This window comes from Streptomyces sp. NPDC040610, assembly GCF_055594065.1.
In genome coordinates this window covers 2054-58760 of the sequence record NZ_JBVIXA010000003.1, presented here as the reverse complement: position 1 = coordinate 58760, position 56707 = coordinate 2054, and the positions used below count along the sequence as shown (strand labels likewise).

The 56707-nt window shown below is 72.0% G+C and carries 50 protein-coding genes and 1 tRNA gene (1 of these 51 only partly in view); 24 read left to right on the top strand and 27 right to left on the bottom strand.

From position 1 onward, the window contains the following. Nucleotides 1–130, bottom strand: the beginning of a protein-coding gene (locus ACZ6AA_RS12885; protein WP_030357814.1) for a LacI family DNA-binding transcriptional regulator. 992 nt of this gene lie to the left of the window's left edge; 130 of the gene's 1122 nt are visible here — the first part of the coding sequence; it begins with the start codon at nt 128–130; the stop codon falls past the left edge of the window. Between the two features lie 482 nt (nt 131–612). On the opposite strand from ACZ6AA_RS12885, the gene hisC reads away from it, so the two are divergent. From hisC to ACZ6AA_RS12855, 6 genes are all read left to right on the top strand, one after another. Continuing rightward, entirely contained in the window at nt 613–1701 is a 1089-nt protein-coding gene (gene hisC / locus ACZ6AA_RS12880; protein ID WP_468453809.1) for a histidinol-phosphate transaminase, read from the top strand. Between the two features lie 291 nt (nt 1702–1992). Beyond that, the gene (locus tag ACZ6AA_RS12875; RefSeq protein ID WP_468453807.1) at nt 1993–3537 is read left to right on the top strand and encodes a cytochrome ubiquinol oxidase subunit I; all 1545 of its coding nucleotides are present in this window, start codon (nt 1993–1995) and stop codon (nt 3535–3537) included. Between the two features lie 14 nt (nt 3538–3551). Then, nucleotides 3552–4571, top strand: coding sequence for a cytochrome d ubiquinol oxidase subunit II (cydB, locus tag ACZ6AA_RS12870; protein ID WP_468481451.1), 1020 nt, complete (start codon nt 3552–3554; stop codon nt 4569–4571). A gap of 36 nt (nt 4572–4607) precedes the next feature. Next, nucleotides 4608–8294, top strand: a complete 3687-nt coding sequence (cydD, locus tag ACZ6AA_RS12865) for a thiol reductant ABC exporter subunit CydD (protein WP_471457946.1) — start codon at nt 4608–4610, stop codon at nt 8292–8294. Between the two features lie 115 nt (nt 8295–8409). Next, on the top strand, nt 8410–10146 hold the full coding sequence (locus tag ACZ6AA_RS12860) for a sensor histidine kinase (RefSeq protein WP_471457944.1): 1737 nt from the start codon (nt 8410–8412) through the stop codon (nt 10144–10146). Between the two features lie 150 nt (nt 10147–10296). After that, a complete protein-coding gene (locus tag ACZ6AA_RS12855; protein ID WP_471457942.1) occupies nt 10297–11379 on the top strand; it encodes a M23 family metallopeptidase in 1083 nt (360 codons plus the stop codon). Between the two features lie 149 nt (nt 11380–11528). On the opposite strand, the gene ACZ6AA_RS12850 is transcribed toward ACZ6AA_RS12855, so the two are convergent. The 7 genes from ACZ6AA_RS12850 to ACZ6AA_RS12820 form a co-directional block, all read right to left on the bottom strand. After that, nucleotides 11529–12395 (bottom strand): Cof-type HAD-IIB family hydrolase, encoded by an 867-nt coding sequence (locus ACZ6AA_RS12850; protein WP_468453798.1) that lies wholly within the window; start codon nt 12393–12395, stop codon nt 11529–11531. 114 nt (nt 12396–12509) lie between these two features. Continuing rightward, complete coding sequence (locus ACZ6AA_RS12845; protein ID WP_468453796.1) at nt 12510–13412, bottom strand: LLM class flavin-dependent oxidoreductase; 903 nt, start codon at nt 13410–13412, stop codon at nt 12510–12512. 57 nt (nt 13413–13469) lie between these two features. Next, nucleotides 13470–13916, bottom strand: coding sequence for a hypothetical protein (locus ACZ6AA_RS12840; RefSeq protein ID WP_468453794.1), 447 nt, complete (start codon nt 13914–13916; stop codon nt 13470–13472). Nucleotides 13917–14186: 270 nt separating this feature from the next. Further along, nucleotides 14187–15149: a MerR family transcriptional regulator gene (locus ACZ6AA_RS12835; RefSeq protein WP_468454293.1), complete on the bottom strand. Its 963-nt coding sequence runs from the start codon at nt 15147–15149 to the stop codon at nt 14187–14189. 179 nt (nt 15150–15328) lie between these two features. Further along, nucleotides 15329–16351 carry a metal-dependent hydrolase gene (locus ACZ6AA_RS12830; protein WP_471458466.1) on the bottom strand — a complete coding sequence of 341 codons (1023 nt, stop codon included), beginning with the start codon at nt 16349–16351 and terminating at the stop codon, nt 15329–15331. Between the two features lie 47 nt (nt 16352–16398). Continuing rightward, complete coding sequence (locus tag ACZ6AA_RS12825; protein ID WP_468453792.1) at nt 16399–18180, bottom strand: SDR family oxidoreductase; 1782 nt, start codon at nt 18178–18180, stop codon at nt 16399–16401. After that, nucleotides 18177–19064, bottom strand: a complete 888-nt coding sequence (locus ACZ6AA_RS12820) for a M24 family metallopeptidase (protein ID WP_468454289.1) — start codon at nt 19062–19064, stop codon at nt 18177–18179. Before ACZ6AA_RS12820 ends, ACZ6AA_RS12825 begins: the two co-directional genes overlap by 4 nt. 311 nt (nt 19065–19375) lie before the next feature. On the opposite strand from ACZ6AA_RS12820, the gene ACZ6AA_RS12815 reads away from it, so the two are divergent. The 5 genes from ACZ6AA_RS12815 to ACZ6AA_RS12795 all read left to right on the top strand — a co-directional run bounded on the left by ACZ6AA_RS12815 (nt 19376) and on the right by ACZ6AA_RS12795 (nt 23356). Then, on the top strand, nt 19376–20413 hold the full coding sequence (locus tag ACZ6AA_RS12815; protein ID WP_471458464.1) for an ABC transporter ATP-binding protein: 1038 nt from the start codon (nt 19376–19378) through the stop codon (nt 20411–20413). After that, on the top strand, nt 20403–21284 hold the full coding sequence (locus ACZ6AA_RS12810; RefSeq protein WP_468481448.1) for an ABC transporter permease: 882 nt from the start codon (nt 20403–20405) through the stop codon (nt 21282–21284). Before ACZ6AA_RS12815 ends, ACZ6AA_RS12810 begins: the two co-directional genes overlap by 11 nt. 52 nt (nt 21285–21336) lie before the next feature. Then, nucleotides 21337–22248, top strand: coding sequence for an ABC transporter ATP-binding protein (locus tag ACZ6AA_RS12805; protein ID WP_468453788.1), 912 nt, complete (start codon nt 21337–21339; stop codon nt 22246–22248). Nucleotides 22249–22259: 11 nt separating this feature from the next. Further along, a complete protein-coding gene (locus tag ACZ6AA_RS12800) occupies nt 22260–22982 on the top strand; it encodes an ABC transporter permease subunit (protein WP_468453786.1) in 723 nt (240 codons plus the stop codon). Nucleotides 22983–23089: 107 nt separating this feature from the next. After that, nucleotides 23090–23356 (top strand): SGM_3592 family protein, encoded by a 267-nt coding sequence (locus tag ACZ6AA_RS12795; protein ID WP_468453784.1) that lies wholly within the window; start codon nt 23090–23092, stop codon nt 23354–23356. A 446-nt stretch (nt 23357–23802) separates the two neighbouring features. On the opposite strand, the gene ACZ6AA_RS12790 is transcribed toward ACZ6AA_RS12795, so the two are convergent. The 9 genes from ACZ6AA_RS12790 to ACZ6AA_RS12750 all read right to left on the bottom strand — a co-directional run bounded on the left by ACZ6AA_RS12790 (nt 23803) and on the right by ACZ6AA_RS12750 (nt 34149). Further along, nucleotides 23803–24633, bottom strand: coding sequence for an HAD family hydrolase (locus ACZ6AA_RS12790; RefSeq protein WP_468453782.1), 831 nt, complete (start codon nt 24631–24633; stop codon nt 23803–23805). Next, nucleotides 24630–25919 carry a serine--tRNA ligase gene (gene serS / locus ACZ6AA_RS12785; protein ID WP_468453780.1) on the bottom strand — a complete coding sequence of 430 codons (1290 nt, stop codon included), beginning with the start codon at nt 25917–25919 and terminating at the stop codon, nt 24630–24632. Before serS ends, ACZ6AA_RS12790 begins: the two co-directional genes overlap by 4 nt. 702 nt (nt 25920–26621) lie before the next feature. After that, complete coding sequence (pheA, locus tag ACZ6AA_RS12780; protein ID WP_471457937.1) at nt 26622–27557, bottom strand: prephenate dehydratase; 936 nt, start codon at nt 27555–27557, stop codon at nt 26622–26624. Between the two features lie 79 nt (nt 27558–27636). Further along, a complete protein-coding gene (gene efeB / locus ACZ6AA_RS12775) occupies nt 27637–28896 on the bottom strand; it encodes an iron uptake transporter deferrochelatase/peroxidase subunit (RefSeq protein WP_468453776.1) in 1260 nt (419 codons plus the stop codon). Between the two features lie 6 nt (nt 28897–28902). After that, nucleotides 28903–30945, bottom strand: coding sequence for a copper resistance CopC/CopD family protein (locus ACZ6AA_RS12770; RefSeq protein WP_468453774.1), 2043 nt, complete (start codon nt 30943–30945; stop codon nt 28903–28905). A gap of 16 nt (nt 30946–30961) precedes the next feature. Beyond that, on the bottom strand, nt 30962–31573 hold the full coding sequence (locus tag ACZ6AA_RS12765) for a copper chaperone PCu(A)C (RefSeq protein ID WP_471457935.1): 612 nt from the start codon (nt 31571–31573) through the stop codon (nt 30962–30964). Continuing rightward, nucleotides 31570–32268 carry an SCO family protein gene (locus ACZ6AA_RS12760; protein WP_468453770.1) on the bottom strand — a complete coding sequence of 233 codons (699 nt, stop codon included), beginning with the start codon at nt 32266–32268 and terminating at the stop codon, nt 31570–31572. The genes ACZ6AA_RS12765 and ACZ6AA_RS12760 overlap by 4 nt, the downstream gene beginning before the upstream one ends. A gap of 71 nt (nt 32269–32339) precedes the next feature. Continuing rightward, nucleotides 32340–33077 (bottom strand): YcnI family copper-binding membrane protein, encoded by a 738-nt coding sequence (locus ACZ6AA_RS12755; protein WP_471457933.1) that lies wholly within the window; start codon nt 33075–33077, stop codon nt 32340–32342. 190 nt (nt 33078–33267) lie between these two features. Then, entirely contained in the window at nt 33268–34149 is an 882-nt protein-coding gene (locus ACZ6AA_RS12750) for a hypothetical protein (protein ID WP_471457931.1), read from the bottom strand. Nucleotides 34150–34353: 204 nt separating this feature from the next. Here ACZ6AA_RS12750 and ACZ6AA_RS12745 point away from each other — a divergent pair, with 204 nt between their 5' ends. Further along, nucleotides 34354–34860: an ATP-binding protein gene (locus ACZ6AA_RS12745; RefSeq protein WP_468453764.1), complete on the top strand. Its 507-nt coding sequence runs from the start codon at nt 34354–34356 to the stop codon at nt 34858–34860. Here ACZ6AA_RS12745 and ACZ6AA_RS12740 read toward each other — a convergent pair. Beyond that, on the bottom strand, nt 34850–35776 hold the full coding sequence (locus ACZ6AA_RS12740) for a helix-turn-helix transcriptional regulator (protein ID WP_471457929.1): 927 nt from the start codon (nt 35774–35776) through the stop codon (nt 34850–34852). The two genes, ACZ6AA_RS12745 and ACZ6AA_RS12740, sit on opposite strands and share 11 nt — an antisense overlap. A gap of 243 nt (nt 35777–36019) precedes the next feature. Here ACZ6AA_RS12740 and ACZ6AA_RS12735 point away from each other — a divergent pair, with 243 nt between their 5' ends. The 5 genes from ACZ6AA_RS12735 to ACZ6AA_RS12715 all read left to right on the top strand — a co-directional run bounded on the left by ACZ6AA_RS12735 (nt 36020) and on the right by ACZ6AA_RS12715 (nt 40845). Beyond that, a complete protein-coding gene (locus tag ACZ6AA_RS12735; RefSeq protein WP_468453761.1) occupies nt 36020–36427 on the top strand; it encodes a methylglyoxal synthase in 408 nt (135 codons plus the stop codon). A gap of 26 nt (nt 36428–36453) precedes the next feature. Further along, nucleotides 36454–37440: a UDP-glucose 4-epimerase GalE gene (gene galE / locus ACZ6AA_RS12730; protein WP_471457927.1), complete on the top strand. Its 987-nt coding sequence runs from the start codon at nt 36454–36456 to the stop codon at nt 37438–37440. 122 nt (nt 37441–37562) lie between these two features. Next, complete coding sequence (locus ACZ6AA_RS12725) at nt 37563–38660, top strand: NADH:flavin oxidoreductase/NADH oxidase (protein WP_471457925.1); 1098 nt, start codon at nt 37563–37565, stop codon at nt 38658–38660. Between the two features lie 136 nt (nt 38661–38796). Beyond that, nucleotides 38797–39504 carry a 3-oxoacyl-ACP reductase FabG gene (gene fabG / locus ACZ6AA_RS12720; RefSeq protein WP_471457923.1) on the top strand — a complete coding sequence of 236 codons (708 nt, stop codon included), beginning with the start codon at nt 38797–38799 and terminating at the stop codon, nt 39502–39504. A gap of 123 nt (nt 39505–39627) precedes the next feature. Further along, nucleotides 39628–40845, top strand: coding sequence for a competence/damage-inducible protein A (locus ACZ6AA_RS12715; RefSeq protein ID WP_471457921.1), 1218 nt, complete (start codon nt 39628–39630; stop codon nt 40843–40845). A gap of 15 nt (nt 40846–40860) precedes the next feature. Here ACZ6AA_RS12715 and ACZ6AA_RS12710 read toward each other — a convergent pair whose 3' ends face one another. Further along, complete coding sequence (locus tag ACZ6AA_RS12710; RefSeq protein ID WP_471457919.1) at nt 40861–41667, bottom strand: NAD(P)H-binding protein; 807 nt, start codon at nt 41665–41667, stop codon at nt 40861–40863. Between the two features lie 115 nt (nt 41668–41782). Between ACZ6AA_RS12710 and ACZ6AA_RS12705 the strand changes: the two genes are divergently transcribed. Next, nucleotides 41783–42223, top strand: a complete 441-nt coding sequence (locus tag ACZ6AA_RS12705) for a winged helix-turn-helix transcriptional regulator (protein WP_468481443.1) — start codon at nt 41783–41785, stop codon at nt 42221–42223. A 10-nt stretch (nt 42224–42233) separates the two neighbouring features. Here the strand turns inward: ACZ6AA_RS12705 and pdxR are convergent, their stop codons facing one another. Further along, on the bottom strand, nt 42234–43724 hold the full coding sequence (gene pdxR, locus ACZ6AA_RS12700; RefSeq protein WP_471457917.1) for a MocR-like pyridoxine biosynthesis transcription factor PdxR: 1491 nt from the start codon (nt 43722–43724) through the stop codon (nt 42234–42236). 41 nt (nt 43725–43765) lie between these two features. On the opposite strand from pdxR, the gene ACZ6AA_RS12695 reads away from it, so the two are divergent. Then, nucleotides 43766–44347, top strand: a complete 582-nt coding sequence (locus ACZ6AA_RS12695; RefSeq protein ID WP_471457915.1) for a carboxymuconolactone decarboxylase family protein — start codon at nt 43766–43768, stop codon at nt 44345–44347. Here ACZ6AA_RS12695 and ACZ6AA_RS12690 read toward each other — a convergent pair. From ACZ6AA_RS12690 to ACZ6AA_RS12680, 3 genes are all read right to left on the bottom strand, one after another. Beyond that, nucleotides 44310–45545, bottom strand: a complete 1236-nt coding sequence (locus ACZ6AA_RS12690) for an MFS transporter (RefSeq protein ID WP_471457913.1) — start codon at nt 45543–45545, stop codon at nt 44310–44312. The genes ACZ6AA_RS12695 and ACZ6AA_RS12690 overlap by 38 nt on opposite strands. Before the next feature lie 173 nt (nt 45546–45718). Further along, nucleotides 45719–47239, bottom strand: coding sequence for an aminopeptidase P family protein (locus ACZ6AA_RS12685; protein WP_468453741.1), 1521 nt, complete (start codon nt 47237–47239; stop codon nt 45719–45721). Between the two features lie 75 nt (nt 47240–47314). Beyond that, nucleotides 47315–48772, bottom strand: coding sequence for a PP2C family protein-serine/threonine phosphatase (locus ACZ6AA_RS12680; protein WP_468453739.1), 1458 nt, complete (start codon nt 48770–48772; stop codon nt 47315–47317). Nucleotides 48773–49386: 614 nt separating this feature from the next. Between ACZ6AA_RS12680 and ACZ6AA_RS12675 the strand changes: the two genes are divergently transcribed. Both ACZ6AA_RS12675 and ACZ6AA_RS12670 read left to right on the top strand, forming a co-directional pair. Further along, a complete protein-coding gene (locus ACZ6AA_RS12675; RefSeq protein ID WP_468453737.1) occupies nt 49387–50088 on the top strand; it encodes a bifunctional DNA primase/polymerase in 702 nt (233 codons plus the stop codon). A gap of 54 nt (nt 50089–50142) precedes the next feature. Beyond that, a complete protein-coding gene (locus ACZ6AA_RS12670; protein ID WP_471457911.1) occupies nt 50143–50688 on the top strand; it encodes a hypothetical protein in 546 nt (181 codons plus the stop codon). Between the two features lie 283 nt (nt 50689–50971). Here the strand turns inward: ACZ6AA_RS12670 and ACZ6AA_RS12665 are convergent, their stop codons facing one another. From ACZ6AA_RS12665 to ACZ6AA_RS12655, 3 genes are all read right to left on the bottom strand, one after another. Further along, nucleotides 50972–51958: a DUF5926 family protein gene (locus ACZ6AA_RS12665; RefSeq protein WP_468453733.1), complete on the bottom strand. Its 987-nt coding sequence runs from the start codon at nt 51956–51958 to the stop codon at nt 50972–50974. Nucleotides 51959–52104: 146 nt separating this feature from the next. Beyond that, nucleotides 52105–52743 (bottom strand): ATP-binding protein, encoded by a 639-nt coding sequence (locus ACZ6AA_RS12660; protein WP_468453731.1) that lies wholly within the window; start codon nt 52741–52743, stop codon nt 52105–52107. A gap of 53 nt (nt 52744–52796) precedes the next feature. Next, entirely contained in the window at nt 52797–53639 is an 843-nt protein-coding gene (locus tag ACZ6AA_RS12655) for a glycerophosphodiester phosphodiesterase (protein ID WP_468481438.1), read from the bottom strand. A 197-nt stretch (nt 53640–53836) separates the two neighbouring features. Here ACZ6AA_RS12655 and ACZ6AA_RS12650 point away from each other — a divergent pair, with 197 nt between their 5' ends. Together ACZ6AA_RS12650 and ACZ6AA_RS12645 are read left to right on the top strand one after the other, a co-directional pair. Beyond that, a complete protein-coding gene (locus ACZ6AA_RS12650; RefSeq protein WP_471457907.1) occupies nt 53837–55426 on the top strand; it encodes a S1C family serine protease in 1590 nt (529 codons plus the stop codon). A gap of 52 nt (nt 55427–55478) precedes the next feature. Then, nucleotides 55479–55563: transfer RNA gene (locus ACZ6AA_RS12645), tRNA-Ser, on the top strand. A 161-nt stretch (nt 55564–55724) separates the two neighbouring features. Here the strand turns inward: ACZ6AA_RS12645 and ACZ6AA_RS12640 are convergent. Beyond that, nucleotides 55725–55907 (bottom strand): hypothetical protein, encoded by a 183-nt coding sequence (locus ACZ6AA_RS12640; RefSeq protein ID WP_471457905.1) that lies wholly within the window; start codon nt 55905–55907, stop codon nt 55725–55727. A gap of 425 nt (nt 55908–56332) precedes the next feature. On the opposite strand from ACZ6AA_RS12640, the gene ACZ6AA_RS12635 reads away from it, so the two are divergent. Next, the gene (locus ACZ6AA_RS12635; RefSeq protein WP_468453723.1) at nt 56333–56572 is read left to right on the top strand and encodes a hypothetical protein; all 240 of its coding nucleotides are present in this window, start codon (nt 56333–56335) and stop codon (nt 56570–56572) included. Nucleotides 56573–56707: the final 135 nt, after the last annotated feature.

The window sequence follows — 56707 nt, the reverse complement described above, 5'->3', positions numbered from 1 at the left end:
GTGCGTCGGAGACAGTCGTGATCGAGACACCGGCTGCGGCGGCGACGTCTCTGATGCCTGCTCGGCTCTGCCGGTTGCCCCGGCGGGCGGTCTCCGCTCGGCTCACCTGGTGCTTCCCTGCTGCTGTCATGGCGAGCCGATAGTAGGGCTCATGAGGGTGGGTAGTGCGGACGCATATGCACCCGTTGACAGGCACGTTTCTGCATGGCGGAAAACACCCAATGACCTTCGAAACAAAGGGAGTTGGGCGTTCAGGGAGGTATCGCTCCCTTGTCGTCGCGTGGGGGCCTGCCAAATGGCCGAGGTCTCGAAGAGGTCTCAACTCACCTTCACGGGTGATGCGCGCCACGGAGTGAGCCACCGGCGCGCGCAGCTGAGGGGAGCGCTCCCCCCGTTTCGCGCGCTGTCGCCCCCCGGGGACGGCTTCCGGTGTACGTCCCCGGCGGCTGGTGCGTACGGTGGCAGTGGGCCCGTGCGGCCGCGGCTCAAACCTGTCGCCGCCCGGCCCGGAGGCGTCCTGCCCAGCCGGGAGCCGTCACCCCATTCGCAGGGGCGCCGAATCCTCATAGGGTGAGAATCATTGAAGACCGGATGATCACGAGGAGGACCGCGGTGAGCGAGACGAGCCCCAGGCTGCGCGCCGAGCTGGAGGGGATCCCCGCCTACAAGCCGGGCAGGAACGCCGAGACCGGCGAGGGCGGCGGCCCCGTTGTGTACAAGCTGTCCTCCAACGAGAACCCCTACCCGCCGCTCCCCGGCGTCATGGAGCGCGCCGTCGCGGCGGCCGGCTCCTTCAACCGCTACCCGGACTACGGCTGCGACCGCCTCCTGAACGAGATCGCGGACCGCTTCGGGGTGCCCGTCTCGCACGTCGCCACCGGCGTCGGCTCGGTCGGCCTCTCGCAGCAGCTGGTCACGGCGACGGTCACGCCGGGCGACGAAGTGCTGTACGCCTGGCGGTCCTTCGAGGGGTACCCGGTCGTCACCACGGTCGGCGGCGGCAAGTCCGTGATGGTGCCGCTGGCGCCGGGGGAGGTCCACGACCTCGACGCGATGGCCGACGCGATCACCGACCGCACTCGCCTGATCTTCGTCTGCAACCCGAACAACCCCACCGGCACGGTCGTCAAGAAGGCCGACCTGGTGCGGTTCCTGGACCGGGTGCCGAAGGACATCCTGGTCGTGATCGACGAGGCGTACGTGGAGTTCGTCCGCGACCCCGAGACGCCCAACGGCCTCGAGCTGTACCGGGACCGGCCGAACGTCTGTGTCCTGCGCACCTTCTCCAAGGCGTACGGCCTCGCGGGCCTGCGGGTCGGCTTCGCCATCGCCCACGAGCCGGTGGCCGCGGCGCTGCGCAAGACCGCGGTGCCGTTCGGCGTGAACCAGCTCGCGCAGGACGCGGCCGTGGAGTCGCTGCGGTCCGAGGACGAGTTGCTCGGCCGGGTCGGCGCGCTGCTCGGGGAGCGGACGCGGGTGCAGGACGCGCTGCGGGGGCAGGGCTGGACGGTGCCCGAGACCCAGGCGAACTTCGTGTGGCTGCGTCTTGGCGACCGGACGGCGGAGTTCGCGGCCACCTGTGAGACGGCCGGAGTGATCGTGCGGCCGTACCCGGGCGAGGGCGTCCGGGTCACGATCGGCGAGACCGAGGGCAACGACATCTTCCTGAAGACGGCGGAGGCGTTCCGCAAGGAGCTCTAGCCCTCCTGGCCGGGGAGAGGGCGTCCCGGCCGGGGAGAGAACGTCCCGGCCGCGGAGAGGACGCGGGAACTCGCGAGGTGGCAGCTGCCGCCTCGCGAGTTTTGTTGTGTGCGGGCCCCCCGGCCCGTTCCCGCCGGTAAGGGGGACCCCCCTGACGAACGTCGACCGTACGTGCGACATAATGCTTGTGAATGTGAACGCGTTCACAAGCGTGTCCCAGTTGCTCCAGGGATGTCTATGACATAAGGGGCAAACTGCCGCGTAGACCACGGCACGTAAGGAGAAGTCGACGTGGACCTGGCTCTGGCGCCGGAAACACTGGCGCGATGGCAGTTCGGCATCACCACCGTCTACCACTTCCTCTTCGTCCCCCTGACGATCTCCCTGGCCGCCCTCACGGCGATCCTTGAGACGGCGTGGGTGCGGACGGGCAAGGAGCACTACCTCAGAGCGACCAAGTTCTGGGGCAAGCTGTTCCTGATCAACATCGCGATGGGCGTCGTCACCGGCATCGTCCAGGAGTTCCAGTTCGGCATGAACTGGTCCGACTACTCGCGCTTCGTCGGCGACGTCTTCGGCGCCCCGCTGGCCTTCGAGGCCCTGATCGCCTTCTTCTTCGAGTCGACCTTCATCGGCCTGTGGATCTTCGGCTGGGACAAGCTCCCGAAGAAGCTGCACTGCGCGACGATCTGGATGGTGTCGATCGGCACGATCCTCTCGGCGTACTTCATCATCGCCGCGAACGCCTTTATGCAGCACCCGGTCGGCTACAAGATCACGGAGCGGGACGGCACCAAGCGCGCCGAGCTCACCGACTTCGCGAAGGTGCTGTTCCAGGAGACGACGCTCGTCAACTTCTTCCACGTCATCGCGGCGTCGATCCTCGTCGGCGGCGCCTTCATGACCGGCATCGCGATCGTCCACCTGCGCAAGAAGCAGCACATCCGGACCATGCGGATGTCGCTGCGGCTCGGCCTGGTGACCGCGTTCGTCGGCACCCTGCTCACCGTGATCAGCGCGGACACGCTCGGCAAGGTCATGTACGAGCAGCAGCCGATGAAGATGTCGGCCGCCGAGGCCCTGTGGGAGTCCGAGAAGCCGGCGCCGTTCTCGCTCTTCGCGTACGGCGATGTCGCCAAGGGCCACAACGAGGTCGCCATAGAGATCCCCGGGGTCCTGTCCTTCCTCGCGAAGAACAACTTCAGCGCGGAGATCCCCGGCATCAACGACCTCAACAAGGAAGCCCAGGAGAAGTTCGGGCCCGGCGACTACCGGCCGAACATCCCCACGGCGTACTGGTCCTACCGCTGGATGATCGGCTTCGGCGGCGTCTCGATGGCCCTGTGCACCGCCGGACTCTGGCTCACCAGGCGGAAGTTCTGGCTCGCCCCCGAGCACCACACCGGCGCGGACGACGTACCGAAGCTGATGCTCACCAAGAACAAGGAGCTGGCGCCGAAGCTCGGGAACTGGTGGTGGCGGCTCTCGCAGTGGACGCTGATCTTCCCCCTCATCGGCACCGCCTGGGGCTGGATCTTCACCGAGACGGGCCGCCAGCCCTGGGTCGTCTACGGCGTCCTGAAGACCGAGGACGCGGTCTCCCCCGGTGTCTCGCAGGGTGAGGTCCTCACCTCGCTGATCGTCTTCACGCTGATCTACGCGATCCTCGCCGTCATCGAGGTCAGGCTGCTCCTCAAGTACGTCAGGAAGGGTCCGCCCGAGCTGACCGAGGCCGACCTCAACCCGCCCACCAAGATCGGCGGCCCGCCCGGCGGGGCGAGCGCGGACAGCGACGCCGACGCCGATGCCGACCGGCCCATGGCCTTCTCGTACTAAGGAGCTGGGCGCACATGGAACTGCACGACGTCTGGTTCGTCCTGATCGCCGTCCTGTGGATCGGCTACTTCTTCCTCGAAGGCTTCGACTTCGGGGTGGGCGTCCTCACCAAGCTGCTCGCCCGGAACCGGACCGAGAAGCGTGTTCTGATCAACACCATCGGTCCGGTCTGGGACGGCAACGAGGTGTGGCTGCTCTCTGCGGGCGGCGCGACCTTTGCGGCCTTCCCCGAGTGGTACGCGACGCTGTTCTCCGGCTTCTACCTGCCGCTGCTGCTCATCCTGATCTGCCTGATCGTGCGCGGCGTCGCCTTCGAGTACCGGGCGAAGCGGCCCGAGGAGCGCTGGCAGACCAACTGGGAACACGCGATCTTCTGGACCTCGCTGCTCCCGGCGCTGCTGTGGGGCGTGGCCTTCGGCAACATCGTGCGCGGCGTGAAGATCGATGCGCAGAAGGAGTACGTGGGTAACTTCTGGGACCTGCTCAACCCGTACTCGATCCTGGGAGGCCTGGTCACCCTCACCCTGTTCACCTTCCACGGCACGGTGTTCACGGCCCTGAAGACCGTGGGCGACATCCGGATGCGGGCGCGGAAGCTGGCGCTCGTCCTGGGGCTGCTCACGGCGGTGCTCGCGCTCGGGTTTCTCGGCTGGACCCAGGCCGACAACGGTGACGGCAAGAGCCTGGCCGCGATGATCGTGGCGGTGGTGGCCCTGGTCGCGGCCATCGCGGCGATCAAACTCGGGCGCGAGGGCTGGTCATTCGCCTTCTCGGGGCTGACGATCATCGCCGCCGTGGCGATGCTCTTCCTGACGCTCTTCCCGAACGTCATGCCGTCGTCGCTGAACGAGGACTGGAGCCTCACGGTCACCAACGCCTCGTCGACGCCCTACACCTTGAAGATCATGACGTGGTGCGCGGGCATCGCGACCCCGGTCGTGCTGCTCTACCAGTCGTGGACCTACTGGGTGTTCCGCAAGCGGATCGGTACGCAGCACATCGCGCCGGACCTTCCGGCCGACACCGCGCACTGAGCCAACTCTCTGTACGCCCAAGGCTCTTGGGAGGGTGTGTTTCACGTGAAACCGATCGACCCGCGTCTGCTCCGGTACGCCCGCTCCACCCGTGTCTTCCTGGCCGCGGTGGTGGTCCTCGGCCTGGCCGGGGCGGGGCTGGTCGTCGCCCAGGCCATGCTGATCGCCGAGATCGTGGTGGGCGGCTTCCAGCACGGGTACGGCGTCGGTGACTTGAGGACACCGCTGGCCCTGCTCGTGGCTGTGGCCGTGGGCCGGGCGGCGGTGTCCTGGCTGACCGAGCTCGCCGCGCACCGGGCGAGCGCGGCGGTCAAGTCGGAGCTGCGGGGGCGGCTCCTGGAGCGGGCGGGGGAGCTGGGCCCGGGGTGGCTGAGCGGTCAGCGGACGGGGTCCCTGATCAACCTGGCCACGCGGGGTGTGGACGCGCTCGACGACTACTTCTCGCGCTATCTGCCGCAGTTGGGGCTCGCCGTGGTGGTCCCGGTGGCCGTGCTCCTTCGGGTGGTCACCGAGGACTGGGTGTCGGCGGCGATCATCGTGGGCACGCTGCCGCTCATCCCGGTCTTCATGATGCTGATCGGCTGGGCCACGCAGGCCCGGATGGACCGGCAGTGGCAGCTGCTCTCCCGGCTGTCCGGGCACTTCCTCGACGTGGTCGCGGGACTGCCCACGCTGAAGGTGTTCGGCCGGGCCAAGGCGCAGGCCGAGTCGATCCGGAAGATCACCGGGGAGTACCGGCGGGCGACGATGCGGACGCTGCGCATCGCGTTCCTGTCGTCCTTCGCCCTGGAACTGCTCGCCACGATCTCGGTGGCGCTGGTCGCCGTCACCATCGGCATGCGGCTCGTCCACGGGAACATGGAGCTGTACGACGGCCTGGTGATCCTGATCCTCGCGCCCGAGGCGTATCTGCCGCTGCGGCAGGTGGGGGCGCGGTATCACGCGGCGGTCGAGGGAGTGGCCGCGGCGGAGGAGATCTTCGCCGTCCTCGAGGCGCCGGTTCCGGCCGGGGGCACGGGAGTCGTGCCCGCGGACGGTGCGGTCGGCGTGGCGGTGGACGGGGTGAGCGTCCGGTACCCGGGGCGGGAGGTCGACGCCGTGCGCGGGGTGTCGTTCGCCGTCGAGCCCGGGGAGACGGTGGCCCTGGTGGGGCCCAGCGGGTCGGGCAAGTCGACCCTCCTGAACGTGCTGTTGGGCTTTGTGCCGCCCACTGCGGGGCGCGTCCTGGTCGGCGGTGCCGATCTGGCCGACGTGTCCCTCGACGGGTGGCGGGAGCGGGTCGCCTGGGTGCCGCAGCGGCCGCATCTGTTCGCCGGGACCATCGCCGAGAACGTGCGGCTCGCCCGTCCCGGGGCGTCGGACGCGGACGTCGTGGAGGCGCTGCGGGCCGCGGGGGCCCGGGAGTTCGTGGCCGGGCTGCCCCGGGGCGTCGAGACCGTCCTGGGGGAGGACGGGGCCGGGCTCTCCGCCGGGCAGCGGCAGCGGATCGCCCTGGCCCGGGCGTTCCTGGCCGATCGGCCCGTGGTGCTCCTGGACGAGCCGACCGCCGCGCTGGACGGGGAGACCGAGGCGGGCATCGTCGAGGCGGTGCGGAGGCTGGCCGTGGGCCGGACCGTGGTGATGGTGGTCCATCGGCCCGCCTTGCTGGGGGTCGCCGACCGGGTGGTCCGGGTGGACGCCGTGGTGAACGGTGCTGTGGGAGAGGAGCTGTGCGCGTCTGCCCCCGGGCTCTCGGCTTCGCCTGAGCAGGGGGAGCCCCTGATGCTCAGCGGCACGAGCCGCGAGGGCGGCGGTGGCGGTGCGGGCAGGGCGGGCAGCGGTGCGGGCTCCGCCGCCGGGGGGAGCGGCTTGCTCGGTCAGGCTGTGTCTCTTGGTGAACGGGCGGGTGGCGGGGAGGGTTCCCGCCGACAGGGCGGGGATCTGGCCCGGGTGCGGGCGGCCGCGCGGCAGCGCAAGGGCAGGCTGGCGCTGGCCCTGCTGCTCGGGAGCCTCGCCGTCGGGAGTGCCGTCGGGCTCATGGCCACGTCCGGGTGGCTGATCTCGCGGGCCTCCGAGGAGCCCCCGGTGATGTACCTGATGATCGCCGTCACGGCGACCCGCGCCTTCGGCATCGGACGGGCCTGCTTCCGGTACGCCGAGCGCCTGGTGTCGCACGACGCGGTGCTGCGGATGCTGGCCGACACCAGGGTCGCGGTGTTTCGGCGCCTGGAGCGCCTCGCCCCCGCGGGCCTGCGCACGACCCGGCGCGGCGATCTGCTGTCCCGCCTCGTCGCCGACGTGGACGCCCTCCAGGACTACTGGCTGCGCTGGCTGCTGCCCGCGGGCGCCGCGGCCGCCGTCGGCCTCGGAGCCGTCGGCTTCACCGCGTGGCTGCTCCCGGAGGCCGGTGCCGTCCTCGCCGTGGGCCTGCTGGCCGCCGGAGTGGGCGTGCCCCTGCTGAGCGGCGCCGTCGCCCGCCGTGCGGAGCGCAGGCTGGCCCCCGCGCGCGGGGTGCTCGCCACGAGGGTCGCCGACCTGTTCACGGGGACGGCGGAGCTGACGGTCGCGGGCGCCCTGCGCCGACGTACCGACCGGGCGAGGGAAGCCGACGCCGAGCTGACCCGGATCGCGTCCCGGACGGCGACCGCCACCGCCCTCGGCGACGGGCTCACCGCGCTGGCCACCGGCCTCACCGTCGCGGCGGCGGCCCTCGTCGGCGTCCAGGGCCTGCACGACGGACGGCTCAGCGGCGTCGCGCTCGCCGTGGTCGTCCTCACCCCGCTCGCCGCGTTCGAGGCCGTGCTGGGGCTGCCGCTCGCCGTGCAGTACCGCCAGCGCGTCCGCAAGAGCGCCGAGCGGGTCCACGAGATCCTCGACGCACCCGAACCCGTCCAGGACCCCGCCGAGCCCGCGGAGGCCCCGCCGACGCCCTTCCCGCTGCGCCTCGACGCGCTGCGGGCCCGCCACGACGGCCAGGAGCGGGACGCCCTCGCGGACGTCTCCCTCACCCTGGAGCGCGGCCGCCGCGTCGCCGTGGTCGGCCCGTCCGGGTCCGGCAAGACCACGCTCGCCCAGGTCCTGCTGCGCTTCCTGGACACGTCCGAGGGGACGTACACGCTGGGTGGCACGGACGCGGCGGCGCTCGACGGCGACACCGTGCGCCGCTTCGTCGGCCTGTGCGCCCAGGACGCCCACGTCTTCGACAGCTCCGTACGCGAGAACCTGCTGCTCGCCCGCAAGGACGCGAGCGACGACGAGCTGTACGCGGCGCTCGGGCGGGCCCGGCTCGACGGCTGGGTGGCCTCCCTGCCCGACGGGCTCGACACGCTCGTCGGGGAACACGGGGCACGCCTCTCCGGAGGTCAGCGGCAGCGCCTCGCGCTCGCCCGCGCGCTGCTCGCCGACTTCCCCGTCCTCGTACTCGACGAGCCCGCCGAACACCTCGACCTGCCGACCGCCGACGCCCTCACCGCCGACCTGCTCGCGGCCACGGAGGGCCGGACGACGCTGCTCATCACGCACCGGCTCGCCGGGCTCGACGCGGTGGACGAGGTGCTCGTCCTGGAGGAGGGACGGGTGGCGCAGCGCGGGGCGTACGCGGAGCTCGTGGCCGTGGACGGGCCGCTGCGGCGGATGCGGGAGCGGGAGTCGGCGGGGGACGCGCTGGCCGGGGCCGGGGCCGGTGCCGGGGCCGGTGCCGGTGCCGAGGTCGCGCTCGGGGCTGGTGTCGGGGCCGGGGGCTGACGGTGATCGTGACGGCCTCCGCGGTCGGGTGACGCCGATGGGCGCTGTCCGCCCTGGCCAGGGGCCGATGAAGGTTCGACTTTCCACAGCAAATCGGACTAACTACGCTCAAGGCATGTCCGTCCCCCCGGCCCCCGCCCCCACCCCGCCTCCCGAAGGCAGCCCGGACCCGGCGGAGGTCGCGGGCCAGGCGACCCGCAGCCTCCAGGGGCTGTCCACTGAGCTGACCGCGCGCGTACCGCAGCTCCTGGAGGCGATGCGTTCCGTCGGCACCGGCCTGGAGCTGCACACCACCCTGGACCGCATCTGCGAGACCGCGGCCGAGCTCACGGACGCCCGCTACGCGGCGATCGGCGTCGTCTCCGAAGACGGCGACGGGCTCGCCGACTTCGTCTACCACGGCATCGACGAGGCCACCGCCGCCCGCATCGGCCGCCTCCCCGACGGACACCGCGGGCTGCTCGGCGCGCTCATCCACCAGCCGGAGACGCTGCGCCTCGCCGACCTGGCCGCCGATCCGCGCTCCTGCGGCTTCCCGGCCCACCACCCGCCGATGCGCGGCTTCCTGGGGGTGCCGATCCGCGTCCAGGGCGAGATCTTCGGCAACCTCTACCTCACGGAGAAGCGCGACGGCGGCGAGTTCAACGACTACGACGTGCACATGGTCCGCGTCCTCGCCACGGAGGCGGGCATCGCGATCGGCAACGCGCGCCTGTACGAGGCCGCCAAGCAGCGCGAGCGGTGGATCGACGGCTCCGTGGCGGTCACCACGGCGCTGCTCTCCGGCTCCGACGCGGAGGACGCCCTCGCGGTCGTCGCGGAGCAGGCGCGCCATCTGGCCGACTCGGCGGCCGGCATCGTGCTGCTGCCCGACGAGGAGGGCGGCATGGAGATCGTCGCCGTGTCCTCGGACCGGCCCAGCGGGGCGCTCGGCGTGGTGGTGCCTCCGGAGAGCCGCATCATCGCCGACCTGCTCGACGGGCGGGCCGTGTTCATCGACGACGCGGCCACCGACCCGCGCATCATGACCGACCTCGCCCGCACCTACGGGCCCGCCATGATGCTGCCCCTGCAGAGCGACGGCCGGGTCCTGGGGACGCTCGTCACGCCCCGCGCGCGTGGGGCACGCCCCTTCACGGAGGCCGAGCGGACCCTCGCCACCCAGTTCGCCTCGCAGGCCGCGCTCGCCCTGATGATGGCCGAGGCGCAGCGCGACCGGGAGCGCCTCGCCGTCTACGAGGACCGCGACCGGATCGCCCGCGATCTGCACGACCTCGTCATCCAGCGGCTGTTCGCCACCGGGATGATGCTGGAGAGCGCCCAGCGGCGGTCCGTCGTGCCGGAGGTGCAGCAGGGCGTCGGCAAGGCCGTGGACGAGCTGGACGTGACGATCCAGGAGATCCGTACGGCCATCTTCGCGCTCCAGCAGGGGCCCGCCGAGGCGCCCGCCGGGCTGCGCACCCGCGTCCTGCGCGAGATCAACATGGCGGCCGTGCCGCTCGGCTTCAAGCCCTCCCACCACTTCGTGGGCCCCGTCGACACGATCGTCGGGGAACTCACCGGCAAAAACCTCATCGCGGCGCTCCGTGAGGCCCTGTCGAACGCCTTCCGGCACGCGGGGGCCGCCCGCATCGACGTCGTCGTCGACGCCACGCTGGTCCTGCCGGACGGCGAGCGGGGCGTACGCCTGACCGTGGCGGACGACGGCGTCGGCATCACGGAGGGCGGCCGCCGCAGTGGCCTGAAGAACCTCAAGCGGCGCGCGGAGTCCCTGGGGGGCGACAGTTGGTACGGGCCGGGCATCGGCGAGGACGGCGGCGGGACGACGGTGGTGTGGCAGGCGCCGTACTGATGTGGGGCGGGGGCGTCTTCCGGGGGCGGCTCCCGGGGCGTGCGATGCGCCCCTGTTCGGCGGTACCGCGTGCCCCGTACGGGTCACCGGGTCCCCCGCGCGTACGAGTTCCCCGGGCGCCGCGCGCCCGTGCGGGCAACGATCCGGGACATGCGTCCCCTGCCCTGCCGCCCCCTTGTCGCACCCGTTCTGCCGGTCCTGCTGTGCGCGCTCGTCGCTCTCGGCGTGCCCGGGACTGCGGCCGCTGACGACGGGCCGAACGGAAGCCACGGAAGTGACGGGCACGGCGGGCCGAGCACCAGCGTGGAGGTGGCACGCCTCTACGTAGAGGCCCAGTCCGCGACCCTGCGCTACGAGGCGGGGCGGCGCGCGGCCGGAGTGCAGCGTGCCCGCGTCGAGCACCTGGAGCGGCTGCTCGCCAAGGAGCGGTACGAGGTCGACGTGCTGCACGAGGACCTGGGCCGGATGGCCACCGCCCAGTACCGCACCGGCGGCGGCCTGCCGCTCACCGCGCGCCTGCTGCTCGCGGACAACCCCGACGAACTGCTGCGCGGCAGGCGCGTCGTGGGGCAGGCGGACCTCGCCGTCACCAACACCGTCGCCCGGACCCAGCGGGCCGCCGCCAGGCTCGCCACGGCCCAGCGGTCCGCCACCCGGGCCCGGGACGTGCTCGACCGGCGGGAGGCGCGCCTCGCCCGGCTCAAGCGGCACATCGAGGCGAAGCTGGAGTCGGCGCGGTGGACGCTGCAGGAGGAGGCCGACGCGTCGGCCGCCGCGGGCAGGTGCCGGGGCGCCGTCCGCATCGCGCAGCCGGAATCGTCAGCTACGCGCGCGTGGGTGACGCCCGTGGAGACGTACGACCTGTCCGCGGGCTTCGACAGCGCGGGTGCGCGCTGGGCGGCCCGGCACACCGGGCAGGACTTCGCCGTCGGCATCGGCGCCCCGGTGCGGTCGGTGGGCGCAGGGCGGGTGGTGCGGGTGGCGTGCGGCGGCGGCTTCGGGATGGAGGTCGTGGTGGGGCACGAGGACGGCTCCTACACGCAGTACGCGCACTTGGCGTCCGTCGCCGTCGACCAGGGGGAGCGGGTGCGCACCGGGCAGTGGGTCGGCCAGGCGGGCACCACCGGCAACTCGACCGGCCCGCACCTGCACTTCGAGGCACGGCTGACGCCGGACCTGGGCTCCGGGGTGGACCCGGTGGGGTGGCTCGCGGAGCGGGGGGTGGGGCTCTGAGGCCCGTCCGGTGCGTCGGGGCGGACAGCGTCCGGGCCCGGGGTGTCCGAGCCAGGGATGTCCGAGCCAGGGTGTTCGGGCCCAGGGCGTCCAGGCCGGGGCACAGGCACCCCGGTCGACGCGTCCCGTGCGGGGCGGCCCCGCCGGATCTACCGCTCGGCCAGTATTCGTTCGATGACCACCGCGACGCCGTCCTCGTTGTTGGCGACCGTGCGGCCGGACGCCGCCGCGATCACGTCCGCGTGGGCGTTGCCCATGGCGTACGAGACACCGGCCCAGGTGAGCATCTCGATGTCGTTCGGCATGTCTCCGAAGGCGACGACTTCCTCGTGGCTGATGCCGCGCTCGGCGCAGCACAGGGCGAGGGTGCTGGCCTTGGAGACGCCGGGGCCGCTGATCTCCAGGAGGGCGGTGGGGCTGGACCGGGTGATCTCCACGCGGTCGCCCACGGCCACTCGGGCCAGGGTCAGGAACGCGTCCGGCGACAGCTCGGGGTGGTGGGCGAGGACCTTGAGGACGGGCTGGTCGGCGCTGTCGGACTCGGCCGTGAGGAGCTTCTCGGCGGGCGCCACGCTGACGGCGGGGTCCAGGTGCAGCGGCGGATAGGCCGGTTCGTGGTGCACCCCGCCGGTCCGCTCGATCGCGAAGGACGTGCCGGGCGCCGCCGCGCGCAGGATGCCGATCACGTCGAGGGCGATGGCGGGGTCGAGCTCCCGCACCATCACGAAGCGGTGGCTTCCGGGGCCCCCGTGCAGGTCGACCACCGCGGCGCCGTTCCCGCAGATGGCCAGGCCGTGGCCGTGCACATGGTCGCTGACGACGTCCATCCAGCGGGCCGGGCGCCCGGTCACGAAGAAGACCTCGATCCCGGCGGCCTCGGCGGCGGCGAGCGCGGCGACGGTCCGTTCCGAGACGGACTTGTCGTCGCGCAGCAGCGTGCCGTCCAGGTCCGTGGCGATCAGCCGGGGCGGAACGGAGGGGGCCGGGACGTGGGGCCGCGGGGTGGTTGAGGTCACGTACGCGATTGTCCCGCATATGCGCGCACGGGTGTGTGGCGGGGCGCACATCTGAGTACGTCTCACACCCGTGCGCCCCTGCCGCACCTCCGGTCCGCCGGGCGGGCGCCCGCGTCAGAGCTGTGCGAGCGCCTCCGTCGCGATGCGCTCGAAGACCTTCTCGTCCGCGCCGAAGTCCGTGCCGGGCAGCGGCCAGTGCAGGACGAACTCGTCGATGCCGAGCGCGGCGTGCTTCCCGGCGAAGTCGACGAAGGCGTCGAGGGAGTCCAGCGGGCGGTCCGGGGTGAAGCCGGTGAGCAGCACCTTGTCCAGCTCCTCGACGTCACGGCCGACGTCCGCGCAGGCCTTGCCGAGCTTGTCGAGCTGGCCGCGGACGGCCTCCAGGGACTGCTCGGGGGTGCCCGTCGCGGAGATCTTCGGGTCGCCCGTCGTCACCCACGCCTGCCCGTGCCGCGCGGCGAGCCGCAGGCCGCGGGGCCCGGTGGCGGCCACGGCGAACGGCAGCCGGGGGCGTTGCACACAGCCGGGGATGTTCCGGGCCTCGTACGCCGCGTACCGCTCGCCCTCGTACGTCACCGAGTCCTCGGTGAGCAGGCGGTCGAGCAGCGGCAGGAACTCTCCGAAGTGGTCCGCGCGTTCCCTGGGTGTCCAGGGCTCCTCGTCGGCGCGGCGGAGCGTGCCGGCGTCGAAGCCGTTGCCGCCGGCGCCGATGCCGAGCGTGACCCGGCCGTTCGACACGTCGTCGAGGGTGATCAGCTCCTTGGCGAGCGTCACCGGGTGCCGGAAGTTCGGCGAGGTCACGAGCGTGCCCAGGCGGATCCGCTCGGTCGCGGCCGCGGCGGCCGTCAGCGTCGGCAGCGCGCCGAACCAGGGCCCGTCGCGGAAGGTCCGCCAGGAGAGGTGGTCATAGGTGTACGCGGTGTGGAAACCGAGCTCCTCCGCGCGCTGCCAGCGCTCCTTGCCCCCCTCGTGCCAGCGGCGGACGGGCAGGATGACGGTGCTCAGACGCAGACTCATGCCTTCGAGCGTACGACGGTCCGGAGGCTTGCCTTCCCCTTGTGGCCGGGCCCGTGCTCAGCGGACCCGGGCGTTCAGCCAGGGCGTGAGCGAGATCATGGGGATCAGTTCTTTGTACGTCTCGTCGCCGGGCAGCGGTACGACCAGCCAGTAGCCGGGCGGGAAGCGGCGCCCCTTGACGTGGGCGAGGCCGCCGAGGACCGACCGCACGAACGCGGGGACCGAGTCGCGCGGGATGTCGTGGCACTGCACGCCGTCGACCTCGATCAGCGCGTCGTCGTCGGGGTAGAGGCGCACGGAGAGCCGCGGGGAGCCGCCGAACTCCACGAACGCCTCGTGCGGCAGCGAGCCGTCCGGGTCCGTCGCCACATCGACACCCGCGGCGGTGCGGCGGGAGGTCCGGTCGGCGCCGATGTCGTGCGTGACCTCGATCTCCCGCTCGTGCTCACGCGCTATCGCGCGCAGCGCGGCGACGGCGGCCTCGGTGCTGTGCAGGTGCTCCATGTCTCCCGATCATGCCTGGTCGGCGACGCCCTCGCTCGCTCTCGGCGCGAGGGCTCGTTCTCGGCACGCCTGCGCGCCCTCCGCGGCCCCGCTCGTTCTCCGCGGCCCCGCTCTTCCTCCGCGATCCCGCTCGCTCGCCGCGCGTCCGTCCGTTCTCCGCGCACTCGATTTCTCGCCACCGACTTTTCATCGACGAATTCGAGCCCAAAGGTTTGATCCACAACCAAGTCCGGTTATCCACAGGCTCGTTGACGATTCTGTGGACAACTCTCAGGCGGATGGCGGCTTTTGGGTAACTGGTGCCTGATTGTGGTTAATTGAGGTAAGTCGGTCCAATGTCCGGTTGTGGACTTCCCGTTCAGCAGCCGCCGCGATGAACTCTGCCGCGTGCTCCCGCCCAACCAGCTCCTGGACAGCGCGCATTGTGTCGGCGGGCAGACCCACGTACGCGGGCTCGTCGCCCGCTCGGAGGGGTTCCTCGGCGACGAGGTGGCGGCGCAGGTTCCGGGTGGCCAACAGGCGCATCGCACGCGCCAGTTCCGCGTCGACCGACTTCTGCGCCAGCGGGCGCAGGCGGCGGATGAGCGAGGCGGCCTCGGCCGCGTCGGCCTCGGTCGGCTGGTGATCGCCGAGATAGCGCGCGAAGACGTACTCGTTGGTGAACTCCAGGAAGCGGGCCGCGATGTGCTCGACCTGCCCCCTCAACTCCCGCAGATGGCTGGAGATCGCCGAGAGCGGCACCCCGGCCGCGTGCAACTCGGCCGCCACCGCAAGCTCTTGCGGGCTCGGCACCAGGAACTCGTCGTCGTTCCCCGGCAGCGGCTCAAGCACGCCGAGCGCGACCGCGTCCGCCACCGCCGCCGGATCCGGGACCCCGCCGAACGCCTCGATCAGCTCCGCCCGCGTGATCCGGTCGGCCTTCTCGTCCGTCCAGGGCCCGTCGACCTCCGCGACCAGGCCGAGCACACCGCCGAGGCCGCGGCCCGCGTCCCAGGCCTCCAGGAGCTCCTTGATGGAGGCGAGGGTGTACCCCCGGTCGAGCAGGTCGGCGATCTGGCGGAGCCGGGCCAGATGCGCGTCCCCGTACACATTGGACCGGCCGCGCCGCTCGGGCCGGGGCAGCAGGCCGCGGTCCTGATAGGCACGGATGGTGCGCACCGTGGCCCCGCTGTGGTGGGCGAGGTCCTCTATGCGGTACTCCACGCGGGGCTCGCCCGGGGCGGGGGCCGACACGTGGGGCGTGCCCGTCCCGCCCGCGGCCTGCGCGTCCCCCGTGTCCCCCGTGTCTTCCGCGTCCTGCGTGCCCTGCGTGTCCTGCGCGCCCTCGGCGTCCCGCGCGTCCCACCGCTCCGTACGCGACCCCGTGGCCGACCCGTCCTCCACCACGCTTCCGCCCTTCCCGACGCTCCGTACTAGGCGATCGCCGCGCGCCCCGCCACCGCCGCCGCGGTCCGTGCCGCGGGCGACTGCGCCAGATAGTCGACGGCCTTGCGCAGCGAGCCCTCCTGCGACGGATGGTACGACCGCCGCAGGTAGCGGGGTACGGCCGCGCCGAGCTTCCGCATGGAGGGCAACAGGCCCTTGTCCACGGCCCTGTTGTACGCCCGGGGGGTCAGCCGGGGCCGGGGCCTCCCCGCTGCCCCTGTGCTCGCCGCCGCTCCCGCGGTCCCCGTCGCCCTCGCGGAGCGCGGACGCAAGCGCGGATCGAAGCGCGGGTCGTGGCGGAGCAGATACGCGCTGCCCCAGATCCACAGGTAGAGCATCACGGGCGCCGTGACCGCCATGGCCGCGACCCGACGCGCGTACCGGGACGTGCCCGTGCCGCCGCAGTGCTGGTACATGTCGAATGCGACCGCGCGGTGCTCCACCTCCTCCGCGCCGTGCCAGCGCAGCAGGTCGAGCATGACGTCGTCCGCCCCGGCCCGGTCGAGCCCGTCGGCGGCGAGCACCCAGTCGCCGAGCACCGCCGTGAACTGCTCGATGGCGGCCACCACCGCGAGCCGGAACCGCAGCCACTCCTGCGTCGACACCAGCGGCCCGAGCGGCGTCCGGTCCCCGAGGAGCCGCTCGAAGAGGAAGTCGACGTACTTCGTGAAGCCGGCCGTGTCCAGGCGCTGCGCCGCCAGGTGGTCGAGCACGTGCGCGTGCTGCACGCTGTGCGTCGCCTCCTGCCCCATGAAGCCCTTGACGTCCTTGAGGAGCACGGGGTCGGTGATCAGCGGCAGGCCCTCCTTGAAGACCTTCACGAACCACCGCTCCCCCGCCGGGAGCAACAGGTGCAGCACGTTGATGACATGCGTGGCGACGGGCTCGTCCGGGATCCAGTCCAGCGAGGTCTCGTCCCAGTCGAACGAGACCCGGCGCGGCACGATCGCGTAGTGCTCTTCCGGCTCTTCCGGCTTCCCAGGCCCTTCCGGCTGCTCCGGCTTCTCCAGTTTCTCCGGCTTCGCCAGTTTCTCCGGTTTCTCCGGCTTCTCCGTGCTCACAGCGGTGGCTCCAATCGGGCTATCGCGCGCAGGGCCTTGGGCGTGAAGCGGGACATGAGGTGGGCGCCGCGCGCCTCCGGGGTGACGGGGACGACGGCCTGATTGCGCACGACGGCGCGAAGGACGGCGTCGGCGACCTTCTCCGGGGGGTAGTTCCGCAGGCCGTAGAGGCGGGCGGACTTCTTCTGGCGGCGCTTCTCCTCGTCGGCGGAGACCCCGGCGAAGCGGGCGGTCGCCGTGATGTTCGTGTTCACGAAGCCCGGGCAGATCGCCGAGACCCCGATGCCCTGCCCGGCCAGCTCCGCGCGCAGGCACTCGCTGAGCATCAGGACGGCGGCCTTCGACGTGCTGTACGCGGGGAGGGCCTTGGAGGGCTGATAGGCCGCCGCCGACGCGGTGTTGACGATGTGCCCGCCCTGGCCGCGCTCCGCCATCTGCCTGCCGAACAGACGGCACCCGTGGATCACACCCCACAGGTTGACGTCGAGGACCTTCTTCCAGTCCTCGGAGCTGGTGTCGAGGAAGGAGCCGGACAGGCCGATGCCCGCGTTGTTCACCAGGACGTCCACCACGCCGTACTCCGTGGCGACCTTCTCGGCCAGCTTCTCCATGGCCTGCTCGTCGCTGACGTCGACCGTCTCCGCCCAGGCCGCAGGGGCGCCCACGAGCCGGGAGAGCTCCGCCGTGCGCGCCGCGCCCTCCGCGTCCCGGTCGACGGCGATCACCCGCGCGCCCGCCTCCGCGAACGCGAACGCCGTGGCCCGCCCGATGCCGCTGCCCGCGCCCGTGACCAGGACGAGCTGGCCCGCGAACCGCTCGGCGTGCTTGCCGGGCGCCGGGGCCGCCGCGCTCGCCAGGGCCGTCGGACCGCCGTCCTCATGGGCCGTGACGAACTCCGTGATCCACGCGGTGAGCTGGTCCGGGCGGGTGCGCGGCACCCAGTGCTTGGCGGGGAGGGTGCGCCGCGTCAACTGCGGGGCCCACGACTCCAGGTCGTCGTACAGCTTCTCCGAGAGGAAGATGTCGCCGGAGGGGACGATGAGCTGCACCGGGACGTGTGCGTAGGCGTCCGCGCGGGGCCTGCGCAGGCGGGCGCGGACGTTGTCGCGGTAGAGCCAGGCTCCGTGCGCGGCGTCCGACGGCAGCGACAGCGTGGGATAGCCGTCGGCGGGGACCTTCTCCAGGCGCTGGAGGATCTTCGGCCAGCGCTTGCCGAGCGGGCCGCGCCAGGCCAGCTCGGGCAGGACGGGGGTGTGCAGCATGTACACGTACCAGGACTTGGCGCCCTGGCCGACGAGTTGGGCGGCGCGGCGCGGGGTCGGCCGCGTCATGCGCTTCTTGATCCAGTGCCCGAAGTGGTCGAGGGACGGACCCGACATCGAGGTGAAGGACGCTATCCGCCCCTGTGTGCGCTCGACCGTCACGAACTCCCAGGCCTGCACCGAGCCCCAGTCGTGGCCCACCAGGTGCACCGGCCGGTCCGGGCTGACCGCGTCCGCGACGGCGAGGAAGTCGTCGGTGAGCTTCTCCAGCGTGAAACCGCCGCGCAGCGGCTTCGGCGCCGTCGACCTGCCGTGCCCGCGCACGTCGTACAGCACCACGTGGAAGCGGTCCGCCAGGCGCGTGGCCACCTCGGACCACACCTCCTTGGAGTCCGGATAGCCGTGCACGAGCAGCACCGTGGGCCGCGCCGCGTCCCCCAGCTCGGCGACGCACAGCTCCACGCCGCCCGTGCGCACCCAGCGCTCACGCGCACCCAAGAGATCCACGGTGGTCATGCGGCAGCCCTTTCCTCGGCCCAGCGCCGCACATGCGGCAGATCGTCGTCCAGCCAGAAGGCGCTCTGCTCGGGGTCCTTGGAGTCGGTGACGACCAGGATCTCCTCGAACTTCGCGCCCGTGCCGCGGAAGCCCAGATGCGGCTCGACCGCCCACAGGCCCGGCTGCGGCGGGTGGTCGGAGAACTTGTACGGCGACCACAGGGGCGACCAGCCGTCCCGGTGGCCGTGCAGCGCGTCGCTCGCGAGGCCCTTCAGGGACTGCGTGCCGAACCCGAACACGTGCGGGGAGATCCGGCGCTCCTTGACCCGGTCGACCTTGTGCGCGATGACGCCGAAGGGATACGCGCGATGGCGGTTGGCGTACCCCTGGCGGACCATGAGCCGGTCCACGTCCTCGTAGATCTCGCGCAGCGGGCGGCGCTCGCGGACCTCGCGCAGGATCAGCTCGCGGTGCGCTTCGAGGTCCGCGAGCAGCTTGTCGTGCACGGGGTTGAGGCCGAGGCAGCCGGAGTAGCCGATGTCGGCCGTGCAGCCCTGGAACACCGGGGCCATGTCGAGGATGAAGGGCATCCCCGGCTCCAGCCTGCGGTTGGTCGGGAAGAACTGCAGCGGTATCCGGAAGTTCGTGAACGCCGTGCGGTCGCCGAACCAGGCGAACGGCAGATGGAACCAGTCCCGCACCCCCCGCTCGCGCAGCCAGTCCCGCTGCATCCGCGCCGCCTCGCGCTCCGTCACCCCCGGCTTCAGCTGGGCGGCGACGGCCTCCGCGCACGCGTACGCGAGGGCCTGCACCTGCCGGAACCCCCGCAGCTCCGCGGAGAGTTCACCCTTCGTTGCCGAGGTCACTGCCGAGCTCACTGCCGAGGTCCCCGTCGAGGTCATGGCTGAGGTCATGCCACCGTCCGTCCGTCGTGTCCGCGCGCGCCGTGCCGCTCGCGCCCGCGCTCCGTCGTCTCCGTACGCGCTCGTAACTTGACACTGATGAATGTGACAATGGCTGACGGCTGCGTCAATAGTTCTGCCCAACCCCGCGGGACAGGTCCGGAAGTTCCCCGAGGCGGTCCCCGGGGGAACCTGTAGGGGGCGACTTACGGACGACCCCTACGGGCCCGTAATACTCGAGAGTGACGGCCGATCGAGCCTCAGGGCTGACGCCTTCGTGTGGTGCACGCCACTACGTTCGAAGCGTGACTGTGATCGCGACCGAAAGCCTGAGCATGCGGTTCCCCCGGGTGACCGCACTTGACCGGCTCTCCTTGGACATCGGACCCGGTGTGACCGGACTCGTCGGAGCCAACGGAGCCGGCAAGTCCACTTTGATCAAGATCCTGCTGGGTCTGTCCCCCGCCACGGAGGGCCGTGCCGCCGTGCTCGGCCTCGACGTCGCCACCGAAGGCGGCCGGATTCGCGAGCGCGTCGGCTACATGCCCGAGCACGACTGTCTGCCGCCCGACGTCTCGGCCACCGAGTTCGTCGTCCACATGGCGCGCATGTCGGGCCTGCCGCCGGCCGCCGCCCGCGAGCGCACCGCGGACACCCTGCGCCATGTCGGGCTCTACGAAGAGCGCTACCGCCCCATCGGCGGCTACTCGACCGGCATGAAGCAGCGCGTGAAGCTCGCCCAGGCGCTGGTGCACGACCCGCAGCTGGTCTTCCTCGACGAGCCGACCAACGGCCTCGACCCGGTCGGCCGCGACGAGATGCTCGCCCTGATCCGCCGGGTGCACACCGACTTCGGCATCTCGGTCCTGGTCACCTCGCACCTCCTGGGCGAACTGGAGCGCACCTGCGACCACGTCGTCGTCATCGACGGCGGCAAGCTCCTGCGCTCCAGCTCCACCACGGACTTCACCCAGACCACGGCGACCCTCGCCATCGAGGTCACCGACAGCGACGAGCACCCGGACGGCACCGCCGCCCTGCGCAAGGCCCTCCAGGGCCACGGCGTCGCCACCCAGGACGACGGCGGGGGCCTCCCCGGCGCCGGGCACACCGTGCTCCTGGAGGCGGCGAGCGAGGACACCTACGACCTCGTCCGGGACGTGGTGGCCGACCTCGGCCTCGGCCTGGTCCGCATGGAACAGCGCAGGCACCACATCGCGGAGGTCTTCCGCACCAAGGACCAGAGCGACGAGAGCGACGGGAACGACGGGAACGACGGGAACGACGCCGAGGGGCGTGCGTCCGAGCCCGTCTCCGCGCAGACGGGAGGCGGCCGCGATGCCCGCTGACTCCACACAGATCCACAACATCGGCTACCGCCACTACGACGGCCAGCGCCTCGGCCGCGCGTACGCCACCCGCTCGCTGTTCTCGCAGAGCCTGCGCGGCGCCTACGGCCTCGGCCGCTCCGCCAAGTCCAAGGTCCTGCCGATGATCCTCTTCGGGGTCATGTGCGCCCCCGCGCTGATCATGGTCGCGGTCGCCGTGGCCACCAAGGCCAACGACCTCCCCGTCGACTACACGCGCTACGCGGTCCTGCTCCAGGCCGTCATCGGCCTCTACCTGGCCGCGCAGGCGCCGCAGACCGTCTCCAGGGACCTGCGGTTCAAGACCGTGCCCCTGTACTTCTCGCGCCCCATCGAACGCGTCGACTACGTACGCGCCAAGTTCGCGGCACTCGCGAGCGCGCTGTTCATCCTGACGGCCGTCCCGCTGGTCGTGCTCTACGTAGGAGCACTGCTCGCCAAACTCGACTTCGCCGACCAGACGAAGGGCTTCGCCCAAGGGCTGGTCTCCGTAGCGCTGCTCTCGGTGCTGTTCTCCGGGATCGCGCTGGTCATCTCGGCGGTCACCCCGCGCCGCGGCTTCGGCATCGCCGCCGTCATCGCCGTCCTGACCATCTCCTACGGAGCGGTCTCCACCGTCCAGGCCATCGCCCACGAACAGGGCAGCTCCGAAGCCATCAGCTGGCTCGGCCTGTTCTCGCCGATCACCCTCATCGACGGCGTGCAGACCGCCTTCCTGGGCGCCACGTCCGCCTTCCCCGGGCAGGAGGGCCCCTCGACCGGCACGGGCGTCGTGTACGTCCTCGTCGTCCTCGCCCTCATCGCCGGAAGCTACGCCGGCCTGATGCGCCGCTACCGAAAGGCCGGGCTCTAGCCATGTCCCTCCCGTCTCCCGCCACCACCCTTCCAAGGAACGGGCTGCGCCCATGAGCACTCTGAGCATCGACCACGTCTCCCGCTGGTTCGGCAACGTGGTGGCGGTCAACGACATCACCATGACGATCAGCCCCGGAGTCACCGGCCTGCTCGGCCCGAACGGCGCCGGGAAGTCCACGCTCATCAGCATGATGGGCGGTTTCCTCGCCCCCTCCACGGGCAGCGTCACCCTCGACGGCCACCCCACCTGGCGCAACGAACAGATCTACAAGCACCTGGGCATCGTCCCCGAGCGCGAGGGGATGTACGACTTCCTCACCGGCCGCGAATTCGTCGTCGCCAACGCCGAGTTGCACGGCCTCGGCAAGAAGGCCGCCCAGCGCGCCCTCGCCACGGTCGAGATGGAGTACGCGCAGGACCGCAAGATCTCCACGTACTCCAAGGGCATGCGGCAGCGCGTGAAGATGGCCTCCGCGCTCGTCCACGAGCCGTCCGTGCTGCTGCTCGACGAGCCCTTCAACGGCATGGACCCCCGCCAGCGTATGCAACTCATGGAGCTGCTGCGCACGATGGGCGACGACGGCCGCACCGTCCTGTTCTCCTCGCACATCCTCGAAGAGGTCGAACAGCTCGCCTCGCACATCGAGGTGATCGTCGCCGGACGCCACGCGGCCAGCGGCGACTTCCGCAAGATCCGCCGCCTGATGACGGACCGGCCGCACCGCTACCTGGTGCGCTCCAGCGACGACCGCACGCTCGCCGCCGCACTGATCGCCGACCCGTCCACCGCGGGCATCGAAGTCGACCTGGACGAGGGCGCGCTGCGCATCCAGGCCGTCGACTTCGGGCGCTTCACCACCCTGTTGCCACGCATCGCCCGCGAACACGACATCCGGCTGCTCACCGTCTCGCCCTCGGACGAGTCGCTCGAGTCGGTCTTCTCCTACCTCGTCGCGGCCTGAAGGGAGTCACCGTGTACGACCCGACTGTCGCCCGGCTCACCTACCGGGCCCTCCTCGGCCGCCGCCGGGCCCTCATCCTCTTCGCCCTGCCGCTGCTGCTCATCGTCATCTCCGTGGCGGTACGCGCCCTCAGCGGCGCCGACGACCAGGTCGCGTCCGACCTGCTCGGCGGGTTCGCGCTCGCCACGATGGTGCCGATCATCGGCGTCATCGCGGGCACCGGCGCGATCGGCCCCGAGATCGACGACGGCTCCGTGCTCTACCTGCTGTCCAAGCCGGTCAAACGGCCCACGATCATCGTCACCAAGCTCACCGTCGCCATCGCCGTCACCATGGCGTTCTCGGCGCTCCCGACGTTCATCGCGGGCATGATCCTCAACGGCAACGGCCAGCAGATCGCCGTCGCCTACACGATCGCCGCCCTCGTCTCCTCCATCGCGTACGCGGCGATCTTCCTGCTGCTCGGCACGATCACCCGGCACGCGGTGGTCTTCGGGCTCGTGTACGCCCTCGTGTGGGAGGCGCTGTTCGGCTCCCTGGTCTCCGGGGCGCGCACGCTCAGCGTCCAGCAGTGGTCCCTCGCCGTCGCCCACAAGGCCGCGGACGGCGGTGACCTGGTCACCTCCGACGTGGGGCTGCCCGCCGCGGTGATCCTGCTGATCGTGGTCACGGCCGGGACCACGTGGTACGCCGGGCAGAAGCTGCGCACGCTGACGCTGGCCGGTGACGAGTAGGTCCTCGCAGGGACCAGTAGGTCCTTGAAGTCTTGACGGCGTCTTCACCCTCCCACCCGGACACTGGTGGGAGGGGGATGCTTCAGCTGTGGCCGGGAGGTGCCGCGATGGCATCGGACAAGGGACGGGACGAAGGGGCCGGGGAGACAGGCGGGGCCGGTGAGCCCGGGAGCGCCGGGGACGGGCCGTGGGACGACGTGGTCCTCGACGACGACTTCGTACGGTCCGCGGAGGCCGCCGAGCCGTCGGCCCGCGCCCGGATGCTCTCCGCGCGGTGGCGGGACCGGGCGCCCGAGCCGCAGCCCTGGCGGTCCGACGAGCCGCCCGCGGGGTGGTTCTTCAGTCGGCGGCGGAAGAAGTGGCGTCGGAAGTAGGGCAGTGGCGTCGGAAGTAGTGCGCGGGCCCCTCGGGAGCTTCGGGGCGGCTTCCGCGGCGAGAAAAATCGGTGGCGGGGCGCGGCGCCGGTCGGCAGAGTAGGGGGTGTCACCGCGTCGGGGCCCCGCCCCGGTGCTCACCATCTGGGAGAGGAGCCGACGATGTTCAACCACCCGTCGTCGTGCTCCCGGCAGGGCGGTCCGCGGCAGGCTCCGGAGTAGTCACTGCACTCCGTCCGAGCCCGCGCCACGGGGGATCGCCCGGGGCGGCCGCTTCGAGCGCGCACATTTCGCTGCGCGGGCCGCCCACCCAACGTTGCACTGGCCGGGCCTGGGGTCACGGGAAGCTTCCCGTGCCCTGGGTCCGGCCTTCTGCACGTCCGCGTGACAGTGGCCGTCGAACGGGTCTGTGCCCACAGCAGGACGTGGCCCTAGCCGGGAAACCGCTACGGCAGCAACCGCTCCAGGACCGCCGCGATGCCGTCCTCCTGGTTGGACGCCGTGACCTCGTCCGCCACCGCCTTGAGGTCCTCGTGGGCGTTGGCCATGGCTACGCCGTGGGCGGACCAGGCGAACATCGGGATGTCGTTGGGCATGTCGCCGAAGGCGATCGTGTCCGCGGCCTTCACGCCGAGGCGCCGGGCCGCCAGGGACAGGCCCGTCGCCTTCGTCAGGCCGAGCGGCAGGAGTTCCACTATGCCCTCGCCCGCCATCGTGACGCCGACCAGATCGCCCGCGGCCTGCTGCGCCACGGCCGCCAGCTCGTCGTCGCTCAGCCCGGGATGCTGGACGTACACCTTGTTGAGCGGCGCCGACCACAGCTCCGCCACGTCGGTGAACGGGACGGCGGGGAGCGGGCCCTCCTGGACCACGTACCCGGGGCCGACCAGGACCTCGCCGTCCAGGCCGTCGCGGCTCGCGGCGAGTGCCAGCGGGCCGACCTCCGCCTCGATCTTGGCGAGGGCCAGGCCCGCGAGCTGGCGGTCCAGGGTCACGGAGGTCAGCAGGCGGTGCTCACCCGCGTGGTAGACCTGCGCGCCCTGGCCGCACACGGCGATGCCCTCGTAGCCGAGGTCGTCCAGGACGTGCCGGGTCCAGGCGACGGAGCGGCCGGTGACGATGATGTGGGCCGCGCCCGCCGCGGTGGCCGCGGTGAGGGCGTCCCGGGTGCGCGCCGAGACCGTGTCGTCGGGGGACAGGAGCGTCCCGTCGAGGTCGGTCGCGACGAGCGGGTACGGGAAGGACGGGCCGGGGCCGCCCGTGCGCGCGGTGCTCACTTGGCGAGGGGCTCCAGGATCTCCCGGCCCCCCAGATACGGGCGCAGGACCTCGGGGACGCGCACGGAACCGTCGGACAGCTGGTGGTTCTCCAGGATCGCCACGATCGTGCGGGGCACCGCGCACAGCGTGCCGTTCAGCGTCGAGAGCGGCTGGACCGCCTTCTTGCCGTCGCGCTCCTCGCGCATGCGCACGGACAGGCGGCGGGCCTGGAAGCTGTCGCAGTTCGACGCGGACGTCAGCTCGCGGTACTTGCCCTGGGTGGGGATCCACGCCTCGCAGTCGAACTTGCGCGAGGCCGATGCGCCCAGGTCGGCGGAGGCGACATCGATCACCTGGAAGGGCAGCTCAAGACCGGTCAGCCACTGCTTCTCCCAGTCCAGGAGCCGCTGGTGCTCGGCCGCGGCGTCCTCAGGCGCGACGTACGAGAACATCTCGACCTTGTCGAACTGGTGCACCCGGAAGATGCCGCGGGTGTCCTTGCCGTACGTCCCGGCCTCGCGGCGGAAGCAGGGCGAGAACCCGGCGTACCGCAGGGGGAGCTTGTCGGCGTCGATGATCTCGTCCATGTGGTACGCCGCGAGCGGGACCTCGGAGGTGCCGACCAGGTAGTAGTCGTCCTTCTCCAGGTGGTACACGTTCTCGGCGGCCTGGCCGAGGAAGCCGGTGCCCTCCATGGCGCGAGGGCGGACCAGGGCGGGGGTCAGCATCGGCGTGAACCCGGCCTCCGTGGCCTGCGCGATGGCCGCGTTGACCAGCGCGAGCTCAAGGAGCGCGCCGACGCCCGTCAGGTAGTAGAAGCGCGATCCGGAGACCTTCGCGCCCCGCTCGACGTCGATGGCGCCGAGCGCCTCGCCGAGCTCCAGGTGGTCCTTGGGCTCGAAGCCCTCGGCGGCGAAGTCGCGGATCGTGCCGTGCGTCTCCAGGACGACGAAGTCCTCCTCGCCGCCCACCGGCACGTCCTCGTGCACGAGGTTGCCGAGCTGGAGGAGGAGGCGCTTGGTCTCCTCGTCGGCCTCGTCCTGCGCGGCGTTCGCGGCCTTCACCGCGGCGGCCAGCTCGCCGGCCTTCTTCAGGAGCTCGGCCTTCTCGTCGCCGGAGGCCTTGGGGATGAGCTTGCCGAGGGCCTTCTGCTCGGAGCGGAGCTCGTCGAAGCTCAGCCCGGACGACCGGCGCCGCTCGTCGGCGGAGAGCAGGGCGTCGACGAGGCCGACGTCCTCTCCACGGGCGCGCTGAGAAGCGCGAACACGGTCGGGGTCCTCACGGAGCAGGCGAAGGTCAATCACCCCTCAAGGCTACCGTCGCACGGTTCCGGCCCACGACTTGATATTCACTTCATGGGCGATATGACCGTTTTGCCGGAATGGGAATTCCCGTGAGTGACGTGCGGGTGTCGTGCCGGTGGCCGGAGATCGCCGCGGGTTCCCGGGGTCAATAAACCGGACACGAATCCCCGAAACGGGGCAGATGTCTGCCGCCGCCTTGACTCGATCCCCTTGTGGGAAACGGGACTTGGGGAGCCGGTTGTCCACAGGAATGGAGGCATCCGGAAAGTTATCCACAGGCTGTGCGAAAGATCTGTGGACACCGGAACGTGGCGCTCCGAATGCCGCCTCCGCGTCGATGTATTCCTGCCCCAAACCCCCTCTGGACCAACTTTCGAGTGGAAATGGTTAACTCCAAAGAGTTGATCAATGGAAAAGGATGGACGAGGGGTGATGTGCGGGGCTGTGGACGCAACTGGGGGCTGAGGATCGCTATGTCGACGATGTCGTACTTCGTTGTCGACTTGTCCCCAGATCGAGAAGGGCACCTGTGGATAACTTCTGTGGACAACGTAAATCAGCAGGTAGTACTGCGTTTTCAGCCATGACGACGGCCGCGGGGAGCCCATGGCGAAGCACGGGGAAACGTCAGGCGAAGGCGCGGCGAACGCCCGGGCGAAGGCTCGCTCGAAGGTTCAGTGATCGCTCAGAAACGGCGAACGCTCAGAAACGGCCGTCCTGGCATTGCGTCAGCCAGTCCGAAGCCGCCAGGAATTCCTCGTCGGACGTGCCGGCCCGCAGCGGCCGCACATCCTCCACCGCCACCCCCGCGCGCGGATACGACCCGAGGAAGCGCACCTTCGGGCAGATCCGCTTCAGGCCCATCAGCGCCTCGCCCACCCGGCGGTCGGTGATGTGACCCTCGGCGTCCACGCTGAAGCAGTAGTTGCCGATGCCCTGTCCTGTCGGCCGGGACTCGATCCGCATCAGGTTGACCCCGCGCACCGCGAACTCCTGGAGCAGTTCGAGCAGGGCACCGGGGTGGTCGTCGCCGAGCCAGATGACGAGCGACGTCTTGTCCGCGCCGGTGGGCGCCGCGGGCCGGCCGGGCCGGCCGACCAGGACGAAGCGGGTCGCGGCGTTGGCCGCGTCGTGGATCTCGGTGACCAGCGGCTCCAGGCCGTACGTCGCCGCGGCGAACTCACCCGCGAAGGCCGCGTCGTACCGCCCCTCCTGGACCTGCCGGGCGCCGTCGGCGTTGGACGCCGCCGACTCCCACAGCGCGTCGGGCAGATGGGTCGCGAGCCAGTTGCGCACCTGCGGCTGGGCCACGGGGTGGCCGGTGACCGTCTTGATGTCCTTGAGCTCGGTGCCGGGCCGGACCAGGAGCGCGAAGGCGATGGGCAGCACGACCTCGCGGTAGATCATCAGCGGCTCGCCGGTGGCGAGTTCGTCGACGGTCGTCGTGACGCCGCCCTCCACCGAGTTCTCGATCGGCACGAGTGCCGCCGCGGCCTCGCCGGAGCGCACCGCGTCCAGCGTGGCCGGCACGGACAGCATCGGAACCAGTTCCCGCGTGGCCGCTTCCGGCAGCGTGCGCAGGGCCGCTTCGGTGAAGGTGCCTTCGGGGCCGAGGTAGGTGTAGCGCGTCGCCGACATACCGTCACCCTAATGGCGCGCCGTGAGACGCGTCTCATCCAGCCCGAGCGAACGACGACGGCACGGCATGTGACCTGAGTCACCCCTCCAGCAGTCGCTGTCCCACGTACTCCCCGGCCTCCGCGCCCCCCGGCACCGCGAACAGACCGCTCGCCTCGTGCCGGATGAACTCCGAAAGCGCGTCCCCCCGGTCGAGCTTGCGCTGCACCGGCACGAAGCCCTTCAGCGGGTCCGCCTGCCAGCAGATGAAGAGCAGCCCGGCGTCCGGTTCGCCCTTGGCGTCGAAGCCGTCGTGGTACGAGAAGGGGCGCCGCAGCATCGCGGCGCCGCCGTTCTGGTCGGGCCGGGTGATGCGGGCGTGGGCGTTGAGCGGGACCACGAGCTTGCCGTCGGCGCCGGTCTTCTCCAGCTTCATCTCGGTGGTCTCCGTGCCGCCGGTCAGCGGCGCCCCGTCGGCCTTGCGGCGCCCGATGACCTCCTCCTGGGCCCTGGTGGCCAGCTTCTCCCAGTCGTCGAGGAGCATGCGGATGCGGCGTACGACGGCGTAGGAGCCCCCGGCCATCCAGGCGGGGTCCGTGCCGTCCGGCTTCTCGGGCACGAAGATCCGCTTGTTGAAGTCGTCGTCGGACGGCTTCGGGTTGTTCGTGCCGTCGACCTGGCCCATCAGGTTGCGGGCCGTCATCGGGCGGGCGGTGGCGCCGGGCGAGCGGTTGAAGCCGTTCATCTGCCAGCGCACCTTCGCCGCCTCACCGGCCTGCTGTTGCAGGGCACGCAGCGCGTGGAAGGCGACGAGCGGGTCGTTCGCGCCGATCTGCACCCACAGGTCGCCGCCGCTGCGGGACTTGTCGAGGCGGTCGGAGGAGAAGTCGGGCAGCGGGTCCAGGGCGGCCGGGCGCTGCTTCTCCAGGCCGGTGCGGCGGAAGAAGCCGTGTCCGAAGCCGAAGGTGACGGTGAGCGCGGACGGGCCCGCGTCCCGGGCGATGTCGGTGTCCGGGCCCCGGCCGTCCACCGGCTCGCCCGCCATCAGCCGCGCGGCGGTGGCCGACCAGCGGCGCAGCAGGGCCGCGGCCTCCTTGCGCCCGGCGCCCGGCGCGAGATCGAAGGCGATCAGATGGCCGCGGGACTGCACGGGCGTGGTGATCCCCGGCTGGTGTTTCCCGTGAAACATCACCTCGTCCGTGCCGAGCGACGTCAGGGCCGCCCGTGACTCGGCTGCGGAGTCGGACGAGCCCGAGGACGCCGCGGCGTACCCGGCGGCGCCGCCCGCCGCGCCGAGCGCGAGGCCGGTGGCGCCCGCTGTGCCGAGCAGGCGCCGTCGCGAAATGGTGTGGTCCGCCATGGTGGGTCAGCCGATCTGCACGTTCTTGTCGAGGGTCACTTGGTCGATGTCGGAGGTGCGCACGGTCAGTTTGACCTGCCACTTGCCGGCCATCGGGACTTGCACGCCGCTCGCGCTCCAGTGTCCGGTCGCGATGCGGTCGGGGGCGACGGGCAGCGGGCCGACGTCCTTCGCCTTGAGGGTGAAGGACACCTTGACCTCGGGCAGGTCGAAGGCGCTGCCGTTGGGTCGGGTCGCGTAGACGTGCAGGTCGTTGCTGCCGGTGCGGCCCGGGGTCAGCTCCATGCGGACGGCGCCCTTGCCGTCCTTGCCGCCGGTGTCGAACGGGAAGTCGACCTTGACCGGGCCCGCGGGCTGCTGCGCCGAGGCGGCGGAGGCGTTCTTGGCCTCCTCCTCGGTGCGGCCCGGTTCGGTGCTGGTCAGGAGCGTGGTGACGGCGAGCACGACGACGGCGACGCCCGCCTCGGCGAACACCGAGCGGCGCAGGCCCGAGCGGTGCGGGTCGGCGTCGCGGATGCGCTTCTGGCGGGCGGTGTCCATGGCGGCCTGCTGCCGGGCGAGCTGGGCGGCACGCTTGTCCTGGCCGGGGGTCTTGGCGCCGGACGCCTTGCCGCCGTTGTTGCTCTTGCCCGCGTCGGCCTTGTCGCCGCCGCTCTTGCCGTCGGTGGCGGTGAGGTCCGCCGAGACGCCCGTCTTGGAGCTGTGCGCCACGGCGACGGGCTTCTTCTTCTTGGTCGAGGTGCGCTGTTCGACGACCGCCGCGGCCGCGGCCTCGGGCGCCATCCCCCCGGCCTCCCCCGCGATCCGCCCGGTCCACCGCCGCGACACCGCGGCGACGCCCACGAGGACGGCGACGAGGCCGATCTTGACGAGCAGCAACTGCCCGTACCCGGTCTCGACGAGCGCGGTCCACGAGCCGACCTGCCGCCACGACTGGTAGAGGCCGGTCGCCGCGAGCGTCACGACGCTGACGAAGGCGACGCCGGAGAACCGCCGCACCGCGGCCGCCTCGATGTCGGGCGCGCGGTACAGGCACAGCAGCAGCGCCGCGAGCCCGCCGAGCCAGGCGGCCACGGCCAGCAGGTGCAGCACGTCGACGGGCATCGCGATCCCGGCCTGGATGCCGGTCGAGGCGTGCTCGGCGAGCGCCCAGGTGGCCGCGATGCCGATGGCGACGACGCCCCCGCCGATGGCCAGGCCGAAGGCGAGGTCCCGCTTCTCCTTGGCGTCCTCGCGCCGCTCGTACGCCCCGAAGAGGACGGCGATGAACAGCGCGGCGGCCGCGAGGAGCAGCAGCCGGGAGACGAGGGCGGCGCCGGTCTTGGTCTGGAGCACGTCGCCGAGCTTCGCCAGGTCGAAGGCGTCGCCGAGCTTGCCGGAGCCGGTGTAGGGCGCGCGCAGCAGCAGGGTCACCAGGGTGGCGCCGGTGAGGGCGAGCCAGCCGCCGACGACGAGGCGCTGGAGCGGCCGGACGCCCGCGCCGCGCTGCCAGCAGCCGAGGACGAAGGCGGCGCCGCCGACGACGACGGTGAACCCGGCGTAGGCGACGTAGCGCGCGATGTCGTAGAGGGTGCCGACGAGTCCGCCGCCGACGTCCTGGTCGGGCAGCGAGACCTTGGTGGCGGAGGGCGCGCCGATGGAGAAGGTGAAGGCCCCGGCGATGGGGTGGCTGTCGGCGGAGACGACCTGGTAGGCGACGGTGAAGGTGCCGTCGGGCAGGCCCGGCTTCAGCTTCACGCCGTACGCGTTCGAGCCGAGGTCGCTGGTCTTGCCGGTGTCGACGCGCTTGCCCGCGGGGTCGAGGACCCGGACCGAGCCGTCGGACATGGCGACCTTCTCGGAGAAGGTCAGAGACACCTGCTCGGGTGCCTTGTCGACCACCGCTCCCTGCTTGGGGTCGCTCCCGGTGAGCGCGGCGTGCGCTCCGGCGGGCGCCGCGGCGGCGAGTACGGAGCCGAGGACGGCGCCGATCAGGGCGACGGCGACGAGCAGCAGTCGTCCGTAGCCGGTCAGGGCGGCCGGCCCCGGGCGGGGAGCGGTGGTCCGCATCAACTCTTCAGTCCCCTCAGTGCGACGAGTGCTTGTCGGTCGACGAGTGCTTGTCGGTGGTGGAGTGGGTCTTCGCGTTGCTCGGGTCGTGCTGCTTGGTGCTTTCGGAGGAGCTGTCCGGGCTGTACGTGGCGGACTTCACCGGCACCTGGACGGTGATCGGCTTCGACTTCTCGAAGCGAAGGGTGACCGCCACCTTCTCGCCCTGCTTCGGCTTGTGCTTGAGCTCCTCGAGCATGATGTGGTTGCCGCCGCGCGAGAAGTCGAGGGTGCCGTCGGCGGGCACGGTGAACGACTTCCGCTCCTTCATCGTGGAGCCGACGGTGGCGTGCAGGGTGACGCTGCCCGCGATCGGGCTGGAGGCGCCGACGAGCTTGTCCGCCGCGCCCTTGTTGGTGACGGTGAAGAAGCCGCCGGCCATGTCGTCCATCGCCGGTACGGGGATGTAGGCGCCGCCGACCGAGAGGTCGGGCTTCTTCGCGGACGCGCTGCCGACTGCTTCCTTGCCGGACTTGTCGGCCTTCTCGGACTTGTCGGAGTCACCGCAGCCCGCGAGGACGAGGCCCGCGGTCAGGGCGAGGGCTCCGCCGGTGAGGAGACGGCGGTGACGGGTGGTGCGGTGGTTCACGGGTTCTGTCCCTTGAGGATCTTGGGGAGGTCCTGCTCGTAGTCCTTGGGCGTGGCGTCCTTGCCGTTGTAGACGACATAGCCGGCGTCGGACTTCGGCGAGAAGGCGATGACCTGAGTGCCGTGCATCGACTCGAACTTGCCGTTCTTGAGCTTCTTGGTCGGCTCGACGTTGATGCCGACGGTGCGGCCGCTGGCCTGGATGGTCGGGAAGTCACCGGTCAGGCCGATGAACTCGGGGTCCTGGGCCTTGAGCCACTTGCCGAGTTCCTTCTCGGTGTCCCGCCCGGGGTCGGTGGTGACGAAGACGACCTGGAGCTTGTCGAGCTCGGCCTTGGTGACGGTCTTCTTCTGCAGCAGCGTCTTCTTGGCGACGGCGATGTTGCTCATCGTCAGCGGGCAGACGTCGGGGCAGTTGGTGTAGCCGTAGTAGAGGAGCACCGGCTTGCCCTTGGTCTGCTCGCGCAGGTCGTACTTCTTGCCGTGGGTGTCCTTCAGGACCAGGTCCGGCTTCTTGAACGGCGTGTCGAGGACCGTCGCGGCCTTGTCCGCCCCGGGCTCCATCGACACGTCGGCGACGGACTGCTTCTTGTTGTCGCCGTCGCCCGAACCGCACGCGCTCAGGGTGAGGGCGGCCGCGGTCAGGACGGCGGCGGCGGAGAGCGTCTTCGTGGTCTGCTTGGTCAACTTGCGCATACGAAAATGTCCCAGATGTGAGGGGGCCGGGACGCGCCGGGGCCGGGCCCGCGGCGCGTCCCGCGGGTGGCTCAGCTGCTGCGGCGGCGTCCGGCGAGCACACCGAAGGCCACGCCCGCGGCGCCGACGACGATGCCGACGATGCCGAGGGTGCGGGCGGTGGTGTCGCTGCTGTCGCTGTCGGAGGCGCTCTCTTCCTTGCCGTCGGACTTCGCGTCGGCCTTGGCGGACTTGTCGTCGTCGGCGGCGCCGCCGTGGTGGTCCTCGGAGGCGGCGCTCAGCGCGAGGGCGGGCGCCGGGAACTCCGGCTCCTCCTGGCCCTTCTGCTGCGGCTCGATCCAGCGGACGACTTCCTTGTTGCTGTACGTCTGCAGCGCCTTGAACACCATCTGGTCGGCGTCCTCGGGGAGCTGGCCGAGGGACAGCGGGAACTTCTGGAAGGTGCCGGGCTCGACGCCCTTGCCGTCGGCGGTCCAGGTGACCTTGGAGACGGCCTCGTCGATCTTCTCGCCGTGGATCTCGATCGGCTTCTTCAGCTTGGTCTTGGTGACCTTCGCCTTCCAGCCCGGGATGGGCTGCGTCATCACGGACGCGAGCGGCTGGTCGGCGGGGAAGGTGATCTCGAGCTTGGTGGTGGAGGCGTCGTCGCGCTCGTTGGGGACCTTGAAGTTGACGGTCGCGTAGCCGCCCTTGGCGGCGACGCCCTCGGGGCTGACGCTGACGTGCGCGAAGGCGGGGACGGCGGAGAGCAGCAGGACGGCGGAGGCGGCGGTGCCGGCGACGACGGAGACGCGGGTCAGGGACTTCATGGCGGAATGCTCCAGTTTCGGCAGGTGGTCACGGCGGTCGTGCCCGTGGTGAACGGTGAATACGGCCGTACGCACTGTGGTGTTCGGAAGGGGACGCGGTGCGCCGGGCCGTGCGGCCGTGCGCGGGTGCGTGCGGGTGCGCGACGCGGCACCCCTCCGATCCGATGGATGCCGGGAGGAGCGGTCCGCGTCAGGCGGCGAGCGTGAGGGCGGCGGTCGCGGGCGGGCCGCGCCGGATCACCGTGTCCCTGAGGGCGGCGGCCACGAGGCGTGGCGGCGGCGGGGTGCCCGGGGCGTGCGCGGGGCCCGTCCGGGGCGCGCCGACGAGCCCGGCGCGCATGACTCGTACCAGCGCGAGGGCGGCACGGAGGGAGCGTACGAGCGCCGCCTCGGCGACTCCGTACGCCCCCTGGGCGGAGAGCCGCACGAGGCGGGCGAGCGCGAGGTCGCCGCGGCGCAGCAGCCAGCCCGCGGCGAGGGCCGCGAGGACGTGGGCGAGCAGCATCGGCAGGGACGGCAGCAGCGCGGCCATCGACGACGAGCCCATCGAGCCCATCGACGGCATGGACGTCGTCGAGTGCACCGTGCCCGTGGCGTGTGCGGCTGCCTCGGCGTGGGCGTGCGCGCCGTGGGCGCCGCCGGACGGTTCGAGGCCCGCGGTCCGCAGGATCTGCCGGGCCTGGACGGGTGTGAGGGTCGCCCCGCTCGCGCCGCACGCGATGCGGGCCGCGCGCTCCACGAGCGACGCGGCGTCGGAGCCGCCGCCCGTCCCGGCCGTGGTCATCGCCATGCTGTGCTGCTGGCCGAGGCCGAACAGCGCGTGCAGCGCGAGCTGGCCGACGGCGAGTGCCCCCGCGATGCCCGGCAGCGACCGCGCGCGCCCGGCGAGGGGCACGGCGACGGCGAGGACCACGACGAAGGCGACGATCAGCGTCCACAGGGGGACGGCGGCACAGGACGCGAGCACATGGCCCCCGGCGGACAGCACGACGCAGACCGCGGCGAAGGTCGCGGCCCGCAGGAGCCGGACATCGGCTCCGGCGCGTGTCTGACGCGGGTGGGGGGCAGTCATGGCCGGGCCATCATCGCACCAGGCTTGGCCGTCTCCTACGGCAGGTCGGCGGGCGGCGGCGCGTTCCCGGGGGTGCCCGGCTACACCGGACGGGGTGCCCGGCGCGTCCGCCGTATGGGCGGCATCACGTCAAGTGGGCGCTTATTCGCGGTTACTCGCGGCAATACGTATCGGTATGTCGAGCCGCAGCCAGGAGGCTGGAGCATGAGCATCTGGTGGTCACTCCATTTGCGGCGCGAAGCTGCGAGCGTTCCGCTCGCCCGGCGCCTGCTGATGGGCACGATGGAGAGCGCGGGGGTGCACCCCGACGTCTCGTACGAACTGTCGCTGGCACTCACGGAGGCCTGCGCCAACGCGGTGGAGCACGGCGGGGCCGCGACACCGGGGGCGCCGGGCGGCGCGTACCGGGTCACGGCGTATCTGGACGGCGAGACCTGCCGCATCGAGGTCGCCGACTCCGGCCCCGGTTTCCCGCCGAGCCGCATCCGGATGTCCGCACGCCGCCGGGGCCGTCGCCGCACCCGCCGCCCGTCCCGCGCCCGCAAGGCCGTCACGCCCCCCGAGACCGCCGAGAGCGGCCGGGGCCTGTGTCTGATCCGCGAGCTGGCCGACCATGTGGACTTCGGCAACAAGCCGGGGCGCGGCGGCGCGGTGATCAGCTTCGACAAGGTCCTGAAGTGGCGGGAGGACGCGCCGCTCGTCAGCGCGTAGGGCCTCCGGCCTTGTCCGGGGTGATGATGACGAAACGGGACTCCGGGCACTCCATGGGCCGGAAGACATGACTCATCACGCCGATTTCCGTATCGCCGTGAAAGGGCAGTCGAAGCGCGAAGCGGTGTCCTGACCGGTGTTCCACGACGCTGTGGTCCTCGGTCCATATGCGGCGGCAGTCGGCGTCCGCGCCGAGAATGTCACGCGTCAGTGACCGTACCGGCGAATTTCCCGGGTCGCGATTGTTGGCGAGCCGCAGCATCGCCAGATAGATCCGGGCGAATTTCATTTCCCAGTCGACCAGTTGGGTGCGGGCCTCGGGGGCGAGCAGGGCCCAGCGCATGATATTCGCGCGGGGGGCCACGGACCAGGGAAACCACTGGGCCATCGCGGAGTTCGCCGCCACGATGTTCCACGCGCCGTCGGAGATATAGGCGGGGTTCGGGGCCTGGTGCTCCAGGAGGTCGAGGACCTCGGGGTCGAGGTCGGCGAGGCGTCTCGCGGGGTCGTCCGGGGGGCGGCGGCCCACCGCGCCGAGGAACAGGGTCAGCTCTTCCGCCTCGCTGAGCTGCAGCGTTTCGATGACGCGCAGGAGGAAGGAGTCGGAGAAGTCCCGCCGGGTGCCGCGCTCAAGGGAGCGGTACCAGCCCTCGCTCACCCCGACGAGGCGCGCCACCTCGGCCTGCGAGAGTCCCGTCGTGGCATTGCGGACCGCGAGGAGTCCGGCGTCGCGGCGCCTGACCCGGGCCCGCCAGGCGCGCAGCAGGCGCCCGATGGATTCGCCTGCGTCGACCTTTTCCGCGACCTCTTCCGCGACCTCTTCCGCGACCTCTTCCGCGACCTCTTCCGCGACCTCTTCCGAGGCCGTACAGAGGTAATTCTTGCTTTCACTGAGAATGACGTGCTCCCCGTTCATTGGTCGAGGAGCCGACAGGCCCCCCCGAGCCATCCGTAGATCATAACAGGTGCCTGTCGTGGGGGAGTTCCATTACTTGCGGTACCGGCACTGAAAGTGGTGGTCGGGTTCGTGCATGCTGTGGACGCGGCGTCGCCGACGGGTCGAGAGGCCTTCGGCGCGGCGGTAACGCGTGCTGAATCGCGCGTTGTTGAATCCGTAACTTATTCAAACCGTGGCTTATGGAATACGGGGGCAGAGGTTATGAGAGCGGTGGCCCTTGTGGCACACGACGCGAAGAAGACGGAGCTGCTCGACTGGGCGGCCCGGCACCAGGAGGCGCTGCGCGGCTGCCGCCTCGTCGCCACCCGGACCACCGGCGAGCTGCTCGGGCGCCGACTCGGCCTGCGGGCCGACCTGGTGGCGAGCGGGCCGCTGGGCGGTGACCAGCAGATCGGCGCGATGATCGTCGAGGAGCGCATCGCCCTGCTGGTGTTCTTCACCGATCCGCTGGGGACGCAGCCCCACGAGAGCGACGTCCGGGCCCTGCACCGGCTCGCGGTCGTCCATGACGTACCCCTCGCCTCGAACCCCGCCTCCGCCGACGTCCTGCTGACCGACGCCTGCCTGCGGATGACCGCGCCCGCGCCCGTCGAGGCCGACGCCGCGTGACACAACACTCTGGAGGGGACGACACCATGTCGTACTGGCTGATAGCCGGTGGCGCCGGATTCATCGGCGGCCACGTGGTCAAGGCGATGCGGGACGCGGGTGAGCGGATCGTCGTCGTGGACGATCTGTCGACGGGGTCGCGCGCCGCCGTGCCCGAGGACGTGCCCCTGCTCGTCGGCAGCGTCCTCGACGCCGAGTTCCTCGCCCGGGTCTTCCGCGACCACCCCGTGGAGGGCGTGGTCAATCTCGTGGCGCGCACCCAGGTCGGGGAGTCGGTCGAGCTGCCGCTGCTGCACTACCGGCAGAACGTCGAGGGCTTCCGCGCCCTGCTGTCCGCCATGGAGCAGGCCGGGGTGCGGAAGCTGGTGTACTCCTCCAGCGCCTCCGTGTACGGCATGCCGGACGTCGACCTGGTCACGGAGGACACCCCGTGCGCGCCGCTCAGCCCGTACGGCGAGACCAAGCTGATCGGCGAGTGGCTGGCGCGGGCCGCGCACCGGGCCGGGCAGGTGGACTTCATCAACCTGCGGTACTTCAACGTCGCCGGTGCCGCGTCGCCGGAGCTGGCCGACGAGCGGATCCTCAACCTGGTGCCCATGGTCTTCGACCGGCTGACCTCGGGCGCCGCGCCCCAGGTCTTCGGCGACGACTACGCGACCCCGGACGGCACCTGCGTACGCGACTACATCCACGTCGCCGACATCGCCTCCGCGCACCTGGCCGCCACCCGCTTCCTGCGCGCGCACGACGACGTCGCCCGCACGTTCAACGTCGGCCGCGGCGAGGGGCTTTCGGTACGCGAGCTGATCTCCGTCATCCAGGACGTGACCGGCCACGACATCGCCCCGGTCGTGGTGGGGCGCAGGCCGGGCGACCCGGCGAAGGTCGTCGCCGACGCGACGCCGATCGGGCGCGAGCTGGGCTGGGCGGCCCGGCACGGCGTGGTCGACATGATCACGTCCGCGTGGGAGGGCTGGTGCCTGCGCCACCCCGAGGCGCGACGGTCCGTGTGAGCGCCCGGCCGCCGCTCCGTACGCCGTAGGAACGCCCGTTGCTCCGTACGCCGGGCAGCGGCCGCCCCCGTACACCGCAAGAAACCCCGCCAACTTTCGCCGAACGCACGACAGGAACCCTCATGAGCACGCTGTTCTCCCCGCTGAAGCTGCGCGGGCTGACCATCCCCAACCGCGCCTGGATGGCGCCGATGTGCCAGTACCAGGCCGAACCGACGGGCCCGCAGGCCGGTGTGGTCAACGACTGGCACCTGGGCCACCTGTTCGCCCGCGCCGCCGGCGGCCTCGGCCTGATCATGCTCGAAGCCACCGCCGTCGCGCCGGAGGGCCGCATCACGCCGGGCTGCCTCGGCCTGTGGAACGAGACGCAGGCGCGCGCCCTCACCCGGGTGACCCGCTTCCTCGACGAGCACGGCGTGGTGCCCGCCATCCAGCTCGCCCACTCCGGCCGCAAGGGCTCGGCCTCCGCGCCGTGGCTCGGCGGCGGGCCCGTCGCCCCGGAGCAGGGCGGCTGGGACACGGTGGCGCCCAGCGCCGTCGCGTACGGGAACTTCCCGACCCCGCACGAGCTGTCCGTCGACGAGATACAGCGCCTGATCGGGAACTTCGCGGACGCGGCCCGGCGGGCCCTGGACGCGGGCTTCAAGGTCGTCGAGGTGCACGGCGCGCACGGCTTCCTGATCAACTCCTTCCTGTCGCCGCACAGCAACCACCGCACGGACGCCTACGGCGGCAGCTTCGAGCGCCGGGCGCGCTTCGCCCTGGAGGTCGTCGACGCGGTCCGCGCCGTGTGGCCGGACGAGCTGCCCGTCTTCTTCCGCACCTCGGCCACCGACTGGCTGGCGGCGGAGAACCCCGCGGACAACCGCCAGGGCTGGACCGGCGACGACACCGTGCGCCTCGCCAAGGAACTCCTCGCCCACGGCGTCGACCTCCTCGACGTCTCGTCCGGCGGCATCGCCCACGACGCCCGGATCACCACCGGGCCCGGCTACCAGGTCCCCTACGCGGCGGCCGTCCGGGCCCAGACGGACATGCCCGTCGGCGCCGTCGGCCTGATCACCGAGGCCGACCAGGCCGAGGAGATCCTCGCCTCCGGCAAGGCCGACGCGGTCCTGCTCGGACGGGAGCTGCTGCGCGATCCGCACTGGGCGCACCGGGCCGCGGGGCAGCTCGGCGCGGCGGCCCGGTGGCCGGAGTCGTACGGCTATGCCGTGTGACGCGTACCGCTATGTCGTGTGAGGCGTACCGCCGAGACGGCCGAGAGGCCTGAGACGGCCGAGACGCCTGAGCCCGACTCCACACACCCGACACCCCACACACCCGACACCCCACACACCCCACAAGGACCCAGCAGTGAGTCGTTCTGTCCTGATCACCGGCGGCAACCGGGGCATCGGCCTGGCCATCGCCCGTGCCTTCGCCGCGGAGGGCGACCGCGTGGCCGTCACCTACCGCAGCGCCCCGCCGTCCGACGCCGGGCTGCTCGCCGTGCCGTGCGACGTGACCAGTACCGAGCAGGTCGACGCCGCCTTCACCGCGGTGGAGGCGGCCCACGGGCCGGTGGAGATCCTGGTCGCCAACGCGGGGATCACCGAGGACACGCTGCTGCCGCTGATGAGCGACGAGGCGTTCACCTCCGTCGTCGACACCAACCTCGGCGGGGCCTTCCGGGTCGCCCGGCGCGCCTCCCGGCGGATGCTGCGGGCCCGCCGGGGCCGCATCGTCTTCATCTCCTCGGTCGTGGGCGCCACCGGCGGCGCGGGCCAGGCGAACTACGCCGCGTCCAAGGCGGGCCTGGTGGGACTCGCCCGGTCCGTCGCCCGGGAGCTGGGCCCGCGCGGCATCACCGCGAACGTCGTCGCGCCCGGCCTCGTCACGTCCGACATGACGGCGGTCCTGTCCGAGGAGCGGCAGCAGGCGATCCTCGCCCGCACCGCGAGCGGCCGGGCCACGGAGCCGGACGAGATCGCGCGGTCGGTCGTGTATCTCGCGAGCGAGGCGGCCGCGACCGTCAACGGCTCGGTCCTGACGATCGACGGGGGACTGAGCGCGGGGGTGTGACGGGGTCCGCCCCGGCCCCGAGCCGCCGTCGGCCCGGGGCGCCCCCGACCCCACCCCTCAGGCCCCTCTCCCCTGCAGCGCCGCGCCCCCGAGCCCGCCCCCGACCCGTCCGAAGGTGACCCCATGCCCGAACCCCTGACGCTCGCTCCCCGTACGGCCTGTGTGATCACCGTGGGCGACGAACTGCTCCGCGGCGAGATCGCCGACACCAACGGCACCGAGGCCAGCCGCAGGCTCACCGCGCACGGCGTCGCCACCCGCTCCCGGCACACCGTCGCCGACGACCGGCAGGCCATCAGCGACGCCGTCGTCCACGGTCTGGGCCAGGCGTGGCTCGTCCTCGTGGTCGGCGGCCTCGGCCCGACCTCGGACGACGTCACGCGGTTCGCCGTCGGCCACGCCCTCGGCCTGGACATGGAGGACCGCCGGGAGGCCTGGGACGCGGTGTGCCGCCGCCTGGCGGAACTGCGCATCGAGATTCACCCCGACAACCGCCGTCAGGCCCGGTTCCCCGCGGGCAGCGTGCTGTTGCCCAACGCCCACGGCACCGCCTGGGGCGCCAGGGTGACCGTCGGCGGCCGCCATGTCGTGCTGCTCCCGGGGCCGCCGAAGGAGTGCCTGCCCATGCTCGACGCGGCGCTGGCCGGGGTGGGCGCGCGTCCCACCGCGACGGCCGACCCGCGCTGGCGCACCATGGGCCTGCCCGAGCCGGAGGTGGCCGCCCGGATCGACGCCGTCCTGAAGGCCGTGCCGGGGCCGCGCGCGACGGCGGGCTACTGCTGGCGCTATCCGTACGTCGACGTCACCCTGCACGGCGGCGCGGAGCAGCCCGACGCCCTTGCGCGCACCGCCGAGTTGATCGGCGACGCGCTGGCCGGGCATGTGGTCAGCCGGGACGGCAGGGGCGCCCGGGAGCGGCTCGCCGACGCGGTCACCTCGGCGGAGGGCGACGCCGTGGGCGCTCCTGTGGGGCTGACCATCGACGACGGCCTGTCGCACGGGCGCTTCGAGAAGTGGTACGAGGGCCTCGCCAGGGAAGCCGAGGAGCGGTACGAGGACCTCGCCCGGGAAGCCGAGGAGCGCTACGAGAGCCTCGCCCGGGAAGCCGACGGCGGTCCGGCCGGGATCTCGGTCGAGGCCACCGGCACCTGGCACACCGGCTCGCCGACCGACCACCGCGGCTCCGTCGCCATGCGCTGCCGGGTCACCGTCGGCCGGGCCACGCACACCTACCGGCTCGACGAGCCCAACCTCGGCCCCGAAGTCCTCGACGGCGCCGCCGAGTTCATCGCCTGGTCCGTCCTGCGCGCACTCGACGCGGAGCCCGGAGACGGGGCCTGACCCGCACCGGTCAGGTCACCGCACCGCCGCCGCGTACACATCGAGGGCCGACCGCGGCGCCCGCCCGAGCAGCGCGCGCAGCTGGTTGTCCGTGACCGACGTGCCGTCGAGGAAGCCGCCCGCGATCGCCGAGTAGGTGCTCAGGAGCATCGGTACCTGGAACGGCAGGGCGGCGCCGGACGCGGCGACGGCCTCGCGGGTCGCGGCGAGGGTGCCGGGTTCGTAGCGGCCGTCGACCGCGGCGGCCAGGTCGGCGCCGCCCAGGGCCTGTTCGCCGACGAGTTCGTAGGTGCGGCCCGCGTGCGGGGCCGGGTCGGTGGCCACGCGGACGGCGACGTCGGCGAGGTCCTCGCGGGCCACGGCGGCGAGGCGGCCGTCGCCGAGGGGCGCGGCGACGGTGCCGTCGGGGCCCGGGGCGGCGATCGCGGCGAGGAACTCCGCGTACAGGCCGTTGCGAAGGACCGTCCAGTCCAGCGTGGAGCGGCGCAGCCTGCGCTCGGTCCAGCGGTGGGCGAGGGCGTACGTGAGGTGGTCGCCGTCGCCGCTGAGGCTGGTGTAGACGAGGTGGCCGACGCCCGCCTTCTCGGCGGCGGAGATCACGGCCTCGTGGCGGGCGGCGACGACGTCGTCCTCGGCGGCCCCGGCCGAGATGACGAGCAGGGTGCCGACGCCGGTGAAGTCCAGGGACGAGGGGTCGTCGAAGTCGACGCGGCGCTGACCGGGGGCGGGGGCGCGGGTGCCGATGACGAGGTCGTCGCGGTCGGCGAGGCGGGCGGTGACGAGCTTGCCGAGTGCGCCCGTGGCGCCGGTGATCATGATCATGGGAACGTTCCCCCGTCGTTCTGGGTTCCATAAATGCGTGGGAGCGGGCGGCGGTGGTAGCCGGGCCCGTGATCATCGTGATCGGCGGCGGGCGCACGCGTAAGGAGGCACTTTGATGTCAGCAGGGCACACGGCGATAACCACCCCTCAGGTCGCGGTGGCGGCGGGCGAGCCGGTGATCCAGTGCGAGACACCGCAGGACGAGTGCGGTGTCCGGGACGTCCTGGACCGCCTCGGCGACAAGTGGTCCGTCTACGTAGTGGTCGAACTCGCCTCCGGAGTCCTGCGGTTCAAGGAGCTCCAGCGCCGTATCCACGGCGGCGTCTCGCAGCGCATGCTCACCCTGACGGTGCGCCGCCTGGAGCGCGACGGCCTGGTGAAGCGCACCGTGTACCCGACGATCCCGCCGCAGGTCGAGTACGAGCTGACGGAGATGGGCCACAGCCTCACCCACCTCGTGAAGTCCCTCGCGGACTGGTCGATCGCCCACCGCCCGGCGATCGCGGAGGCGCGGGAGACGTACGACGCGCGGACCGCCGAGGACGTCCGGCCCTGACGGACCGGCCTCAGCCCTCGTCCGGCGCGGGCGGCAGCACCCCGCACAGCGCCTCGATCGCCGCCGCGTACCCGTGCTCGGGCGGCGTCGCGTACCCGACGACCAGGCCGTCCGGCGCGTGCGCGGCCGCCGGGTGCCGGTAGCCGGACAGGCCCTCCAGGCCGACGCCCTGCCACGCGGCGGCCTTCACGGCGGACGCCTCCGTGCCGGGCGGCAGCCGCAGCACGGCGTGCAGCCCGGCCGCGATGCCGGTGACGGTGATGTGCGGGGCGCGCTCGGCGAGGGTGGCGACGAGGTGGTCGCGGCGGCGCCGGTAGCGCTGGCGCATGCGGCGGACGTGCCGGTCGTAGTGGCCGGAGTCGACGAGGTCGGCGAGGGTGAGCTGGTCGGGGACGCTCACCCAGGCCTCCCGCTCGCCCTTGGCGGCGACGACCGCGCCGACCAGGTGCTCCGGAAGGACCATCCAGCCGACGCGCACGGCGGGCGACAGGCTCTTGCTCACCGACCCCATGTACACGACGCGTTCGGGGTCCAGGCCCTGGACGGCACCGACGGGCTCCCGGTCGTAGCGGAACTCGCCGTCGTAGTCGTCCTCCAGGATCAGCCCGCCGTGCGTGCGGGCCCAGTCGACGACGGCGCTGCGGCGCGCGGGGTGCAGCGGGCCGCCGGTGGGGAACTGGTGCGCGGGCGTGAGCAGCACCGCCCGCACGGGCCCCGGAAGGTCCGCCAACTCCTCGACGCGGGCGCCGTGTTCGTCCAGGGACAGGGGCAGCGTCCGCACCCGCGCCGCGTCCAGGAGCGAGCGGTGGAACCCGAGCCCGTACGCCTCCACGGCAATGGCGTCTCCCCTGTTCGAGCGGAGCCGAGAACTTGGGGAAGGCCCGCGCAGCACCCCGCCGCCCGCACCGCCCCCGGGCCCGCCGAACAGCAGCCGCAGCGCGTGCGCGAAGCCCGAGCACACCACGATCCGCTCCGGGTCGGTCCGCACCCCGCGCACCCGCGCCAGATACCCGGCGAGCGCCCGGCGCAGCTCGATCCTGCCCTGCGGATCGCCGGGCCCGAAGGCCTCGTTGGGCGCGGCGGCGAGGGCGCGGCGGGCGGCGGCGAGCCAGGCGGCGCGGGGGAAGGAGCCGGCGTCGGGCTGGCCCTGGACGAGGTTGTGCGCGGGCTTCGTGGGCGCGCCGGGCGCGCGCTTGGGCACGCGGGCGGGGGGCGGGGGCGCGGCGCGCTCGGCGACGCGGGTGCCCGAGCCCTGCCGGGCGGTCAGCCAGCCCTCGGCGACGAGTTCGGCGTAGGCGTCGGCGACGGTGTTGCGGGCGACGCCGAGGTCGGCGGCCAGGGAGCGGTACGGGGGCAGGCGGGTGCCGGGGGCGAGGCGGCCGTCCTGCACGGCGGCGCGCAGCGCGCGGATGAGCGCGGCTCTGCGGCTGCCCCCGCCGGACAGCTCCAGGTGCAGGTCACTGCCGATGCGCTCCGCCGAATTGACCCAGGATTCCGCCATGGAAATGCACCCTACCCGTGGTCTTTGACCGCCGTAGATTCATGGTCATGACGAACAACACGACGTACGCAGAGACCGCCCGGCTCGCCGGGACCGCCGCCCAGACCACCGGGGCCGCCCAGACCACCGGGACCGCCCAGACCACCGGGACCGCCGGGACCACCCACCCCCTGCCCCTGCCCCGCATCGACTTCGCCAAGGCCGCCCCGAAGGTCTTCAAGGCCGTCATCGGCCTGGACGCCGCCGCCCGCGCCGGACTCGACCCGGCCCTCGTCGAGCTGATCCAGATCCGCGCCTCCCACCTCAACGGCTGCGCGTACTGCCTGCACATGCACACCAACGACGCGCGCAAGGCGGGCGAGAGCGAGGACCGGCTGCACATGGTCGCCGTCTGGCGCGAGGCCAGGAACTTCTTCTCCGCCAAGGAGCAGGCCGCACTCGCCCTCACGGACGCGGTCACCCGGGTCGGCGAGGCCGGTGTTCCCGATGCCGTCTACGCCGAGGCCGCCGCCCACTTCGACGAGACCGAGCTGGCGCACGTGCTCGGCCTCGTCCTCGCCATCAACACGTGGAACCGGATCGCGCTCAGCACCGCGAAGGTCGCAGGGACGGACGAGCGCTAGAGCCGACCCCGGCGGCCCACCGCGCCGCGGGCCCCATCGCGTACGACGCCACCAGGACCACCCCGCCGAGCAGCAGCCACCCCGGCGCCCCCCACTCCACCAGAAGCGTGGTGAGGACCAGGGGGCCGAGGGTGCGGGCCACGGTGACGCCGGTGCCGAAGAAGCCCTGATACTCGCCGATCCGGCCCGCGGGGGCCAGGTCGAAGCCGAGCTGCCAGGAACCGGCGGAGTGCAGCATCTCGGCGGCGAGCAGCACCACGGACGCGGCGACGAGCACCGCGGCGGCCGTCCCCGCCCCGCCCGCGGCGGCCGACAGGGCGAACACCGCGCACGCGGCCAGCATCAGGACTCCGGACCTGCGCACGGCGCGTACCGCCGTCGGGATCCCGGAGACCGACCGTGCCGTACGCACCTGGAAGGCCATGACACCAAGGGTGTTGAGGACGAACAGCGCCGAGACGAGCCACGCGGGGGCGTTCGTGCGCTCGGTGAGCCACAGCGGGACGCCGAGGCTGAGCAGCGGCATCCGCAGCAGCAGCACGGTGTTGAGGAGCGTGACGAGCGCGTAGGGCCGGTCCCTGAGCACCGCGAGCCGCTCGCCCGCCACGGCGGCCGTCGGCGCGACGGCGGGCAGCCGCCACAGCACCGCGGCGCACACCGCGAACCCGGCGGCGTCCACCGCGAACACCGAGAGGTACGCGGCCTCGCCGCCGTGGTGCAGGGCGATGCCGCCGAGTCCGGCGCCCACCGCGAGGCCCGCGTTCAGCGTGGACTGGAGGTGGGCGAGGAGCCCGGTGCGCTCCTCCTGGGCGACGAGCCCGGCGAGCAGTGCCTGGCGTGCCGCGGCGAGGCCCGACTGGGCGGTGGCGTACCCGAGGGCGGCGGCCACGAACGGCACGAAGTCGCGGACGACGAGGAAGGACGCGACGGCGGCGCCGGTCGCGAGGGCGAGCAGCACCGCCGTGCCGCGCGGCCCGCGCCGGTCGGCGAGCCGCCCGAGCGGCACCCCCACCACGGATCCGACGGCCCACGCGAGCGTGAGCCCGAGCCCGATCTTCGCCGGGGCGAGCCCGACGACGTGCGTGAAGTAGAGGGCGGACGTGACGTAGTACGCGCCGTCACCCACGGAGTTGGCGAGCTGCGCGAGGGCGAGGAGCCGCAGGGGCCCACGGGCGGGAAGGAGCCGGGGTGTCGTCATGTCCCGAACACTAGGAAGCCACTGGCACCCTCAAGTGGTCCGCTTCTCACATCAGTTCATGGGCCAATTCGACGCCTCCCCTGAGCAGCGAAAAGCGCCGGACAGGCGGCAACCAGCCTGTCCGGCGCTTGAGGACGAGTGCGAGGCGCGATCCGCCGCGCCCACGCCCTGGGTCAGTTCTTCAGCTCGGCCATCCAGCGCTCGACCTCGTCCGACCGCCGGGGCAGCGCGGCCGACAGGTTCCGGTTGCCGTCCTCGGTGACGAGGATGTCGTCCTCGATGCGCACGCCGATGCCCCGGTACTCCTCGGGCACGGCGAGGTCGTCCGCCTGGAAGTACAGACCGGGCTCGACGGTCAGGCACATGCCGGGCTCCAGGGTGCCGTCCACGTACGTCTCGGTGCGCGCGGCGGCGCAGTCGTGGACGTCCATGCCGAGCATGTGACCGGTGCCGTGCAGCGTCCAGCGGCGCTGCAGGCCGAGCTCCAGGACGCGCTCGACGGGGCCCTCGACGATCCCCCACTCGACCAGCTTCTCGGCGAGCACGCGCTGCGCGGCGTCGTGGAAGTCGCGGTACTTGGCGCCCGGCCTGACCGCCGCGATCCCGGCCTCCTGGGCCTCGTACACGGCGTCGTAGATCTTCTTCTGCACCTCGTCGAAGCGGCCGTTGATCGGCAGGGTGCGGGTGACGTCCGCGGTGTAGTACGTGTGCGTCTCCACGCCCGCGTCGAGCAGGAGCAGCTCGCCGGAGCGGACGGCGCCGTCGTTGCGCACCCAGTGCAGGGTGGTGGCGTGCGGGCCCGCGGCGCAGATGGAGCCGTAGCCGATGTCGTTGCCCTCGACGCGGGCGCGCAGGAAGAACGTACCCTCGATGTAGCGCTCGGAGGTCGCCTCGGCCTTGTCGAGGACCTTCACGACGTCCTCGAAGCCGCGCACCGTGGAGTCCACGGCCTTCTGCAGCTCACGGACCTCGAACTCGTCCTTGACGAGGCGGGCCTCGGAGAGGAGGACGCGCAGCTCCTCGTCGCGCTCGGCGGTGACCTTGTCGGCCAGGGCCGCCTCGATCCCGGCGTCGAAGCCGCGGACGACGCGGACGGGCCCGGTGGCCTCGCGCAGCGCGCCGGCCAGCTCGCGGACGTCGGAGGCGGGGATGCCGTACAGCGTCTCGGCCTCGGTCAGGGAGTGGCGGCGGCCGACCCACAGCTCGCCCTGGCCGTCGAGCCAGAACTCGCCGTTCTCCCGGTTGGAGCGCGGGAGGAGGTAGATCGTCGCGTCGTGCCCGCCGGTCCGCTTCGGCTCCATGACGAGGACGCCGTCCTCGGTCTGGTTGCCGGTGAGGTAGGCGTACTCCACGGAGGCGCGGAAGGCGTACTCCGTGTCGTTCGAGCGGGTCTTCAGGTTGCCCGCGGGGACGACCAGGCGCTCGCCGGGGAAGCGCGCGGAGAGCGCGGCGCGGCGGGCGGCGGTGTGCGCGGCCTGCTCGATCGGCTCCAGGTCACGCAGCTCGGTGTCCGCCCAGCCCGACTTCATGCTCTCGGCGAGCTCGTCGGAGACACCGGGGTAGAGGCCGTTCTTGCGCTGCTTGATCGGCTCTTCTTCGGTCTCCACCAGCTCTTCCGGGATCTCCGGGTTGAGGGCGTCCGACACGGTCTGCCTCCTGTTTGACGGCTCTGTACGACTCTGGACCCCCTCCATCGTACGGTCGTACGTAAGGACGCCCAGGGGCGGAAGACCCCTCACCGCGGAGGCTCACGGGCCGTGCGTGCCGCGTCACTCGAAGCGTGCCGCGAGCAGCACCACGTCCTCCTCGCTCGCCGCCGCGGCCGGGCCGTCGAGGCCCTCCGGGAGGACCGTGCGCAGCACGTGGTCGGCGATCTCCCCGGGGTCGTCGCGGGCCGCCTTCGGCACGCTCGCGGCGGCCGCGTGCAGCCGCGCGAAGGCCCGGTCCATGGCGTCGCCCGTGCGCTGGAGGAGCCCGTCCGTATAGAGAAGCAGCGTTTCTCCTGGCTCCGGGCGGATGTCCACGCTCGGCGCCTCCCAGCAGGCGAGCATGCCGAGCGGCGCCGACAGGGACGTCTCCACGAACTCCGTGCGCCGCTCCCCGACGATCAAGGGCGGGCTGTGCCCGGCCCCGGCGAGGACGATCTTGCGCAGGGCGGGCTCGCAGAACGCGAACAGCGCCGTCGCCGACCGCGCGGGCTCGGTGAGGCGAAGCAGCAGCTCCAGGTCCGAGAGGACGGCGACGGGGTCCTCGCCCTCCATCACCGCGTACGCCCGCAGGGAGGCCCGCAGCCGTCCCATCGCGGCGACCGCGCTCGGCCCCGACCCGGTGACGGAGCCGACCGCGAGGCCGAGCGCCGCGTCCGGCAGGGGCAGCGCGTCGAACCAGTCGCCGCCGCCGCGCGGTCCGGTGCTGTGCCGGGCCGCGAGCTGCACCCCGGCGACCCGCGGCAGGCGCGGGGGCAGCAGTTCCGCGCGCAGGGTCGCGGTCGTGGAGCGGGCGCGGTCCAGTTCCACCAGGCGCGCCAGGTGCTCGGTGGCGTACTGGAGGTAGCGGCCGATGAGGTGCCGCTGCCGCTCGGCCGGCTCGGCGGGCTCGTCGTACAGCCAGACCACCGCGCCGACGCGGCCCGCCGTGTCGGTGAGCAGCGGCAGGGCGTAGCTCGCGGCGTACCCGAGGCGGACGGCGACCTCGCGGTGGCGGGGGTCGAGGGCCTCGTCGGCGAGGAGGTCGGGCTGCACGATCTCGGTGAGGGGGGCCGCGGCAGTGGGCGCGGTCTTGGCGGCGGGCACCGGCTCCGGCGCGCCGGGGACGGCCCCGGCGGTGGCGTCGAGGAGGCGGCCGAAGGAGGTGGCGGCGCGTGGCACCGTCTCCAGATGGCCGAGGTCGGCGCGGGCGAGGCCGAGGCCGACGGTGGTGGTGGGGCCGAGGCCGTCGGCGGGCTCCAGGACGACGAGGCCGCGGCGGGCGCCGACGAGGGCGGCTCCGGCGCGCAGGAGTTCGCCGAGTGCGCTGTCGAGTGCGGCCGTGCGGGACAGGCGTTCCGTGAGTTCGTGCAGCGTGGTGAGGTCGGAGACCCAGCCCGCGAGGCGGTCCTGGATCAGTGCTCCTGGGGCGCTCTGGGCGCCGGAGGCGGCAGGGGTGCCCTGGACGGACGGGGCAGTGTGGGCCGGTGGCGGAACAGTGGAATCGATTCCGGCCACTTTCGGGAGGTGCGGGGCGTTCATGGCTGACGGCTTTCCGGCCAGTGCGTATTGCTCAATAGCATCGCAAACCCCCTGTCATTCTGCGCCGCTAGCAATGTCTCCACATCTACACGCAGGGGAGAGGGGATGTCCAGCATTGTCCTGCGGGGATTCCTGGTGTCCAGTGGGGCGGGAGTGAATTCCGGGAACTGTCAGCGATCTTGAGAACTTGTCTGAAAACTGTTGCAGGGAACGGCATATTGCGGTCGACTGACATTGTTCGAAGGAGCGTCACAGCGGTTGCGATGGGTACGTACTCGGTGATGGCCAGGGGCAGTTGCGGGACGCCCGGAACCTGGCGGCGGACCCGAGCGTCCTAACCCACGGCGGCCGTGCCCCATCCTCCCGCGGCTCGGGCGGCAAGAATTACGCGGGACGGCAAACGCCAGGCGCCGCCACCCCACGCCACGTCAACGCTCGGCCCATAGGGGAGCCCCATGCCGCAGGCTGGGGTGTGATGCGCCAGCTTGTACGCACCTGTACGCACTTGCATGCACCTAGTACGCGCACCTCGTACGCACGTCGATAGTGATCCACACATGGTGTGATGTGGCCCGAAGTGTCCCTCTGCGTGTAACGGAAAGGAACGAGCGCTCATGCGCGAGATCCTCGGAAGGCGACGCAGGCTCCTGTCCTGGCGAATCGGTAGGAAGTCTGACCAGAGTCCCGCTCTGCTCGGCGCGGCCATCACCTTCGCGACCGTGTGGCGCTGGCCCGTGCTCCCGGGCGTCGGCATCGACAGCCAGGTCAGGCGTGGTATCGACACCGAAGGCGAGCGGCGCTGCGCCTGCCCCGACCCCGAGTGCGGCTTCCCCGGCGCCCATCCCCTCGACCCCGGCCTGCTCGCCGCGACGACGGACGAGCGCATGGTGCGCTGGTGGTGGACCAACCGCCCCGGCGCACCGGTGCTCCTCGCCACCGGCGGCCGCGCCCCCTGCGCCGTGAGCCTGCCCGCGCCGGCCGGCGCGCGCGCCCTCGCCGCACTCGACGAGGCGGGCGTCAGGCTCGGCCCGGTCGTGGCCACCCCGGCCCGCATCTTCATCCTCGTCGCTCCGTACTCGATGGAGCAGTTGGGCGCGCTCCTGTACGCCAAGGACTGGGTCCCGGGCTCGCTGCGGTTCCACGGCGACGGCGGGTACGTGGCGCTGCCGCCGTCGGAGACGGGCCAGGGCCAGGTCCGCTGGGAGCGGGCGCCCCTGCCCGGCTCGGCCGCGCCCTGGGTGCCGGACGTCGAGGCCGTCGTCGACGCGGTGGTCGAGGCGCTCACTCGTACGGGTGTGAGCGCCCCCGAGTTGTAGGGCGTTGGGCGCGCGGTGAACGCTCCGCGTGCCCATCCTCGTTATCTTCGGGCCATGCACCCGCGCCCGGCCGTGAACCCCCGCCTGCTCGCGCTCCTGGGAGTCGTGGCCGTCGCGGTGCTCGTGCCGCTCGCCGGCGCCTCCGCGGGGCCCGTGCTCCATGACTCCGTACTCCGCGACGACGCGAAGCGACCCGCCGGGCCGCCGCAGCCACCGCCGCCGTCCCGGCCGCAGGACAAGCCCGCCGCCCCGGCTCACGACGTGGAGCCCCCGCGGGAGACCACCGCCCGCTGCGGCCCCGAGCTGTCCTCCCCGCACGGCGTGGAGGCCCAGACCTGCGTCCTGTCCCAGTCCGGCGACACCTGGGCGCGTACCTACTACCGCAACGCCACGGGTGAGGTGCTGAAGGCCGTTCTGAGTGTCATGGGGCCGGAGGGGCGCACCGTGCAGATGCACTGCGCGGTGGGCGCCGACGACGAGCCCGCGGCGTGCGAGACGCCCCGTGAGCGCACGGCGGGAACGGCGGCGGGGTACACGGCGGTGGCGGAGTTCGCCCGTGCGGGCTCAGGTGCGCTGCTGCTGCGCTCCGGCAGCAACTGAGCGCTCTTCCGGTGCAGTTGGGAAGGTTGTTCACCGCTGTACGGCCGCCGGGTGTGCACCGGGCACAGAAACGCCCGGTTGCTGGCGACGGGGGATGCACCAGCAACCGGGCTACCTGAACGGTAACAAGAGATCGGCGCTTGGCAAATTCGATCTCAGTTATCCGGACAGGGATTTACCTGTGTCCAAGGGGAGTTGTGACGGGAGTCACGCGTTCCGTTCCGACTGACTGGTGGGTCAGTGCGGACCGGCCGGACGCCGCGGCGTCCGAGGCCCCGGGAGGTCAGCTGAGGGTGACCTGTCGGTTGGTGAGGCCGCCGCGCGCCCTGCGCTCTTCCGGAGTCAGCGGCTCCGTCGCCGCGAGCGCCGTCGCGAGGCGCGACGCGAACTCGGCGGCGGGCTGCTCGATGTCACCGGCCCCCATGCCGCTCGGCAGGTCCCACACCGGCACCGTCAGGCCGTGCGCGCGGAACGAGCCGACCAGGCGGGTGCCCTCGCCGAGGCTCGACGCACCGGCCGCGTGCAGCCGCGCGAGCGCGTCGAGGAGCTGCTCCTCGGGGTGCGGCATGACCCAGCGCAGGTGGTTCTTCTCCGGCGTCTCGCACCAGTAGGCGGCGTCCACGCCGGAGAGCTTGACCGTCGGGATGGCGGCGGCGTTCGCCCGCTCCAGGGAGGCGGACACCTCCGGCGTCGCGTTCTCCGCGTCCGGCACCCAGAACTCGAAGCCGGGGTGCACCACCGGCTCGAAGGCGCTCTTCTCGTCGATGAGCTCCTGCAGGCGGGGACCGTCGCCGGACACCGCGCGGCGGCCGGGGACCGGCTGGCCGGGCTCGGTGGTGAGGGCCCGCTGGAGGGTGTCGGCGAGGTCGCGGCTGATGTCGCCGGAGGAGGTGTCGTTCTGCAGGCCGAGCAGCACCGAGCCGTCGTCGCGACGCAGCGCGGGCCAGGCCATCGGCAGGACGGTCGCCAGCGTCACGGAGGGCACGCCCTCGGGAAGGCCGTCCTTCAGGGTGAGCTCGACGGTCGCGGCGGGGACCAGCTCGCGCAGGGCCACCCAGTCGCACTCGCCGGGCAGGCCGTCGAAGGGGCGCTGCACCAGCTCGGTCACGGCGTGCGCGGCGGTCCGGCCGTGGCAGGCCTTGTACCGGCGGCCCGAACCGCAGGGGCAGGGTTCCCGGGCGCCGACGACCGGGACCTCGTGGTCCTTGAGCTGCGGCTGCTTGCCCTTGCTGCCCTGGTTGCCCTTGGTCTGCGGGCGCTTCTTGGCCATCGTGGGTGTCTCCCGGTTACGGCTCGCTTGCGTACGGGCGCGAGCCTAGCCGTTCGCCGTCGGATGGCCCGGGGAGCGGGTGCGCGCCGGGGCGCGGTGGGAGCGGCTCGGGACCGGGTGCGGCCCCGCTCGGTCCACGTACCCGCTCAGTCCACGTCGTCGAAGGGGTCCGCGAAGCCGAGGTCGGATATCGCGGCCGTGGCGGCGGCCGCCGACGGTGCGGCGACGCGCGTAGCGAAGTCCTCATGGCGGTGCCCGGACTGCACCAGGGCCCAGACGGTGACCTCACCGCGGGTGTCGTCGCGCACTCCCCACGCCTCGGCGAGGGCGGTGATGATGTTGAGCCCGCGGCCGCCGTGGGCCGTGACCGATGGAGTGGCCGGAATCGGGCGGGTCGGACCGCCGCCGTCGGTCACTTCGACCGTGAGCCGGCCGGTCTTCTCGACGCGCCACGCGGCGCGTACGTCTCCGTCGTCGCCGTCCCCGTTGAGTCCCTCGCCCAGCGGCCTGCCGTGTCGGCAGGCGTTGCTGAGGAGTTCGGAAAGGATCAGTACGGCATCGTCGATGACCGACTCCGACACCCCGTTGCCGCGCAGTTGATCGCGCATTCGGTGTCTGGCTTCCCCCACGCCCGCAGGACCATGGGGTACGGCCATGCTCGACGACGTGGGCACCTCCCGTGCCACCACAAACGCCACCCCCGAGACCTCCTTTGCCCCACGCCACGGTGTGAATGCCCCAATGGACTGGACCGGAAACCGGCCAACACCGCGATGGTGACGCACTCGACACGGTCGAATACGCACCGAACGCGCCGGTGCACTCCCCGTAATGGGCGTCAGGTGCGGCCGAGTTGGGACAGAACCTGCTTCGGGCGGTTGGTGATGATCGCGTCGACGCCGAGGCGGGCGCACAGCTCGACGTCGGCGGGCTCGTTCACGGTCCAGACGTGCACCTGGTGCCCGGCCCGCTTGAGCTTGGCGACGTACCCGGGGTGGTTGCGTACGATCCGGATCCCCGGGCCCGCGATCCGGACGCCCTCGGGGAGACGGCCGTCGCGGTGGCGGGGCGAGACGAACTGCATCAGATAGACGGTGGGCAGCGTCGGGGACGCGGCGCGCACGCGGTGCAGTGAACGCGCCGAGAAGCTCATGACGCGTACGGGCGAGGGGCCCTCTGCGGGCGGCGCGTCGAGGCCGAAGCGCTTCAGGAGATGCAGCAGCCGCTCCTCGACCTGGCCCGCCCAGCGGGTGGGGTGCTTGGTCTCGATGGCGAGCTGGACGTGGCGTCCGGAGGCATTGTTTTCGGCCACCAGCTCAAGGAGCCGTTCCAGGGTGAGTACGGAGGTGTCCTTGGCGTCGGAGGGGTCCTGCCCCTCGTCCCAGTCGGGCCCCTCCCCGTCCCCGGGGTCGCCGCCGTTCTTCCAGGAGCCGAAGTCGAGGGCGGCGAGGTCGGCCAGCTCCAGGGCGGAGACGGCGCCGCGGCCGTTCGAGGTGCGGTTGACGCGGCGGTCGTGGACGCAGACGAGATGGCCGTCCGCGGTGAGCCGTACGTCGCATTCGAGGGCGTCGGCGCCGTCCTCGACCGCCTTCTTGTACGCGGCCAGTGTGTGCTCCGGGGCGTCCTCGGAGGCTCCGCGGTGGGCGACGACCTGGATGTGGGGCTGTCGTGCGTGGGTCACCGCGTCATCGTGCCATCGCCGACCGGTTGCGCCTTCCGTATGGGTTGGTTTCGCCCGCCGTGAACGCACAGCATCGGCTTATGGTGCCCTGACAGCCCATGGGAAAAGCTGACTGCAGACAAAACTGAACCGAAATGATCGTCTGCTGCTCTCAGGCCGTGACCGAGTACGACAGCGTGGACCGAGGAGAAGAAGCTGTGAGCACCGAGAACGAGGGCACTGAGGTACCCCCGGCCCCGTCCGCACCTCCCGTGCCGGTGGACACTCCCGCTGCTTCCGCCCCCGACACCCCGGCGCCGACGCCACCGGCGGACAAGCCCGCCGCGTCCGCACCGGCCCCGGCGGAGGCGCCCGCGAGCACGCCGCCCCCGTCGGCCCCGGCCCCGAGCGTCCCCGATCCGTACGCGCACACGGCCGGTCATGTGGGCGCGGGCCAGTCGGGCGCCGCGTACACCCAGGCGGGTCAGCCCGGCGGGGCGTACGGCCAGCAGCCCGCGCCCGCCGCCTCGCCCTCTGCCGCCTCGCCCTCCGGTGCGTGGCCGCCGCCCCCGCCCCCGGCCGTGCCGTCGTACGCGCAGGACGGTGCCGGGGCCGGTGGCCCGGGGGGCACGGGCTGGGGCGCGTCCTGGACGGCGGAGCAGCCGGCCGCGCCGAAGCCGGGCGCCCGGCGTGGCGGCCTGGTCGCGGCGGTGCTCGCGGCGGCGCTGATCGCGGGCGGTGTCGGCGGTGGCCTCGGCTTCTGGGCGGCGGACCGCAACGACGACGACAGCACGGACTCGACGACGGTCTCCGCGTCGGACAGCCCGGCCGACCTCAAGCGCGAGCCCGGCTCGGTGGCGGGCATCGCGAACAAGGCGCTGCCGAGCGTCGTCACCATCGAGGCCCAGAGCGGCAGCGGCGAGGGCGGCACGGGCACGGGCTTCGTGTACGACAAGCAGGGCCACATCCTCACCAACAACCACGTGGTGGCGTCCGCGGCCGAGGGCGGCAAGCTGTCGGCGACGTTCTCGAACGGCAAGAAGTTCGACGCGGAGGTCGTCGGCCGCGCCCAGGGCTACGACGTCGCGGTCATCAAGCTCAAGAACAAGCCCTCGGACCTCGCCCCGCTGCCGCTCGCCGACTCCGAGAAGGTGGCCGTCGGCGACTCCACGATCGCCATCGGCGCCCCCTTCGGCCTGTCCAACACGGTCACGACGGGCATCGTCAGCGCGAAGAACCGCCCGGTGACCTCCAGCGACGGCGGCAGCAGCAAGAGTTCGTACATGAGCGCGCTGCAGACCGACGCGTCCATCAACCCGGGCAACTCCGGCGGCCCCCTCCTGGACGCCCGCGGCGCGGTCATCGGCATCAACTCCGCGATCAAGCCCGCCGACAGCGGCGGCATGGGCGGCGGCGGCCAGTCCGGCTCGATCGGCCTGGGCTTCGCGATCCCGGTCAACCAGGCGAAGAACGTGGCCCAGCAGTTGATCAAGACGGGCGAGGCCACGTACCCCGTGATCGGCGCGTCGGTGTCCCTGGCGAACACCTCGGACGGCGCGACCATCTCCGAGCGGGCCGCGGGCAACTCCGGCGCCGCGGTGGAGCCGGGCGGCCCCGCGGCCAAGGCGGGCCTCAAGTCCGGCGACGTCATCAAGAAGCTCGACGACACGGTCATCGACAGCGGCCCGACCCTCATCGGCCAGATCTGGACCCACCGCCCCGGCGACACCGTCAAGATCACCTACGAGCGCGACGGCAAGGAGCGCACAGTCGACGTGGTCCTGGGCGCACGCAAGGGCGACAGCTGACCCGCTACTCTTGACCCCGCGCCACCGGCCGAACTCCGGCCCACCGGCGCGGGGTGGGTTGCCCGAGCGGCCTAAGGGAACGGTCTTGAAAACCGTCGTGGCGCGAGTCACCGTGGGTTCAAATCCCACACCCACCGCTTGCAGGTCGACGTCAGCGTCGGCCAGAAGGGTGCCCCTCACTGAGGGGCACCCTTCTTCGCGGTCGGGCTGACTCACCCGGCGGCCGAGCGTGCTCGCCTTTCGGTACCGCTCCACAGAGCCCACGGGCCGGTGCCAACCAGGGGAACCCGAGGGGGTCTTACTGGGCGGCGCGGCGGCAGGCCATCTCGGAGCTGCCCGTGGACACCTGGGAGACGTAGCGAAGGCCGACGGTGCACACGGCGTTCGACACCACCGGAAGCTCGGTGGCCAGCATCCCGCCCGCCACGAGAGCGACGACACCCGCGGAAGCAGCAAGACGGGCCCGGAGATTGCGGTTCACAGAGTTCCTCACCTGGGAGAGGTCGAAAAAGCCGGAACATCGGCCATGCCCACGTCAGTCAACTCGCTCGCCGGTGCTTTCGAACAGGTCCGATACCCGGAAGTGATTGCCCGTCCACGGGAGTTGATGTGCGAAGGCCGTAGAAACTGCTGGGCTGAGTGCGTACTGCCAAACGGCGGTGGGGAATCCGGAATCGTAAATGATCAGGAGGGGTTGGCGTGTGATGTTCACCTCGAGGTGTGAGCATGTGTGTGCCCAACTTGCCCGCTATGCCCGCATATTGGTGGGCCGTTTTGTCGGATTCGCCACGACTGCGCGCTCGCCATTGGGGGCCCTTAACCGTTCTTGACATACGGATTGAGTGAAACGCATGATCTCCCGGCGTCAGCATTCTGGCGCCTGCAATACGAAACGGGAGAATGAAAATGCGTAAGGTCTGCACGGCGATCCTGACGGGTCTGTTCAGCGTCACGCTCTTTGTCGCGCTGCCGGGCAACCACAGCGAGGCCCGCGCCATCACCTTCGACCCCAACGCGTGCCTCGATCTCTCCCAGGTGCAGGTGTGCAAGAAGGGCTACATCTGGAAGAACGTGCCGATGACCGGGCCCGTGGCGCCGGGCAAGTGCCGCCCGTGGGTTTCGGTGAAGACCAAGAAGAAGTGCTGATAGAGCTGCTGAGCAGTTCTCGCGCGTGAGTGGCGGGGGAAGAAACAGGGGGGGGGAAAACGCTCTTTTTTTCCGTGGGGGGGGGGGGGGGGGGGGGGGGGGGGGGGGGGGGGGGGGGGGGGGGGGGGGAGGAAC

What these genes read in the sequence shown, in the direction of transcription:
- cydB (WP_468481451.1), top strand. Translation starts at nt 3,552, where the DNA reads ATGGAACTGCACGACGTCTGGTTCGTCCTGATCGCCGTCCTGTGGATC.
- ACZ6AA_RS12860 (WP_471457944.1), top strand. Translation starts at nt 8,410, where the DNA reads ATGTCCGTCCCCCCGGCCCCCGCCCCCACCCCGCCTCCCGAAGGCAGC.
- ACZ6AA_RS12855 (WP_471457942.1), top strand. Translation starts at nt 10,297, where the DNA reads ATGCGTCCCCTGCCCTGCCGCCCCCTTGTCGCACCCGTTCTGCCGGTC.
- ACZ6AA_RS12845 (WP_468453796.1), bottom strand. Translation starts at nt 13,412, where the DNA reads ATGAGTCTGCGTCTGAGCACCGTCATCCTGCCCGTCCGCCGCTGGCAC.
- ACZ6AA_RS12840 (WP_468453794.1), bottom strand. Translation starts at nt 13,916, where the DNA reads ATGGAGCACCTGCACAGCACCGAGGCCGCCGTCGCCGCGCTGCGCGCG.
- ACZ6AA_RS12825 (WP_468453792.1), bottom strand. Translation starts at nt 18,180, where the DNA reads ATGACCACCGTGGATCTCTTGGGTGCGCGTGAGCGCTGGGTGCGCACG.
- ACZ6AA_RS12820 (WP_468454289.1), bottom strand. Translation starts at nt 19,064, where the DNA reads ATGACCTCGACGGGGACCTCGGCAGTGAGCTCGGCAGTGACCTCGGCA.
- ACZ6AA_RS12810 (WP_468481448.1), top strand. Translation starts at nt 20,403, where the DNA reads ATGCCCGCTGACTCCACACAGATCCACAACATCGGCTACCGCCACTAC.
- ACZ6AA_RS12805 (WP_468453788.1), top strand. Translation starts at nt 21,337, where the DNA reads ATGAGCACTCTGAGCATCGACCACGTCTCCCGCTGGTTCGGCAACGTG.
- ACZ6AA_RS12795 (WP_468453784.1), top strand. Translation starts at nt 23,090, where the DNA reads ATGGCATCGGACAAGGGACGGGACGAAGGGGCCGGGGAGACAGGCGGG.
- pheA (WP_471457937.1), bottom strand. Translation starts at nt 27,557, where the DNA reads ATGTCGGCGACGCGCTACACCTACCTCGGCCCCGAAGGCACCTTCACC.
- efeB (WP_468453776.1), bottom strand. Translation starts at nt 28,896, where the DNA reads ATGGCGGACCACACCATTTCGCGACGGCGCCTGCTCGGCACAGCGGGC.
- ACZ6AA_RS12770 (WP_468453774.1), bottom strand. Translation starts at nt 30,945, where the DNA reads ATGCGGACCACCGCTCCCCGCCCGGGGCCGGCCGCCCTGACCGGCTAC.
- ACZ6AA_RS12760 (WP_468453770.1), bottom strand. Translation starts at nt 32,268, where the DNA reads ATGCGCAAGTTGACCAAGCAGACCACGAAGACGCTCTCCGCCGCCGCC.
- ACZ6AA_RS12755 (WP_471457933.1), bottom strand. Translation starts at nt 33,077, where the DNA reads ATGAAGTCCCTGACCCGCGTCTCCGTCGTCGCCGGCACCGCCGCCTCC.
- ACZ6AA_RS12750 (WP_471457931.1), bottom strand. Translation starts at nt 34,149, where the DNA reads ATGACTGCCCCCCACCCGCGTCAGACACGCGCCGGAGCCGATGTCCGG.
- ACZ6AA_RS12745 (WP_468453764.1), top strand. Translation starts at nt 34,354, where the DNA reads ATGAGCATCTGGTGGTCACTCCATTTGCGGCGCGAAGCTGCGAGCGTT.
- ACZ6AA_RS12740 (WP_471457929.1), bottom strand. Translation starts at nt 35,776, where the DNA reads ATGAACGGGGAGCACGTCATTCTCAGTGAAAGCAAGAATTACCTCTGT.
- ACZ6AA_RS12735 (WP_468453761.1), top strand. Translation starts at nt 36,020, where the DNA reads ATGAGAGCGGTGGCCCTTGTGGCACACGACGCGAAGAAGACGGAGCTG.
- galE (WP_471457927.1), top strand. Translation starts at nt 36,454, where the DNA reads ATGTCGTACTGGCTGATAGCCGGTGGCGCCGGATTCATCGGCGGCCAC.
- ACZ6AA_RS12725 (WP_471457925.1), top strand. Translation starts at nt 37,563, where the DNA reads ATGAGCACGCTGTTCTCCCCGCTGAAGCTGCGCGGGCTGACCATCCCC.
- ACZ6AA_RS12715 (WP_471457921.1), top strand. Translation starts at nt 39,628, where the DNA reads ATGCCCGAACCCCTGACGCTCGCTCCCCGTACGGCCTGTGTGATCACC.
- ACZ6AA_RS12710 (WP_471457919.1), bottom strand. Translation starts at nt 41,667, where the DNA reads ATGATCATGATCACCGGCGCCACGGGCGCACTCGGCAAGCTCGTCACC.
- ACZ6AA_RS12705 (WP_468481443.1), top strand. Translation starts at nt 41,783, where the DNA reads ATGTCAGCAGGGCACACGGCGATAACCACCCCTCAGGTCGCGGTGGCG.
- pdxR (WP_471457917.1), bottom strand. Translation starts at nt 43,724, where the DNA reads ATGGCGGAATCCTGGGTCAATTCGGCGGAGCGCATCGGCAGTGACCTG.
- ACZ6AA_RS12695 (WP_471457915.1), top strand. Translation starts at nt 43,766, where the DNA reads ATGGTCATGACGAACAACACGACGTACGCAGAGACCGCCCGGCTCGCC.
- ACZ6AA_RS12690 (WP_471457913.1), bottom strand. Translation starts at nt 45,545, where the DNA reads ATGACGACACCCCGGCTCCTTCCCGCCCGTGGGCCCCTGCGGCTCCTC.
- ACZ6AA_RS12685 (WP_468453741.1), bottom strand. Translation starts at nt 47,239, where the DNA reads ATGGAGGGGGTCCAGAGTCGTACAGAGCCGTCAAACAGGAGGCAGACC.
- ACZ6AA_RS12680 (WP_468453739.1), bottom strand. Translation starts at nt 48,772, where the DNA reads ATGAACGCCCCGCACCTCCCGAAAGTGGCCGGAATCGATTCCACTGTT.
- ACZ6AA_RS12675 (WP_468453737.1), top strand. Translation starts at nt 49,387, where the DNA reads ATGCGCGAGATCCTCGGAAGGCGACGCAGGCTCCTGTCCTGGCGAATC.
- ACZ6AA_RS12670 (WP_471457911.1), top strand. Translation starts at nt 50,143, where the DNA reads ATGCACCCGCGCCCGGCCGTGAACCCCCGCCTGCTCGCGCTCCTGGGA.
- ACZ6AA_RS12665 (WP_468453733.1), bottom strand. Translation starts at nt 51,958, where the DNA reads ATGGCCAAGAAGCGCCCGCAGACCAAGGGCAACCAGGGCAGCAAGGGC.
- ACZ6AA_RS12635 (WP_468453723.1), top strand. Translation starts at nt 56,333, where the DNA reads ATGCGTAAGGTCTGCACGGCGATCCTGACGGGTCTGTTCAGCGTCACG.